We start from the raw sequence: 44,802 nt of genomic DNA on the forward strand, positions 1-44,802 counted from the left end.
TTTCCCGGCCGCAAGCCGCCGCTCCTCAAGCTGCTGCACTGTCCAGTGCTTTGGCTGCCACGCCATGGACGCCCCCCTCCATGGCATAACCCTCAGCCCCTAACCCGACTTCCCTGAAGGGGTTTAGCGCCCGAGCGCCGCCCGCGTGGCGGCCTCCCGCCGTCGGGCCGCGAGCACCGTGGGCACCGCGAGCACCGACATGGCCACCATGACGAGCGCGGCGCCGAGCAATTCGCGCGTCCCCACGCCGGGCAGTCCCAGGAACAGCGACAGCCCCACCGTGGCCACCACACCAGAGAGCACGCTGGACGCGCGATTCACCGGCACGGAAAAGGCATTCTCCCTCGCGTCCAGGAGGATGAGCCCGCCGAAGATGCCGGTCCCCTGGGACAGCAGGCCCACCAGCACCTCCTCCAGCAGCCGCCCCCGGGCGAACATGCCGGTGAAGCCCTCGCGGATGTCCTGCGCCGCGGCGGAGCCACCCCAGAGCGCCACCCCGGCGAGCACGAGCACGAGGAAGGGCGTGGCCACCATCTGCTCCTCCACGAAGTAGCGCGTGGACAGCGACTTGTCCTCGGACTTGGCCAGCCGGCTCATGGCGCGCAGCCGGATGAAGTAGCTGAGCAGGTACACGCCCACATCCACCATGGCCACCACCGTCATGGTGGCCCGCGCATCCGTTCCCGACGCGACGACCACCGCCGAAAAGCTCAAGCCCAGCGCCACCCACGAGGGCCAGCGCACACGCCTGCGGCTCAGGACGTCCACCACGGGCGCCAGCACCAGCACGCCGCCGCGCATCAGCAGCATCATGAAGACGATGGAGGTGCCCTCCAGCGTGTACGCCAGCGTCGTGGTGCCGATGATGGCCGCCGAGCACATCCCGGACAGGAAGGTCCACGGCCCCGGCGAGGGCACCCGCAGGCCCAGCACCTTCCGGTGCCCCGCGAAGCGCCACCAGCGCTTGAGCGTGAGGAAGACGAACATGCCCACCATCGACGTCGCCGCGCTCACCGGCAGCAACGTGAAGCCGACGATGCCCTCCTCCATGCCCGGCAGGGAGCCGCTCGACAACGCCTTCGTCAGCGCGCTGTAGGGGGCATAGGCCGCGAAGTACCCGAAGGCATAGACCCAGATGGTGAGGTCGGTGGAGTCGTCGTGCTGCGTCGAAGGAGCGGCCAGTGCGGACCTCGGGACAGGGCCAGATGGACACCGTACAGCAAGGCGCGTGCCCTGGCCCGCACCGGCTGGAACAACCGCCCCATGCAATCAGTGCGAGCCCTCGTCCGTAGGCCTCTCAACTCGGATGTCTCAGGAGCCCGCCCATGCGCTCATCGCTGCTGCCGACCCTGGCCCTCGCCGCCACCCTCACCTTCCCGGCCTTCGCGGCGGATGACGCGGCGAAGAAGCCCAACGACATCAAGGTCGTCTGCGCCACCACGTCCAAGGATGGCAGCCGCGCCGTGCAGGGCACGGACCTGGTCATCGAGGCCGGGGACAAGGTGACGGACGCGGTCGCCGTGGACGGCAACGTCATCATCCGCAAGGGCGCCAGGGTCGACGACGCCGTCGCCATCCGGGGCCGCGTCATCGTCGAGGCCGGCGCCCGCGTGACGGGCGACGCCGTCTCCATGGGTGGGGAGGTCCGCATCCAGAACGGCGCGCGCGTGGACGGCAGCGCCATCGCCCTGGGCGGCAAGCTCACCGTGGACAAGGACGGCGTCATCGGCGGCGACAGGATCAGCCTGTCCTTCGAGATTGGCGGCAAGGACCTGCTGCGCGGCTTCATCGAGGAAGCGCTCGAGGAAGAGACGGGCTGTCACATCATCGACGAGGACGACGAGGACAAGGGCGAAGACAAGGACGTCTGAACGACGTCCCCTCCCAGCCCGCGTGGAGTGCTACGCGGCGCTGACGGTATCCGGGGCGGAGTCCGCGTCCCGGGTCAACGGCTGGAGCGAGGCGCGCAGCGAGAGGATCTGCTCGCGCGCCAGCGTCTTGAGCTTCTCCAGGTCATCCATCGTCATGCCCTTGGTGGAGATGGGCGTGCCCACCGTCACCATGCCGCGCGAGGTGGAGAAGCGCCACGAGTGCTTCGGCAGCGCCTTGCGCGTCCCGCTCACCGCCAGCGGCAGCACGTCCGCCTGACGCTCGATGGCCAGCCGGAACGCGCCGTCCTTGAAGGGCAACAGCTCGTCCGTCTTCGAGCGCGTGCCCTCCGGGAAGATCATCACCGGCATCCCCTTCTCCATCCACTCCTTGCAGCGCGCCATCGCGCCCGTGGCGGACTCGCGGTCTCCCCGGTGCACGGGGATGTCGCCAGCGAGGCTCATCATCCACCCCACCACGGGAATCTTGAAGAGGTTGGCCTTGCCCAGCCACTTCATCTCCCAGGGCAGATGGGAGATGAGGAACGGGTCCGCGTTGGACTCGTGGTTGCTCACCACCACCGTGTTGGGGGCCACCCGCTCCGGCACCGCGCCGTGCACCCGGAAGCGCCAGTACGGCGTCAGCTTCGCCGCGGTGACGCCCACCATCCGGAAGCACCGGCCCGTGGCGTAGCGCGTCTTGTCGAACGGCAACGTGAAGATGGCGATGACGAGCTGAACGAAGAAACCGACCAGCGCGACGATTCCAATCTCGACCCAGGTCCAGATGGAGAGCAGTGCGTTCATGAGAGAGCCTCGAGCAATCGTCAGCGGACAGCGGAGTCCAGGTCCACGCTCACCGGGCAGTGGTCCGAACCCGACACGTCGGGGTGGATGGCGGCGCGCTTGACGTAGGCCATGGCTCCGGGAGACGCCAGGACGTAGTCGATACGCCAGCCGATGTTCTTCTCCCGCACCCCGAAGCGCTGGCTCCACCACGAGTAGTGGCCGCCGCCCTTGTGGAAGTGTCGGAAGCTGTCGACCCAGCCCGCCCGGAGCCACCGGTCCAGCTCCTCGCGCTCCTCCGGACGGAAGCCGCTCGTCTCGCGGTTCTCCCGGGGACGCGCCAGGTCGATGTCTTGATGCGCCGTGTTGAAGTCGCCCACCACCAGCACCCGCCCGCCATCGCGCAGCGGCTTCTCCAGCTCCGCGAAGAGGCGTCGGTAGAAGGCCAGCTTGAAGGGGATGCGGCTCAGGTCCCGGTCCTTCCCGTTGCCGTTGGGGAAGTACACGTTGGCCACCGTGAGCTTGCCGAAGCGGGCGAGCTGGAGCCGGCCCTCCACGTCCATCTCCGGGATGCCCAGACGGGTCTCCACCACGTCGGGTTCATCTCGGGAGAACAGGCCCACGCCGCTGTAACCAGGGCGCTCCGCGGACGAGAAGTGCGTCTTCCATCGGGGCGGGGTGCGGACCTCGTTGGGCAGCTGGTCGGCGCGCGCACGCACCTCCTGCAGCGCCACCACCTGCGCCCTCGCGCCCGACAACCACGGCAAGAAGCCCTTGCCGTGGGCCGAACGCAGTCCATTCACGTTCCATGAGACGACTCGCACGGAACGCTTATGGCCCGGCCGGGCCGGGTTTTCCAGCCCCTACCGGTTCAGAGACCGGTAGGGGCCGGGGATGCCCGTCAACTACTCCGTGGCGCTGGAGGAGTTCTGGGGCTGACGCGTCGTCCGGAGAATGAAGTCGGACGCATTGTCCTGCGAGTCATACCCGTTGCCAGCCGTCGCATCCGAGCCGTTCTCCATGGTCGCCGCCGTGGAGGAGATGGACGCCTTGCGCTCGAAGCTCCCCGCCGCCGCTGGGATGGTCGGGAAGGCCGTGCCTTCCGGGGCATTGCCAGCGCGGTAGGCGAACGCATCCACGGTGGCCGGGTCATTCACCTCGAGGCCCAGCGCCGACGTACCGATGCGCAGGCTGCCGCCGCCATTGGCGCTGGCCGACATGGAGAAGGCCGTGCCCCAGCTCGCGTCGCCGCTAACTGCGCCCGAGTACTGCGGATGCACCACGAGGTAGAAGCCTCGGGGCTGGATGGTGGCACCGGCCGGCAGCGTGGCCGACAGGTACCTGTCACCCGCCACGCTCTTGTACTGGACCTTCCAGCCGGACAGGTCCACCGCGGTGGCGGTGGGGTTGAACAGCTCGATGAACTCGTCGTTCGCGTTGCCCGCGCCCGCCGGAGCCGCCTCGCTGATGACGACGTGGTCCGCGCCCGTGGGCGCGTCCGTCACGCGAAGCTGCGCCGACACCGACTGGGTGTCCAGCGTGGCCACGACCAGGCCCTCACCGCTGGCGTTGGCCGCGACCAGGTCGAACTTGGCGGACAACGTGTCGGCCCGCACAATCACCTCGGCCGGCACGGCGCCCAGGCTGGCCGGCTGCACCTCCAGGTACACCGTCGTGTCCACCGCCGGAGGCACATCCAGCGTCACCGTGAAGGCGAACGCGGAGCCTCCGGTCACCACGGCGACCTCGGGCGAGAGCTGCGCCAGCGCCGCCGGCTGAGCCGCGGCCAGCACCTGCACCAGGGCATCGCGAGTCACGCCGCCCAGGCTGGCCGTCAGCGTGGCCTTCTGCACGTCCGGATCCTGCGACGCGTCAGCGCTCAGGATGACGACCGCGGAACGCTGGCCCGCGGGGATCATCACCTGCCCACCCTCCACGGTGACAGCGGGGCTGGACGACGCCACCGTCACCACCGTGTCCTGGAGCGCCGGGCCGCTGAGCGTCACCGTCAGCGGCTCCGGGAACGTCGGGCCGCTGGAGCCCGAGCGCACGAACACGCCCGTGGGGGCCAGCGAGGCCAGCGTCGCCTCACCTGTCCCCGCGGGTACCAGGTCCGCGGCGGAGCGCGGCTCGATCTTCGAGTGGTCATTGCGCAGCTCCAGCACGCCGGTGATGGAGAAGAACCGGTCTCCCAGCGCGGGCAGCGAGAACGCGTACAGGTAGTCGTTGATGCGCAGCGAGCCGTTCACCTCGAACTCACCGGTGGGCGCGCTTTCGCCGCCAGCCGGCGCGGGCGCGATGTTCGTCACGTCCACCTGCGACACCCGCACCAGCACGCCTTCCAGCGGAGCGGCGCGCAGGCCGCCCGTGGCGATCTCCGCGGGCGTCACCACCTGCGGAGCCGGCAGCGTGCTGCCCTGGCTAACGATGGTCGCCGTGGGCGTGGCGATCTGCAGCTGACCGAAGTAGTTGGCCACCGTGCCGTTGACGTTCACTCGCACGCCCGCCACCACGTTGCTCGGGGGCGCGGTGCGGGTGAAGACGAAGACGCCGGAGTAGTCCGCGCCCTGGTAGCCCTGATCCAACGGGTTGACCTGGACGAAGTAGCCCGTGCTGCCCACGCCGGTGACGGTGACGTTGGACAGGCCCACGCGCTGGCCCACCCACGCCGAGCCTCCACCCGGAGCCGGCTCCTTCACCTGGTAGATGGACAGCGGGCACGCCGTGTCGCCCGGGTTGGGAGACGCGCAGATGTCACACACGTCGCCGCGTCCGTCGCCATCCGCGTCGGCCTGGTCGGCGTTGGGCACGCCGGGGCAGTTGTCCACGGCGTTGATGACGCCGTCGGCATCCGAGTCGTTCGGGTTGGGCCGCGCGCACAGCGTGGTGTTCGCGTTCAGCGGGCACACGTCGCACGCGTCACCGACGCTGTCGCCGTCCTCGTCCCGCTGGAGCCCCTGGTCCATCGGGCGCACCGGGTTGAAGACCGCCGGGCAGTTGTCCTGCGCATCGGGGATGCCATCGCCGTCCACGTCCGTGCCGGTGGGGTCACCGGAGTAGACGGTGGAGCCCGTCACGGAGGCCGGGTAGCGGGAGTCCGTGGAGGCGCGGCGCGGCTCGCACACCGGCTCGCTCGCCGGCACGGTGCAGGAGAACAGCGGGTAGGCGCCGTTGTTGCTCGAGGTCAGAGAGGCCAGCGACGTGCTGATCTCCGACTGGAGGCACACCGAGCGCTGCGCGCCGCACACGACCAGCGTGTCGCAGCTCGCGCCACCCAGGGCGGTGACCACCGCCGCCTCACCGTAGAGCGGCGTACCGCCGCGCATCGTCAGCACCACGTCCGCGGGCTCCGCCATGATGACGGCGCGGTACGGCGAGTCCACATGGCCGTTGAGCCGGAAGATGGCCACGTCCGCCAGCTTGCCCGGCGCCAGCGCGCCCGTGTTCGTGGCCTGGAACGCGTGGGCCGCGTTGCCAGTCACCATCGCCCACGTCTCCGCGTCGGTCAGCGAGTTGTTGAAGTAATCACTGTCCAACGAGTCCGCGCAGCGCAGCTCACGCAGGATGTTCATGGAGCCGGAGCGCAGCCAGTCGGTGCCCAGCGCGATGTTCACACCCAGGGACTTGTAGAGCGGAACCGCGGCCGTATCGCCATACAGGCCGATGTTGGAGCGCGGCGACCAGACCAGGCTGCTGCCCTTGCCGGAAATCATGGAGATGTCGGCGGCGCGCAACCCGATGCCATGGACGATGGCCGTGCGCTGGCTGAGGATGTCCTGGCCACCAGACTGCTGACCGGAGAGGCAGAGGAACTCGTTGCGCGCGGTGCCTTCGATGCCCTCGGCGATGTGCGGCAGATAGGCCGAGGCGGCCGGAATGTCCGACGGCGTGTCGATGCCCGCGTAGCCACAGCCGCTCGCCACTTCGCGACCGTCGCTGTCGCTCAACGGGAACGTCTGGTAGTTCGCGCCCGAGCCCGCCCCCAGGCCTTCCTGGTTGCTGCCCGTCTCGGAGAGGTTCGGCGCGTCCAGGTTGCGCAGCAACCCCTTGGCGCCACCCGAGCCGGCGATGGACGTGGTGCCCGCGATGACCTGGCGCAGCTCGCCCCAGCGAATCCCATCCGCGTTCGTCGTGCCGCCCGCGGAGATGCGCGTGTGGCCGTTGTTGCCTTCACGCCAGTCGTGGCGGTGCTCGTAGCGCTCTTCCACCGTCGAGCCGGTCGCCACGTAGGGCGCCGCCTGGAACGTGATGTGGTCATGCGAGTTGATGAGACCCGGCGACACCACCGCCTGCGGGCACGTCACGCGAGTGGCCGTGGACGCGCCTGGGGTCTGCGAGCAATCACAGCTCACACACTGGATGATGCCCGCGGAGTCCACGAGCATCTGCCCACCCTGGTAGACCTTGTCCGGCGCCAGGATGATGCCCGTGAACAGTCGCGCGGCGCCGCCCGACTCCACCGAGCAGGACCCCGTCGGAGGAGGCGGCAGGTTCGCCGCCGGGCACATCACCACCGTCTCACCCGAGCCAGCGTCCGTGCCGGCATCGCTCCCCGAACCCGCATCCGGCTCGCCAGTACCGGCGTCCGTCCCCGCATCCGTCTCCACCGGGCCGGCATCCGTGCCCGCGTCCGTCTCCACCGGGCCGGCATCCGTGCCCGCGTCCGTCTCCACTGGGCCGGCATCCGTGCCCGCGTCCGTCTCGACAGGACCGGCGTCCGTGCCCGCGTCCGTCTCCACCGGACCCGCATCCGTCTCCCCGGGGCCTGCGTCGATGCCGGCGTCCGTCTCGACAGGACCGGCGTCCGTCTCCACCTGGCCCGCATCCGTGCCCGCGTCCGTCTCCACCGGGCCAGCGTCCGTACCCGAATCCGTCTCCACCGGGCCAGCGTCCGTACCCGAATCCGTGCCCGAATCCGTCTCTACGGGACCCGCATCCGGCTCACCGGCATCCGGCTCACCCGCGTCAGGTACCGTGGGACCGGCATCCGTGCCCGCGTCAGGCGTCGGCTGACAGCTGCTTTCACAGCCATCCCCATTGGTGGTGTTGCCGTCGTCACAGCGCTCGCCACTTTCGACGACACCATTTCCACAGACAGGGTTGGAAGGAGGGTCGTCACCATCACAAGCTGAGACGACCAGGAGCAGCGCCGTGAGAGGCGCCAGCAGTTGGCGGAAAGACCAGGACATGTAGGGGACGCTCCGGAGTGGCAGACCTGCGGGGGGCTGAATCCTACAACCGTCATGCATCTTTCAATCAGCAAAATTTCAACAACACCGTAGCAAAATGCAACTCCCGGGGTGCTTTCCACCCCAGCAAAACCCGGCCAATTCCCGTGTTTTCGAGACTCTAAGGGTTGACCACCACAACCCTGTTCCTTTGAAACCTCTCAGACAACCTCCCAGTGCGGGCACGAAGTGTCGCGAGTCCGGACGCTTACGCGGAGTGTTTACTTCCCGTCAGCGACGCCCATAGTGAGACATCGGAAACACGGACTGGATGTCTGTGTTTCTTGAGAAGTCTCTCAGAAACACAAAGGTCGCGTTTCACGGCTTAATCATGAAATCGCTCTCGTCGAGGGCGGTTCAGGGGGATGTGTGTCTTCAACCAAGAATCGACAACACCCGGGGGGGAGACCCCTACCCGGAGGCCGGGTCGCGCCCACGCTCGGGCGATCCTTCCTGGCGGCCGCGCTGGTCTCCAGCCTCGCCTGCCAACCGGACGGAACCGACGCGTCCCCGCGGGCCGCTCCAGGCCACCAGCCCATGGCGCCCACGCAGGAGAAGTTGGTGGGCTCCTCGCCACAGGCGGTCGCGGAGCCCACGTGCGCGCGGACGATCTTCGCGGACGTGGTCGCGCTGGACCAGGTCTACACCTACAACCGGCTGGGCTCCTTCAACCCCACGGGCATGATCTACGCCCTCCGTGAGGACGTGGAGGCCATCAGCCCGAGCAAGCCCGCGGGGCCCGGCAACGCGCGGCTGAAGACGAACAAGCGCCCCCGCCCGCTCACCCTGCGCGCCAACGTGGGGGACTGCCTCCACGTGAAGTTCACCAACTGGCTGGCCCCCACCCGCTCGGCGATTCCCAGCGCGGAGGAGTCCCAGCCCGGCCCGAGCAAGGCGGGCGGTTCCACCACGCAGAGCTTCCTGCGCAAGCTCTTGCCGCTCTGGGTGTGGACGCCCTCGTATGACGCCGTCCTCTCGCTCATCAAGGGCGAGGCGGTGGGCGGCCGGTGGTTCTGGCTCGGCGAGGACAAGGAGGCGGACAGCGACCACCGCGACAACTCCCCCGCCACGCGCCACGCCTCCATCCACGTGCAGGGCCTGCAGTACCGGAACATCCTCTCCGACGGCGCCAACGTCGGCTACAACCCCAGCAGCCTCGTGCCCTCCGGAGGCTCGCTCGACTACGAGTGGTACGCCGACCACGAGGGCGTCTTCTTCTTCCACAGCATGGGAGCCTCGTTCGGCGGCGAGGGCGACGGAGGCTCCACCGCGCAGGGCCTCTTCGGCGCCGTCAACGTGGAGCCCGCGGGCAGCAGCTGGTACCGCTCCAAGGTGAGCGCGACCGTGCTCAAGTCCGTCACCACGGGCACCAACCCGGACGGCACGCCGCTCATCCAGTACGAGAAGCTGGATGACTCCAACCGTCCGTACCTGGCCATCCTGGATGCCAATCGGCAGATCCGTCACGGCGACCTGGAGGCCATCATCACCGGCTACAAGGACACGTCGGTGGGCACCCGGACGTCCATCGACCAGGGCCACTTCCGCGAACTCACGGCCATCTACCACGATGAAATCAAGGCGGTTCAGGCCTTCGACGAGCTGGAGTGGAACCCGACGTTCCACAGCGTCCGCGACGGCTTCGGGGTGAACTACGGCGTGGCGGGCCTGGGCGCGGAGCTCATCGCCAACCGCGCGAAGATTGGCCCCACCAAGGACTGCGTCACCTGCGAGTACGAGGAGTTCTTCCTCGAGTCCTGGGCCAATGGCGACCCGGCGATGAACGTGGAGAAGGACGCCTCCGGCAAGGCCGTGGCGGCGCTCTATCCGGACGACCCGACCAACGTGCACCACAGCTACCTGGGCGACCCGGTGCGCATCCGCAACATCCACGCGGGCCCCGCGGAGACCCACGTCTTCCACCTCCACGCCCACCAGTGGAAGTACTCCCCCGGCGCCCAGGACTCCAACTACCTGGACTCGCAGACGGTCAGCCCCGGCTCGGCCTTCACCTACGACATCAACTTCGGAGGCTCCGGCAACCGCAACCTCACCGTGGGCGACTCCATCCACCACTGCCACCTGTATCCGCACTTCGCCCAGGGCATGTGGGCGCTGTGGCGCGTGCATGACGTGTTCGAGGCCGGCACCAAGGACCGCGTGCTGCCCGACGCGGAGATCAAGAACGGCACGCCCAACCCGGCCGTCATCCCCATCCCCAGCCGGGCCATGCCGCCCATGCCCACGTATGTCGCCACCACGGTGAGCACACCGTCGGGCCCGATGACGCGGCCCGCGTTCCCCGGCTACCCCTTCTACATCCCGGGCATGCCCGGCCGCCGGACGCCCCAGGCGCCCCTGGACCTGGAGTTCGACGGCGGCCTGCCGCGCCACATCGTCACCAACGCGGTGGGCCCGGTGGCCTATGGCAACTCGGGGCGCTTCGACGTGGACCCGACGGCGCTCAACATCAAGCTGCTGCCCCAGGCCGGCACTCCGACGGAGAAGGCCGCCATGGCCTTCCACTCCGGCGACTTCCCCAGCTCCGTCGGCGCCACCGCACCGTCCATCGTGCCGCTGCACAACGACCCCGTCTTCGCGGAGACGGTGAAGTACTACCCCGGCTACACCGCGCTGGGCGGCACCGGGAAGTTCCTCGTCAACGGCCGGCCCCCCGTCGCCGGTGCACCCTTCGCGGACCCGTGTCCGGCGCGCACGACGAAGCGCAACTACCGCGCGACCTATCTCCAAATCGCCATGCAGCGGGTGAACCGGGCCGGCTGGCATGACCCGCAGGCGCGACTGATGGTGCTCAACGAGGACGTGCCGGCGACCCAGGACGGCAAGCGGCCTCCAGAGCCCTTCTTCTTCCGCGCCGAGTCGGGCGAGTGCATCAACTTCTACGCCACCAACCTCATCCCCGCGCACCTGGCACCGGATGACTTCCAGATCTACACGCCCACGGACATCATCGGTCAGCACATCCACCTGGTGAAGTTCGACGTGACGGCGGCGGACGGCGCTGGCAACGGCTGGAACTACGAGGACGGCACACTGTCCTCGGACACGGTGGCGCACCGCATCCACCTGGCCAACGCGGCGGGCGGCGCCTTCGTGGCGGATGGCAACGTGGGCGAGACGGGCGCGCGCGTGTACCTCACCGCACCCGCGTCGCACCCGCGCATCCCCCGCGCGCCGGGCACCGCGCAGACCAGCGTGCAGCGCTGGTGGGCGGACCCGCTGCTCAGCGACTCGGGCAAGGAGCACCCGCTGGAGACCGTGTTCACCCACGACCACTTCGGCCCGTCGTCCCATCAGCAGCACGGCTTCTACGGCGCGTTGATCGTCGAACCGAAGGGCTCCAAGTGGAGGGACCCTCGCACGGGCATCTTCTACGGCTCGCGCGTGGCGGACGGTGGCCCGACGAGCTGGAGCGCGGACATCATCACCGCGAACCCGGCCAACAGCTTCCGCGAGTTCGCCATCGCCTTCGCGGACTACGTGCCCCTCTACGACGAGTGCGGCAAGCCGGTGAACCCGCCCAACTACAAGGAGGAGAAGCTGCCGTGGGCGGTCGGCTTCGAGTCCACACCCATGCCGGAGGCCATCAGCGCCGCCGACCCGGGCGGGATGACCATCAACTACCACAACGAGCCCATCCCCCACCGCATCTCCACGCGCCTCAGTTGCAGCGATCGGGTGCAGCGCAGCGGGACGCGCGGAGACATGGCCAACGTCTTCCGCTCGGACATCCACGGCGACCCGTACACGCCGGTGATGTACGGCAACCCGGGCGACAACATCCGCATCCGCCTCATCCAGGGCTCACAGGAGGAGCAGCACTCCTTCACCCTCCACGGCAACAAGTGGCTCAAGGAGCTGTACGACCCGGACAGCGGCTTCTACAACGCGCAGCCCATCGGCATCTCGGAGAAGTTCGAGTTCAACCTGACCGGCGGCCTGCCGCAGATCATCGGCCCGTACGAGACGGCGGACTACATGTACATGAGCGCTTCCACGGGCGACCTGTGGAACGGCATGTGGGGCATCCTCCGCACGACGAAGAACCGGCTGCGCAACACCCGCACCCTGGCGGACGTGGCCCTGCTGGCCGCGGACGAGAACCCGAAGCTCCAGTCTGTCGCCACCCGGGGCGCGGCGAACGGAGAGGTGCAGCCCTACCCGCCGTTCACCCTGCTGGACCTGCCCGACGAGGCGGGCCTGGAGGTGTTGGATCCGGAGAAGGAGCGCGACTCCGTGGAGGACTCCTACGAGGTGGACGAGACGGGCAAGCCGGTGAAGCAGCGCACCGTCGAGCACCTCATGGCGGACCGCGAGGGGATGATGCGAATCGACAAGGACCTGGTGCTCCAGTACGAGGCGCTCCAGTGGTTCGGCATCAAGCCCATCAAGACGGACTCGTGTCCGAAGGGCTCGCCGGTGCGGCTGTACCGGGTCTCCGCCATCGACGCGAAGAACCACATCGCCGGCAAGCGGCTCGTCTACAACGACGCGCACAAGATCTACGACCCGGACGCCATCATCTTCGCGCAGGACGCGCACCTGGCCGGGCTGAAGGCCGGCACGCGCAAGCCGGAGCCGCTCATCCTCAGGGCCCGCGCGGGTGAGTGCATCCAGGTCATCCTGACCAACCGGCTGCCATCCACCACCCTGCCGAAGTCGTACGTCTGGGCGCACCACTCGGCCATCACTCCGCGCTTCAACGTCAACCAGGTGCGGATGTCGAACCACGTGTCGCTGCATCCGCAGCTCGTCAACTACGACGTCAACGTGGACGACGGCGCCAACGTGGGCCTCAACGCGGTGCAGACGGTTCCGCCCGGCGGCACGCGCGCGTACCGGTGGTTCGCCGGTGAGTTCAAGAGCTCGCCGTTCGGCACCCCGTTCCCCTGGGGCCGCAGGACGCCCATGGAGTTCGGCATCGTCAACCTGCGCAACATGGCGGACGTGGTGAACCACGGCATGCACGGCGCCATCGGCGCGCTCGTCATCGAGCCCGCTGACGCCTCATGGACGGCCGACCCCGGCACCGAGGCCCAGGCCTACGTCTCGTACACCCGGGCCGACGGCAAGCCGGAGACGTTCCGCGAGTTCGTCGCCCTCTTCCAGGACGACCTGGGCCTGCACAGTGATGACTCCACCTTCTGGGACACGGATGGCCTGGAGAGCGGCACGGCGCTGCGCAACACGGCGGGAATCGACGACTCGCAGGACACCGGACAGAAGGGCTTCAACTATCGCACCGAGCCCCTGTGGGCCCGCCTGGGCGTGCCGCCCCAGACGGACATGGAGACGCTCAACGATTACGACCTGCGCGACATCTTGAGCTCCACCGCGCATGGCGACCCGGCCACGCCCGTGTTCGAGGTCAAGGTGAACGACCCGGTGCGCTGGCGCTTCGGCCATCCCTCCGGTCACTCACGGCAGCACGCCATCTCCATGCATGGCGCGGAGTGGCGCCGCAACCCGTGGCTCGCGGGCAGCCAGTCGCGCGTCATGGGCCCCAACGCCACGTCACCCATCATCTCCACCCAGGGCGGAGCGTCGGTGATGCAGTCGTACACGATGATCCCCGAGTACGGCGCGGGCGGTGCCTCCAGCGTCAAGGGCGACTACCTCTACCGGGACCACGCCAGCTTCCTGTGGAGCGCTGGCGGCCTGTGGGGCGTGTACCGGGTGAAGTAGCGGCTGCTCGCTGTCGGTTCCGGGCGACGCGGTCCACAGCTGACCGCGTCGCCCCCTTCTCTCTCTTCGGTGTCCCTGGAAGTCCCCGCACCATGCGCAAGAGCCTTGTCTTCACCACCCTCGGCCTGCTGTCCGTGGGCGCACTCAGCGCCGCCGGATGGAATCTCCGCGTTCGAGCACACCCGGACGTCCCCGCGGCCGCGCCGCCCCTCCCCGCCCCGGAACCAGTCTTGGCCGAGCGCGAGGGTGTCTCGGTGCGGTTCGATTTATCGCTGACCCCTCGTCCCCGGGAGGCCGCGGCCGGCGCGCCGCTCCAGGGCACCGCGCGCTTCGTCCTCCAGGACGCGAAGTCCCACGCACCGCTCCAGGGCCGGCGTGTGCTCGGCTGGATGTCGCTGCGGGAGAAGGGCGCCGCGCCCCTGGACGACGCGGCCTGCACGGCGCGCGTGAAGACCTATCTGGGCGGGCTGCTCTCCGCGCGCGCGGACGTGGACCTGAACGCCTACTGGTTCCTCACCCTCAACCATGACCACACGGTGTCGGTCATCAACCCGCAGATCGCCTTCGAGCGCACCAAACTGCACAGCCTCGTGTCCGTGGGCGGCGAGGCTGCCGACTGGGCGATGCTCAACGACCGCTCCGCGCTCTACGTGACGGTGGCCTCCGGCAACAGCGTGTCCGTGGTGGACATGGAGCGCTTCCTCGCGACGCGGACGGTGCGCGTGGGACAGCAGCCGGGCCGCATCGCGGTGGCGCCGGATGGCCGCACCGCGTGGGTGAGCAACGATGGGGACGGCACCGTGAGCGTCCTCGACACCGCGGCCCACGCGGAGGTGGAGACCCTGCGCGTGGGCGCGGGCCGCCACGAGTTCGCCTTCTCCGACGAGGGCCGCATCGCCTGGGTCACCAGCACCGAGGCGGACGTGCTGACCGCCGTGGACGTGGCCTCTCGCGAGGTGCTGGGCACCGTGAAGGTGGGCGTGGGCGTGGGTGACGTGGCCTGGAGCCCCGTGGCTCGAGCCCTCTTCGTGGTCCAGCCCCGCTCCAGCGAGGTGCTGGTGGTGGACCCCGAGAAGCGCGAGGTGTCGCGGCGCATCGCCGTGAAGTCCGGGCCGGGCGCGCTGCGGTTCGACCGCTCCGCCCGCTGGGCCTTCCTGCTGTACCCGGAAGCGGGCGCGGTGGACGTCCTCGACGCCGCGCGCAGCCAGGTGGCCCACGCGCTCACCGGCTTCTCCGCGCCGGACTCCGTCGTGTTCACCGAGTCCTTCGGGTACGTGCGCAACACCACCAGCGGGCGCGTGTCCCTGGTGGACCTGAACACGTTGGAGGGCACCGGCACGCCCTCCGTGGTGAACGTCACCATGGGACAGCGCGCGCCCGAGGAGTCTCGTGGGTTGGGCCGCTCGGACCCCATCGCCGCGCTGCCCGAAGGCAACGGCGTCATCGTCGCCGGCACCGCGGACCGGGCCCTCTTCCTCTACCAGGAGGGAATGATGGCGCCGCGAGGCACCCACCTGAACTACGGCCGAGAGCCCCGCGCCGTGCGAGTCCTGGACCGCTCACTGCGCGAGGTGGAGGCAGGCGTCTACTCCGCCACGGCCACGGTGCGGGAGAACGGCACCTACGACGTGCAGTTGCTCCTGGACAACCCCCGCGCCATCGTCTGCATGCAGTGGCAGGTGGGCGGCATTCCCGAGGACGCGGCGCTCGCGAAGAAGCTCCCGCTGACCCTCACTCCCGCGTTCGACCCGAAGACGCTGCTCACCGCCGGCACCACCACGCCGCTGCGCTTCAAGCTGGAGCCCACCCCGGGCATGACGGGCATGCCCCCCGTGCAGCCCGAGGAGATTCGCGTCCTCCTGTTCAAGACGCCCGGCACCTGGCAGTGGCGCACGGAGCCCCGGCGCACCGCCGACGGCGGCTTCGAGGTGGACTTCACCCCGCCGACACCGGGCCAGTACAAGCTCGTGGTGGGCGTCGAGAGTCGGAGCATCGACCTGGGCCGGCTGCCTCACTTCACCTTTGGCGTTGTCGAGGCTCCCGCCGCGACGACCGCGTCCGCTTCCGAGGTCCACCGATGATACCGCGCCTGGTGTCTCCCCTGAAAATCAGCAGCCTCGCGCTGGCCCTGGTGTGGGCCCCTCTCGTGCTCGCGCAGGAGGTCGCGGTGCCGACGCCCAAGGCCGCTTCCTCGGCCTCGTCGCTGGACGTGGAGGTACCCGACGTGGCGCTGGTGGACCAGACGGGCCGCGAGGTGAAGCTGTGGACGGACCTGGTCCGCGGCCACACGGTGGCCATCAACTTCATCTTCACGCGATGCAAGACCATCTGCTCGCCGATGACGGCGACGGTGGCACGGGTGCAGAAGGAGCTGGGCCCGCGGAGCAACGTGCGCTTCATCTCCATCACGCTGGACGTGGCCAACGACACGCCCGAGCGCATGGCCAGGTTCGCCGAGCCCTTCAAGCCAGGTCCCGGCTGGTCCTTCCTCACGGGCGAACCGGCGAAGGTGAAGGAGGCACTGGTGGCGCTCGGCGGCTATGTGCCGGACAAGGAGGCGCACCGTCCCACCGTCCTGGTGGGCAACGCGGTGTCGAACACGTGGACGCGTGTGGACGGGCTGGGCAGTCCGAGCGCCATCCTCTCCGCCATCCGTGAAGTCCAGGCCGCTTCCGCCGGCCCCGCGGAGTTGGGGCCCCAGGCCCGTGACGCCGCAGCCCAGGACGCCGCAGCCGCGAAGTACTTCACCAACACGGAGCTGGTGGACCAGCACGGCAAGACGCACCGCTTCTACGAGGACCTGGTGCGTGGCCGGAAGGTGCTCATCAACTTCGCCTTCACCGCGTGCAAGGGCGCGTGCTCGCCCATCACGAAGCACCTGACGCAGGTGCAGGAGAAGCTCGGCGGGCGCGTGGGCAAGGACATCACGATGATCACCCTCTCGGTGGATCCCGCCAACGACACGCCGAAGAGCCTGGGCACCTTCACGAAGAAGCTCGGCGTCCAACCCGGCTGGTACTTCCTCACGGGCGCGAGGGAGAACATCACCCTCGTGCTCAAGAAGCTGGGGGGCTACGTCGATGACCCGGATGCGCACAACACCACGCTGCTCATCGGCGATTCGGCCACGGGGATGTGGGTGAAGTCTCCGGCGATGGCCCGCGTGGAGAACATCGTCTACGCCGTCGAGCACTTGAACGACCCGAGGTAACGGCATGCCGACGATGCATGACGGAGCCCGCGCACTCGGAGTCTCGCGAGGGGCGCGTGACGCGAGGTGGGTCCTCGCGGTCCTGGCATCGGTATGGCTGGGATGCAAACAGGCGGTCCCGGCTCCCGTGGACCCGCAGGCAGCGAAGCGAGGGCGAAGCCTCTTCCAGCGCGGCCAGAGCGTCCGCGGAGCGCCTCTCATGGGCTTCCTCGCGCCCGAGCGCGTGGAGCTGAGTGGTGAGGTGGCCGCATGCGCCCGTTGTCATGGACCTTCGGGTCGTGGCAGTCGCGAAGGCGGCGTGGAGGTGCCCGACATCACACCCGGCGCCCTCGGACATTCGCGCACGCGGGCGGTGGGCGAGGTCGAGGACCGTGCCCGCCCCGCGTACTCGCGTGCCACGTTGCTGCGTGCCATCACCGAGGGCCGCTCCGCGAGTGGACGCGAGCTGGGGATGACCATGCCTCGCTACGTGCTGGATGATGCGGAGCGAGAAGAGCTGCTCGCGTACCTGGTTCAGCTTGGTGAGCATCCAGACCCGGGAGTCTCCCCCACTACGCTCACGGTGGGCGCGGCGCTGCCCCTCACGGGAAGGCTGGGGCCGCTGGGACAGGAGGCGGCAGCCGTGGTGCGCGCGGTGTTCGCGGACGTGAACGCCAGTGGTGGCATCTTCCGAAGGAAGCTGGAGCTGATTGTCGAAGACGACGCCGCGCTCCATGAACCACGCAACGTGACTCGTTCGAACGCTGAGACCACCACGGGGTTGCTGGCACGTGAGAACCCGACCCGGGTGGAGACAGAAGGTCCCCAGCGTGTCACCCCGGACGCAACCACGCGGCTACTGGACCGAGGCGTACTCGCGCTCGTGGCCAGCATGCGCCGGGGTCCACTTCCTTCCGACACGAGGCTCGCCGCGGAAGGTGCGCCCCTCGTGCTGCCACTGGCCTTGACCGGAGGCACCTCCGAGGAGGACAGCCCCGTGTTCTTCCTGTACCCGGATGAGCCCTCACTCGCGCGGCTGGCGGTGCAGTCCCTCGCAAACACACGAGAGTCCGAGCTGCGACGAAAGCCACTCGTCGTCGTCCACACCGGAGGAGAAGCGGGACAGGCCTGGGCACAGGCCGTGCGCGCCGAGACGACACGTCGGGAGTTCCTCTCCCCCGTGGAGCTGACACTCCCGGATGGGACTCTCCCAGTGGAGCGCTGGGCCTCCGCGCCTCCGCCCGCCGTGTTGTACGCGGGAACCCCCGAGGGGCTGGCCACCTTGCTGCGCGCCCTGGAGGCCAGTGCCCCCACGGTGCGCGTCCTCGCGCCCGCGAGTCTCGCCATCCCCGAGGTGGTAGGCGCATCGACAGCGCGCATCCACTTCCTCTACCCCGCAGGGCTTGGAGAGCGCGCCCCCGAGCTGAAGGACTTCGTCGCGTTCATGAAGCGCCACGGCCTGGCTCCAGGGCACTCCTCGTTTCAATTCGGCGCCTACGCCGCCGCACGTGTGCTGGTGGAAGCCCTCACCCGTACGGGCGCGGAGGTCACTCGCGCCAGCCTGACGCAACAGTTGGAGGCCCTGCGCGACTTCGACACCGGCGTCTCCCCTCCCGTCACCTTCGGCGTCAATCGCCGCGTGGGCATCCAGGGAGGACAGCTCGCTGCGTTGGACCCCACCACGAACCAGCTCGTCGCCGCGTCCGACTGGATGCCGCTGACACCCTAGCGAAGGGTGTGCGGGCATCCGGCCCATGTCCCCGCCTGATGCACGTCAAGGAGCACCAGCAGCCCCTCACGCCACCGCATGCAGCGCCACCGGCACCTCGATGACCATCTCCGTCCCGGAGTCCCTCGGCTCCGGAGCGACGTAGGCGCGGCCACCGTGTTGCTCCGCCACTTCGCGGACGATGGCCAGCCCCAGGCCGGTGCCTGACGTGTGCACGTCATCCAGCACGCGATGGAACGGCTCGAACACGGCCTCGCGCTCGGCCTGAGGGATGCCCGGTCCCAGGTCCGCCACGCGCACCTGATAGCGCCCTCCCTCCCGCATCAGCCGCACGTGAATCTCTCCTCCCTCCGGCGAGAACTTCAGGGCATTGGAGAGCAGGTTGTCCACGGCCTGCCGCAAGCCCCCCGCATCGAAGCTCGCTTCGGCGGGACCGGGCGCATCCAATCGAATCAGCATCCCCCGCCGCTCCGCTTCCGCACGGGCGCCCTCCACCGCCTGCATGACGAGCTGAGACAGGTCTCCCCGCTTCCGGTCCCACGCCCCTCGCCCCGCCACCGCGAGGTCCAGGAGGTTGCCCGCGAGCACCGCCAACCGGTCCACCTCTCGCCGCGAGTCGAGCATGCTGGCGCGCAGCTCCTCCGGCGTCCTCTCTCTCCGCAACGCCAGGTCCATGCTGGTGCGCATCAGCGTGAGCGGAGTGCGCAGCTCATGCGCCGCGCCCGCGATGAGTCGCTCCTGCGTCTCGCGCGCGCCGCGCAGTCGCTCAGTCGCTTCCGCCAGCACCGCTCGCAACTGGCCTATCTCGTCCCGCTCCTGGTCCTCCACGGGAGCACGAGAGAAGTCGCCTTCACGCAGCTGGCCCAGGTGCCGGGTGATGGCCGCAAGCCTTCGCGCCAGCGTCCTCGCCTGTGTCGTCTGCAGCACCAGCAAGGCCAGCCCCAGCATCGCCGACAGCGAGAAGGCCATCCGGTAGTACGTCACCACCGAGCCATCCACCTGCCCCAGCGACGCCGACAACCGCAGCGCATAGCGCTCACCGTGCGGAGAGCGCACATTCACGCGCACCTCACGCCACCGCTCTCCATCCGGGGCGACTTGCGTCACCAGCTGGGGCTCGCCCCCGGGCGCCCCTGGAACGAGTCTCTCCTCCAGCCCCGTCACACCCGCTGGACCTTGCGGGTACCTCACCACGAGCGTTCCATCCGGCCCGTAGAGATAGCCATGGGGCGCGAAGGGCCGCACCTGGTCGAGCAACGGAGACACCGCCATGTGCAGGTGGACCTTCTGCCCGGGACCATCGAAGAGGCTCACGCTCTCCACCGCCGCCTGCGCCAGCAGCGCACGGTCCAACGAGCGCTCCAGGTCATAGCGGAAGAGCTGTCCCGCCAGCCCCAGCGCGACGAGCATCGCCAGCGCGGGGACCAGGGCCCCCAGCAACCAGAGGCGCCGCGTGAGTGTCACGAGGCTTCATCCGTCGTGGACACCGTCAGTTTGTAGCCCACGCCGCGCACGGAGCGGATGGTGACGTCGGAGGCCTGCAAGCGCTCCAGCTTCGCGCGCAGATAGCCCACGTACACATCCAGCACATTGCCATGCCCCTCGAAGTCCGGGCCCCAGGCCTGGGTCATCAACCGGGCGCGCACCTGCGCTTCACCCGGGTGTTTCGCCAGCGCGGAGAAGAGCGCGAACTCCCGGGCCGTCAGCGGCTCCTCGCGTCCACCCCGGCACAGCACCCGGCGGCGAGGGTCCATCACCACGCCGCCCAGTCGCACGGGGCCATCTTCTGATTCACCCCGCCGAGCCAACGCCTCCAACCGCGCCAGCAGCTCCTCGAAGTCGAAGGGCTTCACCAGGTAATCGTCCGCGCCCGAGCGCAGCCCCATCACCTTCTCCGGCGTGGTGCCACGCGCGGTGAGCATCAGCACCGGCGTGCGAACCCCCACGCTCCTCCAGTGCTTGAGCAGGGTGACGCCATCGACCTCCGGGAGCGCCCAGTCCAGGACGATGACTTCGTATCCATCCCGGGTGCCGAGCTCCAACGCCTCGCGTCCTCGGGTGCAGACCTCGACGGTGTGGCCCTCCTCCGTCAATCCCCGCTGGAGCAGGGCCACCATCTTCTCTTCGTCCTCGACGAGCAAAAGTCTCAAGTACACGCCCCCCTGCGTGCCCAGCTTTTCACGCCCCGTGGGCGCGTTGCCAGTGCCATCCAAGTGACGGCCGCGCCCTGGGGCTCACGACGACGGAGAGGAGGGCCGTGACTCGCGAGACGACGGGGACGCGTCGGGCCGCATCCCATGTTCGATGAGGAAGGAGCGCACGGCGTCGGAGATCTCCGTCCCCGCTTCCAGCAGCCCCGCGTGGCCCGCGTCATCCACCTGCATCCAGTGGGCATGCGGCAGTGCATCGCGCATGCGGATCATCTCCCGCAGGGGCACCAGGGTATCGTCGCGCGCGGCGATGATGAGCGTGGGTATCTTCACGGAGGGCAGCACGTCCCACGCGTGGCCTTCCGCCAGCCCGCGCAGCGTGTACCAGTAGGCCCGCGGACTCATCGTTCGCAGCGCCCGCAGGAACTCACTGATGTCGTCCCGAGGCGCGCGAGGCCGCAAGGCCCCCACCGCGCGCGCCAGGGGATAGGCGAAGCGGCTGCCCAGCACCGCGCGCACCACCGGGGTGGCCAGCGGCACCGCGGGGGTCGCCAACCGGAAGACCTCGCGGACGGTGGACAGGGCGGCGCGCGCGGCCAGTCGTGGGTCTCCCGAGCCCGGAGCCCCAGGTGTGCCGGCGATGAGCGTCATCGCGGGCACCAGGTCCGGCCGTCGCCGATACAACTCCAGCAGGACGCGCACGCCCATGGAGAAGGCCACCTGGTGCGGAGGCCGGCCGTCTCCGCGAGCCATCACCTCCTCTGTGATTCGCTCCAGGTCTCCCACGTGCACGGAGACGTCGTAGTCGCCGCCGCGCGACTCCTCGCTGCCACCGTGCCCCCGGTAGTTCCAGTGCACCACCCGGTGGTCCTGCTCCAGACTGGTGACGATGTGCCGCCAGAAGTTCTCCGACGTGCCAATGCCGTTGCTCAGCAACACCGTGGCACGCGACCTCAGGACGCCTTCCGAGGCCTGCTCGTGCAGGTCACCGAAATGGGTGTGCCAGGCCACCCGGGTCCCATCCGGAGCGACGACGTAACGCGTGGTGCGACGATAGGGCATGCCCCTTCACCATGGTGCGGGGACGGCGGGCGCGCAAGCGGTCCGTCCCCGTGTCCGCGGTGCGGAACACCGTCCCGTGACACTCCCACCCATGGAGCGTCCGGGGTATGAGGGCGCCATGCTTCGTGAGGATGCGGAGGACGTCGATATCGAGAGGGCGCTCGCGCACTACGCCGAGCACGGCTATGCCCGGCTGGGTCGAGTCCTGGACGAGTCGGGACTGGAGGCCCTGCGCGAGCGTGCGGACGACCTCATGCTCGGCCGGGTGACCTACCCCGGCATGTTCTTCCAGCCGGATGCGTCCACCGGTCGATACGAGGATGCCCCCCTGGGCCTGGGCTGGCAGGGCCCCTCGCTGGACTACCGCAAGCTGGAGAAGTTGGAGAAGGACCCGCGCTTCCTCGCGTGGATGGAGAATCCGCTGTTCGAGCGCGTCGTCCGCGCGCGCATCCCCGGCGACATCGTCCTCTATCGCGCCATCCTCTTTCACAAGGGCCAGGCCGGCGGCAGCAACCTGCCCTGGCACCAGGACGGTGGCCGGCTGTGGGGCCTCACCCGAGAGCCGGAGCTCCAGCTCTGGACGGCCCTGGATGACGCCCCCGAGGACGGCGGCTGTCTGGAAGTGGTGCCCGGAAGCCACAAGGCCGGACTGGTGACGGAGCTCGGCGGCGTCATTCCTCCGGACGCCGTGGCCGCCCGGGACGCGGAGCGCCGCGCCCTGCCCCTCCCCGCGCTCGCGGGCGAGGTCATCCTCATCCACAACCACCTGTGGCACCGCTCCGGCAGAGGCCGCCCCGGCCTGCGCCGCCGCGCCTTCTCCGCCTGCTACATGAGCGCGGACACCCGTTGTTTGCGCAAGAAGAAGGCCCCGCGCGTCTTCCCGCCCATGTTCCGTCACCAGGCCCCGTGACGGCGCGGGCCGCGCGACGGCTCAGCCCACCAGGTGCAGGCGAGGCGTCGGCGACGTCAGCTCCCGCGCGCGCTGGCCCACGGGCAGCGACACCCGGAAGATGCTGCCCCGGCCCACCTCGCTCTCCACCGAGATATCCCCGCCGAAGCCGGTGACGATGCCGTGGCAGATGGACAGGCCCAGGCCGGTGCCCTCGCCCACGGGCTTGGTGGTGAAGAACGGGTCGAAGATGCGCGCGCACACCTCCGGCGTCATGCCCACGCCGGTGTCGTGCACCTCGACGATGACCCGGTCTGCCTGCGGACGCAGGATGACGCGCACCTCGTTGTGCTCCGGCTTGCCTTCGGGAATGGATTGCGCGGCGTTGATGAGCAGGTTGAGGAACACCTGTCCGAAGCGCCCCTCGTTGCCCTCCACCGAAGGCACGTCGCGGTAGTCGCGGATGATCTGCGCGCGCATCTTCAGCTCGCCGCGCGCCATCGTGATGGCGGACTCCAGCACCGCCTGGAGGTTGACGGCGGTGGCCACCTCGTCGTCCCCGCGCGAGAAGGTCCTCAAGTCGCGGACGATCTGCCGCACCCGGTGCGCGCCATCCACCGCCTCGCGCAGCACCTCCTCCATCTCGGACGTGCGCCCCAGCGGCAGCTCGCGCGCCACGGACTGGAGCTCCACGGACAGGAAGGACAGGTTGGAGAGCACGAAGGCGAGCGGGTTGTTGATTTCGTGCGCCACCCCCGCCGCCAGCGTGCCCACCGCCGCCAGCCGGTCCGACACCACGAGCTGCGCCTGCATCGCCTTGCGGTCCGTCACGTCCAGCGCCACGCCGCCCAGGAGCCTGCGCCCCGAGTGCTCCTTCACGATGAAGCGATACGTGAGCCAGAACCGCTCGGACCCGTCCGGCGAGGGCACCATGCCCTCCGTCGCGCTGGGCTGCCCCGACTCGAGCACCGCCTGGTCCTCGCGGCGCACATGCTCCGCCGACGCGGGCGGCATCAGGTTCATGTCATCCAGGCGATCCAGGCTCGCGGTCTCCGACAGGCCGAAGAAGCGGCGGTACGGCTCGTTCACCCAGATGCGGCGGCCCTGCTCGTCCTTCATGTAGGCCACCGCCGGACTGTGGTTCATGAAGGCCGCGAACAGCGCCTGGGACTCCTGCAGGGCCGCGAGCGCCGCGGCGCGCTCCTCCATCAAGGCATGACGCGCCTCGGCCTCGGCCGCGTTGCCCATGGCCGCGCCCAAAAGACCCGCCATCAACTCCAGCGTGCGCACGTCCCGGTCATCGAAGGCATTCGGATGACGGGAGATGAGGTTCAACGCGCCCACCGGCCGCGCCTCGCGCCACAGCGGGACACACACCATGGAGCGAGCGCCCACCTGTCGCGTGGCGCGCACGTTGACGCGCACGTCGTCCTCGGTGTCGTCGGTGCGCATCACCTCGCCACGCAGCAGGCTGGTGCCGGTGAGGCTCCCCTCCACCGGGAGGCGGAAGCCCATATGGGCCAACAGACTGCCCGTGGCCACGCGGTACTGCGCGTACCCATCCTCCAGCAGGGCCACCGCCGCGCCGTCCGCGCCGCAGAGCTCACGCGCGCGCTCGCACAAGAGGCGCATCACCCCAGACAGGTCCAGCCCCGCCAGCGCCACGTCCGCCTGCGTCTGGATGATGGAGGCCAGCCGCTCCATCTCACCGCGCGCCGCCGCCTCCGTGCTCTGGTGGTGTCGGCGCTTCGCCGCGCGACGCTCCAGCAGGTGCCTGCGCGCGCGCACCTCCACCGAAGAGACGGGCACGACGAGCAGCTCGTCCACCCCCGCCGCCAGCAGGGGCGCCAGGACCTCCTCCGTCGCGGAGCGGGACACGCCCAGCACCAGGGGCTCCTCGGGCCGCGCCCGCGCTCGCAGCGCGTCCAGCCAGCGCGCGTCCTCCGCGAGCGACTCGGCCTCGACGATGAGCACGTCCACCCGGCCATGCACCAGCTCCGCGCCGGCCTCCGAGGCGTCCGCGCGAACGAGCACCTCCTGCCCCTGGCGCTGAAGCTCCTCCGCCACGGGGTGCCTCGGGTCAGCGCTGATGCACAGGTACTTCATCCGTTCCTTCCCGCCGCGGCGAAGGTCCCTGGCCGTCTTTGGAATGTTACAGTCTAGCAGCAGGCTGAATCCACCGCGCCGGTCCAGAGTGAGGGGCCGACCCAACCCAGGACGTCTCAGCAGAAGAGAGGCCGTGAGTGTCGGGCAGTCCAGGAGTCGTCGTCGCCGAGCAACCCCACTACCTGCCCTGGGTGGACTTCTACGAGCAGGTGGCGCGCGCGGGCACGATGTTGGTGCTCGACAATGTGCAATGGCTGCGGCGCGGTTGGCAACGCAGGACGCGTGTGGCCTTGCCAGCGAATGTGCCCACACCTCCGCCCACCGAGCCGGGCTTCCAATGGCTGTCCATTCCCCTGGAGGACCCACACCGCGACACGCTCATCGGCGAGCTGGCCGTGGACACCCGACAGCCCTGGGCACGCAAGCACCTGAGCAGGCTGGTGACGCTGTATGGGCAAAGGCCCCATTTCGCCACCCAGGTACTTCCGTTGCTGGAGCCCTTCTACGACAGTGTGGCACGTGACGCCGGGCCGGGCTCGCTGCTGCGGGTGCTCCTGGGGAGCACCGCGCTGTTCCACGAATCGCTGGGGCTGAAGCCAGACATCCTCCTGGCGTCCACGCTGGAGCGCCAGGGCGACGAGAAGTCCGCGCGACTGGTGGAGTACTGCCGGCAACTGAAGGCCCACACGTACTACTCCGGGCTGGGCTCCTCGCTGTACCTCCAGGTGAGCCTGTTCCGGGACGCGGACGTGCGCGTGTTGTGGCAGCGCTTCCGGCACCCGCCCTACGCGCAGGGACGCGAGGGGAGATTCGTGCAGGGCCTGTCGATTGTCGACGTGCTGTCCAACGTCCCGGTGGACGAGGTGCGCCGGTGGTTGGAGCCCTCGCCGTGGGGCCCCTTCGCACCGGCGCCGACCGGAAGCTGACGGCTCAGGTCGCGGAGGCCGCGGTGGTCCCCGAGGGCTTGTCGAAGCGCACGAAGTAGCTGCGCACGGCGGCGTCCAGCAAGGCGGGGTCCAGCTTCGGCTCCTGTCCCAGGTAGTGGGACATGTCGATGACCTGGTCCAGGAGGTCTCGAGGCTGGCAGGCCGCGAAGGGGCGGTCCGTCGGCCGGTAGTGCGAGTCGATGAGGTAGTCGATGGCGTTGGCGTTGTAGGCCACGCCCCGCTTGCGACACATGATTTCGAAGATCTGGTGGAACTGCTCTTCGTCCGGCCGTTGCACCTCCAGCTTGTAGCGGACGCGGCGCAGGAAGGCGTCGTCCACGAGGGCGCTGGGGTCCAGGTTGGTGGAGAAGGCGGCGAACACGTCGAAGGGCACCTGCAGCTTCTTGCCCGTGTGCAGGGTGAGCATGTCGATGTCGCTCTCCAGCGGGACGATCCACCGGTTGAGCAGATCTTTCGGCGACACCTTCTGCCGGCCGAAGTCGTCGATGAGGAGCATCCCGTTGCTGGCCTTCATCTGGAACGGGGCCTCGTAGTACTTCACCTCCGGCGAGTAGACGAGGTCGAGCATGTCCAGCGTCAGCTCACCGCCCACGACGACGAGCGGCCGACGGCAGCGCACCCAGCGCCGGTCATACGAGGCGCCCCCTTCATCCTCCACGGGCTTGTGGATGTTGGCGTCGAAGACCTTCACGACGAAGTCGTCGATGAGGATGGCGTGGGGGATGAAGATGTCCCCCTCGAAGCAGTTCACCATGCCCTGGCAGATGGCTGTCTTGCCATTGCCGGGGGGGCCGTAGAAGAAGATGGCGCGGCCGGAGTTCATCGCCGGGCCGATGCCGTCGTAGATGTAGTCGCGGATGACCAGGTCGCCGAACTTGTCCTGCATCCGCGCGCGGGTGATGCGATTGCCGCGCACCGTCTGCTTCTTCACCGCCGCGACGTACTCCTGGAAGGAGACGGGCGCGGGGCCGTTGTAACGGTTGCGGTCGGTGATCTGCCGCAGCATGTCCGTCACGAACGTCGTCAGCTGGTAGATCATCGTGGACTTGCCGACACCGGACGCACCGCCGCCTCGGATGTCCACGTACTTCTGCCGGCGCAGGCCCTCGATGATGTCGTCGATGACGGACGAGGGGAGCTGGATACGGCTGGCCAGGTCCATGCCGCGCATCTCACCGGCGAAGAAGAGCGCCTTGAGGATGAGCTCCTCCACGAAGGTCGCCGTGAGGCCGGTCTCCTCCAGGGTGCGAGGCTGGCTGGGCCAGAAGCGCTCCTGGGACCCCGCGTTCGGGTCCAACGCTCGCCGGGAGCTGGTGCCAGGGGTGCGCCGCTCGGGGCCCGCATAGGACGCTGGAGGCGGAATGGTCCGCCGTTCCTGTCCGCTGGGGGGCGGCGCCGCGGGGGCTGCGGCCTGGGGGCGACGCTCGGCGCCGGGCGCGGCGGGGGGGCGGCGCTCCTGGTTGGAGACGATGACGGACGGCAGCGGGCCGGACTGCAGGGGCGAGCGGGGCGCCGCGGGAGGCCCGGGGCGGCGTTCGGTGGGGTACTCCGGCTCCTCGGACTGCGGGGCGGAGGGACGTTGGGGGGCCGCGGGCCGGCGCTCGGGGAGCGAGGGGGCGGAGCCCGTCATCCCGGGGCGGGGACGCGGGGGGGAGCTGAGCACCGGGTTGGGTGTATCTGGGACGGAAGGCGTCTCGGTGGGAGTAGCGCTGCGGCTCGAATCGTCGCTCGGCCCGCCGGCCGGGGACGGCCTCCTGAACAGGGTCATTCGGTGCTCGCTCCAGGGTGTTCAGCGCGGAGCCTACTCTAAATACCCGGTATCAACGAGGCAGCTGGGCGTCGGTGGCGTCGGCCATGATGCGCCCGCCTCCGTCCAGGAGGCGGCCCGAACCCCCTTGCGGTCGACACCAGCGGGCCTGACTCTCACCCTGGAGCCACACCCTTGAACCGACTCATGTCCCTCCTCGTGGTCCCCCTGCTGCTGCTCGGCGGCGGCGCGGCGGCGCAGACCCCGCCCGTCATCACCTTCGGCGCCAACTGGTCGCTTGCCCAGTCGCAGACGCTGCTCGCCGGTGGACAGGTCCAGGTGGCGTATGACGCCAGCCGCCTGCCGCAGTGCCGCGCCACCCTGCCCGACGGCAGCCCGGGCTGGAGCCTCACCGGCCACTACCGCCTCGACGGCGGGGCGGAGAGCAGCTTCGACGTCGCGGGCCAGCCCACCGCGGGCGCGCCGCCGGTGCTCTCCCTGCCCGCCGCGGGCACGCTGGAGCTGTGGTTCCGCGTCTCCAGCGCGGGCTGCGAGCAGTACGACTCCAATTACGGCTCGAACTTCCGCTTCACCGTGCGCCCCGCCGGCACCGCCCACGTCCCGACCCTGGTCTTCCAGGAGGGCTGGGTGGAGTACCCCGTGGGAACCGTGAAGGCGGGGCAGACGTTCGTGGTGGAGTACGACATCGACCGGCTGCCCGAGTGCCGCCTGCTCTACAACGGCGCGCCCACCTGGGAGGTCTGGGTCCGCTACCGCTTCGACAACGGCGTCACCGGAGACCTGAGCGTCACGCAGGTCTCGGGCTCCTCGCGTTACGGTGTCCCCGTCACCCTCACCGCGCCCGCCGGGGCTCGCTCCGTCGCGCTCTGGTTCGAGAACTGGGACCGGGGCTACTGCCGCCGCTGGGACTCGCGCTACGGCCAGAACTACCGCTTCGTCGTGCAGCCCTAATCCGGCGCGCTCCCGCCTCGCCGGCAAGCACCACCTCCCCGGCGGGGCGGGCCTCCGCCCATGACAATCATTGGCATCCGTGGAGACAGGCCGTCCCGCGGATGTCTTGTTTTGTATCAACACTGTGAGTCACGAGGATTCGGCCCGTACGCGGGGGGCGGTATCCGCCGTGAGAGTCGTTGCTTTCCAGAGGGAGACCCCCTTTACTGCGCGCCCTTTCAATCAGCGAAAAACACCCAGACTCCCATGTCCAATCAGACCGAGAAGGCGCTGTCCGAGCATCTCAAGCCGCTGGTGAAGTCCGTGGCACGCAAGGTCGTCCACCGGCTGGCGCCCTGGATGGAGACCCCGGAGCCCTCCAGTGCCCCTCCTCCTCCCGCGCCCCAGGCCGCGCCGGACCTCACCAGTGCCGTGTGGACCCTGCCGGATCGCCCCTTGCGAAACGCGCTCCCTCCCGTGGCCGAGCTCTTGCGCACGCACCACGCCGGGCAGCCCCTCCATGACGTCATCCGGGGCCTCTTCGGCGCGGACGACGGGACGCTCCAGACCCGGCTGCTCCAAGCGCTCTCGGAGGAGCAGCTCCGCGCCTACGTCGCGTCGGACACCGCTCCGGTGCCGCGCACCGAGGACCGCGCCGAGTATTTCGGCGAGCAGCACGTCAGCTACTGGCTCAACGGCCTGAGCGACTACCTCTTCCTGAAGGGGCTGCTGAAGTCCTCGGGCATCGACCCGGAGTCGCACTTCCGCTTCCTCGACTTCGCCTGCTCGTCGGGCCGGGTGCTGCGTCACTTCATCGCCCACTCGCCCAAGGCGGAGGTCTTCGGCACGGACATCTATTCCAACGCCGTCCGGTGGATGAACAAGTTCCTGCCCCCGCGCGGCTTCTACTTCCAGAACAGCGTCGTCCCGACGCTGCCCATCCCCGACGCATCCATCGACCTGGTCTTCTGTGGCTCGGTCTTCACCCACATGGATGAGTTCGAGGAGTCCTGGCTGCTGGAGTTCCGCCGCGTCCTCAAGCCGGGAGGCATCGCGTTCATCTCCCTGCACACGGAGCGGACCTGGGAAGGCATGCGCAACCCCGAGCATCCCATCCGCAAGCACCTCACGAACCATCCGTACCGGTGCTTGGAGTCAGAGACGAACCCCGTGCCCTCCGCGTGGTTCGATCAGCCGATGCCCGCCGAGCGCCTGGTGCTGCGCTACATGCCCTCGCCCTTCCACAACATGCACACGTTCTATACGACCGAGTACATCCGGGAGAAATGGGGGCGGTTCTTCGAGGTTCGCGAGTTCCTCCAGCACGCCCACGGCACCTATCAGGACGGCGTCGTGCTGGTCCGGCGCGCCTAGGACTGTCGAGTCTGGCGCCCGCCTGTAGCGGCGGGCGCCGAGTCGCACGGCTCAGCTCAGCTGCAGGCCCTTCTCGATCTCCGCCAGGCGGAAGCGCGCCATGGCCAGGTTCGAGGTGGCGCGGCTCAGGGCCACGTAGAAGAACAGTCCCTCGCGCGCCGCCAGCGGGCGGATGACGTGGTACTGCTCGCCCAGGGTGATGAGGATGTCTTCGATTCGGTCCTTGATACCCAGCACGGACATCGCCTTGAGCTTGGCGCGGACGACCTCGGTGTTGGCCGCGGCGGCCGTCTCGATGTTGAACGTCGCGGTGCCACCCTGGCTGCCCAGACACATTCCGCTCTTCGCATCCACCAGACAGGCCGCGAAGGCCCCTTCGATCTTCAGCGTCTCTTCCAGGGACTGCTTCACGTTCGGCATGACTTCTCTTTCGGCTGGGGGGTGGGTGGAGAGTTGTTCGACGGGAAGGGTCAGCTCCTCCAGGCTGAACGTCAGCTGACTGGAGTAGGTGCGCGGCTGGGGGACGAAGAGCGCCTGGGCGTCCTGGAGTGACAGCAAGACCTGCAGGTGGTTCGCCATGTGGCCACGAAGCACGTCCCGGAGCATGTCGCGGGGAACCAGCCCCCACGCCACCAGCACCTCACAGAAGTTGCCCCCGTTCTTGCGACACTCCGTCATGACCTGCTCGACGTCGTCTCGGCTGACGAGCTGCCGCTGGATCAGCACCGACGAGAAGTTCTGGACCCCGGGCCCGTTCAGGACCGCCCAGGCCACCTTCTGCTCCACGATGAAGATGCGGCCGGAGACGGTGGACGACTTCACCACCACCTCACCGCCCGTCTCGCTCTCCAACGCTTCGTGAAGCACGGAGCGAAGGACGGGGCGTACAACCTGGGTCACCGTTCGGGATGCTCGTTCCATGGAGTGGGTCCGGGACGCACCAGGTGTGCTGATTTTCATATCCAATTCCAGGCAACTATATCCAGCGCCCCCGAAATATCGCAACCCGGCTGCAATATTCGCGGATACCACGTGAGCTGGGTTCAAGCGGCCCCAGCCCGAACAGCTCTGACCCATCGCAGAGATCCACGCGGATGGGAAGGAGAAATCCCACGATGTCTCATACTTCCAGTGGGGGTGTGAGAGCCGGCGAGGGATGGGCGCGAGGTGCTCGGCTGGTGGATCATGCTCCGGCTCACGGGGGCGGTCAGATGACCTGCTTGCCCTAAGCCCAAGGACTGGGAGGGATCATGAAAAAGTTACTGCTCGGTGCGCTGTCGCTGGCAATCCCGGGGCTGTTTTTCTTCGGCAACATGGCTTACGCGCCCCGGGCGGAAGCCCTGGAGCCCCAGGCTTGCACCTTTCACTACTACGACGACGAGACGTACACGAACCACGTGTTGACACTGCGGTGCGCGTGCGGTGAGTCGTCGTGTTCCGAGACCGAGGACGTCACACCGTTCTTCATCATGGAGTGCACGTCCTGTTGAGCGCGGTGGGAAAGACAGCCAACCTTGCACGTGTGTCTGGATGCGTGCACCACCACCAACACTCGCTTCCGCGGCTGCTGAGGCCCCATCCGCCAGGAAGTGGGCATCCCGGCCCTCATGTCCGGGATGCCCACCCACTCTCACGGGGTGCGGCGAGGCCTGACTTCACTCAGCCACGGGGGTCTGCCGTTCCTCCAGGGACTCGAGCAACGAGTTGGGCGTGGAGTCGAAGGGCACGACCACGGTGGTGCCATTCACATCACAGATGGACCCGGGGCCCGCATCATCCGCGGGGTCCGGACCGGGCCCGGTCGCCGCGCCCCAGTAGTTGCGTGCCGCGTCGATGGGGCCGCCCATGTCATTCACGAGGCCACAATTGGGCGCCGCCGGGAAGGAGCCCCCCACGCTCTCACCCAGGTTTCCAAAGAAATTGCTGCTACGCACCTTGAGCTGCGCGCCAAACCGCACCCACATTCCGGCGCCCCGGTTTCCAATGGCCTCGTTGTCCTCGAACTCGAAGTCCGAGGTCCCCGAGAAGAGGACGAGGTAGAAGCCGATACCCCTGTTGCCAATGGCCTTGTTCCCCTCGTACGTGCCCTTCTGCCCGCCCACCGCGAAGCCGTGGCCGAACACCTCGTCATTGCCGTTGTTCGTGGCGAGGTTCTCCTTCACGGTGTGCCCCTCCGTGTCCGAGCCAAGAGAGAACCCCATCCCATTGCCCGTGGAGACATTGTCCCTGACCGTGTGGTTGTCCCCCCGGATGGCGAATCCCGCGTCCCGGTTGCCCTGCGCGATGTTCCCAATCACCCGAACGTCGCGCCCGCCCAGGACATCCAGCCCAATCCCATCATCATCCGTGACCTTCCCGGCCCCCGTGAGGGTAAACCCCTTCCCATAGTCGCCGAAGGAGACGTTGCTCGCGGTGATGTTGACGACATCCAGCACGGCCCCGGCGGCGGCGAGCACCGTGACTTGCGCGCCCCCCGTCGACTCGACCTTGAGCCGCTTGTTGATCAGGATCATGCAGCGACACCCCGTCTGCACTTCGGCCGCTTCGTCACCGGGGTCGCTGAAGTCTCCGTCGGCGTTCAAGTCCCCGTAGCGGCCGGGGTGGACGAGGATGCGATCTCCATCGCGAGCATGGGCGATGGCCCGACTGATGGAGCGACAGGGGTTCGCCTTCGCGCCACACGTCGCGCTGTCCAACGCGTTGTTGGCGACGTGGAGCGTCCTCGTCGGCTCCGCCATGGATGGCGAAGGCAACCACAGGGTCCCCACCACGGTGACCATTCCGAGCATCTGCCTGAACATGCCAACCTCCTGCCCACTTCCCGCCATGGGCCAACAAGCGCCATTGAATGGCGCGAAGGAGGATGGAGTCGCCTGGGACCTTTGTGCAGTGAGGCCCTGGGCTCGGAGTCGGATCCCCGACAGGTCCTCTCAGGTGCGGGACAGGGATTGGACGAACTTCGTCTTCACGTTCGTCACCTTTCCCGAGCGCTCCAACACGCCCTGCCCCACGATGAACAGGGCGCCGTGGATCTCCTTGCGGCACCGCTCATACACATCCGGAGGCACCACCAGGTTCGCAATCCCTGTCTCATCCTCCAGAGAGATGAAGCACATCCCCCTCGCCGTCGGAGGCCGCTGTCGGCAGATCATCATCCCGCCCACGGACACCGTCCGCCCGGAGGACACCTGCTTCAGCCCCTCCGCCGTCACCGCCCCCAGCTTCCTCAGCGTGGGCCGCAGCAGCTCCAGCGGGTGCTTCTCCAACGACAGCCCCACCGTGTCGTAGTCCGCGCAGACGCGGGCAAACACATCCATCGACGGCAGCTCCACCTCCGTGCCGTCCATCGACATCCCGAAGAACAGGTCATCCGAGTCCAGCGGCCCCAGCGCCTGGATGTCCCACAGCGCCTTGCGGCGTGAGCCACAGAGCGACCCCAGCGCCCCCGCCAGCGCCAGGCGCGTCAGCTCGTGCCGGGGAATCCGAGCCCGGCGCGCCAGGCTCCCCACGTCCGTGTAGCCCTCCCCTCGCCCCGCCTCCACCCGCCGCCCCGCGGACTCCCCCAGCCCCTTCACCATCCGCAACCCCAGCCGCAGCGCCTTCCCCCCGTCCTCCAGCGTGCAGTCCCACCGCGAGCACCGCACGTCCACCGGCCGCACCTCCACGCCGTGCCGCTGCACGTCCGCCACCAGCGTGTGCGGCGCGTAGAAGCCCATGGGCTGCGAGTTCAGCAACGCCGTCGTGAAGGCCGCCGGGTAATGACACTTCAGCCAACTGGACGCATACGCAATCAACGCGAAGCTCGCCGAGTGACTCTCCGGAAAGCCGTAGTGCGCGAAGCCCCGGAAGTTGTCGAACCACTCCTCCGCCTGCACCCGCGAGTACCCTCGCGACAGACACCCCTCCACGAAGCGTCCCCGGTACTGCAACAGCATCGACTCCGCGCGCTTGTGGCTCAGCACCCGCCGCAGCCCATCCGCCTCCTCCGCGGAGAAGCCCGCCGCCACCATCGCCAGCTTCATCGCCTGCTCCTGGAAGAGCGGCACCCCCAGCGTCTTGCCCAATATCTCCCGCACCGCCTCGCTCGGGTACACCACCGTCTCCTCACCGTTCCTCCTGCGCAGGAACGGGTGCACCATCTTCCCGACAATCGGCCCCGGGCGGATGAGGGCAATCTCCACCACCAGGTCGTAGAACGTCCTCGGCCTCAGCCTCGGCAGCATGTTCATCTGCGCCCGGCTCTCGATCTGGAACACCCCCACCGTGTCCGCTTCGCACAACATGTCGTAGACCTTCGGGTCCTCCGCCGGAATCGTCGCCAGCGACAGCTCCCGCCCGTGGTGCTCTCGAATCAGCGCGAAGCACTTCGACAGCGCCGTCAACATCCCCAGCGCCAGCAGGTCCACCTTCAACAGTCCAATCGAATTGATGTCATCCTTCTCCCACTGGATGACCGTCCGCCCCGCCATGGCCGCGTTCTCCACCGGCACCAGCTCCGTCAGCGGCTCTCGCGTCATCACGAACCCGCCCACGTGGATGGACAGATGTCTGGGAAAGCCCTCCAGCTCCGCCGCCAGGGACAACGTCCGCTGCACCCGCCGGTCGAACGCGGACAGCCCCGCCTCCAGCAGGACCTCCGGCGTCACCTCGAACCCGTGCGCCGCGGAGACCTTCGACAGCCGGTCCACCTGGTCCAATGACAACCCCATCGCCTTCCCCGCCTCCCGCAGCGCCAGCCGCCCGCGATAGCAGATGACCTCGCACACCATCCCCGCCCTGTGGCGCCCGTGCTTCTCATACACGTACTGGAGCACCTCCTCGCGCCGCTCGTGCTCGAAGTCCACGTCGATGTCCGGCGGCTCCTTGCGCGCCATGCTCAGGAAACGCTCGAACAACAAGCCCATCCGCACCGGGTCGATGGCGGTGATCTGCAGCGCGTAGCAGACCGCCGAGTTCGCCGCGCTCCCTCGCCCCTGACACAGAATCCCCTGCCGCCGCGCGAAGCCGACGATGTCCCACAGCGAGAGGAAGTACCCCGCGAAGTCCAGCGCGGCGATCAACCGCAGCTCGTGCTCTATCTGCTTCACCACCTCCGGCGGCACACCCGCCGGGTAGCGCACCCCGAGCCCCTCGTACGTCAACACCCTCAGGTGCTCGTCCGCCGTCCGCCCTCCTGGCAGGTCCTCCTCCGGGAAGCGGTAGCGCAGGTCATCCAGCGACGCCCGACACCGCGACGCCAGCTCCACCGTCCGCGCCAGCGCCTCCGGCCGGTCCGCGAACAGCCGCGCCATCTCCCCGGGCCCCTTCAGCGTCCGCTCCCCGTTGGGCCACAGCCGCGTCCCCGCCTGGTCCACCGTCGTCCCGTGCCGCACCGCGCTCAGCACGTCCTGGAGCGGCTGACGTCTCCGGTGGTGCGTGTGCACGTCGTTGTGCACCACCAGCGGCACCCCCAGCTCCCGCGCCAGCACCTCCGCTCGCGCCTCCCGGGCCGAGTCCCCCGCCGACAACGTCCGGCACAGCCCGACATGGAAGCGCTCCGGGAACGCCTCCGCCAACGGCGCCACCCGCTCCAGCGCCGCCGGCTCCGGCAACAACGCGAGCAGCCCGCTGGAGCGCTCCGCCAGCGCCCGCCACGGCAGCCCCGCCTCCCCCTTGGGGTGCGTCATCCGACTGCGCGACACCAGCGCGCACAGGTTCGAATAGCCCCCCGAGTCCGCCGCGTACACCACCACCGGAGGCCCGTCCTCCAGCGTCAGCTCGGCCCCGAGGATGAGCCGCAGGCCGTGCTCCTTCGCCGCGAGGTGGGCCTTCACCGCCCCGTACAACCCATCCGCGTCCGTCAGCGCCAGCGCGCTCAGCCCCAGCCGCGAGGCGGTGAGCACCAGCTCCTCCGGATGCGAGGCACCGCGCAGAAACGAGAAGTTGGAGCGACAGACGAGCTCGGCGTAGTCCACACCCGATCAAGACACTGACCAGCCGTTCAGGCGCTAGGTCGGATCTTCGTTCAGCGACCGAGAGACTCGCCGGGTTGAGGCACGCCGCACGCGCCCCGACGCACCACGTCCTCTTCGGGCCTCCAGGGCCTCGTTCCGCGACTCCGGCGCCTGCCGTCCGCCACCCGCCGCCGCGCCACGACGTTTCCAGACAGCCCCTGGGCCGAGCCCCTCGTCCAAACCCAGACATGCCATCTCCGAGCCTCGCCTCCCTGTCCGCGCAGCAACGCTCAACTCCTGAGAATCACTGTCACGCGAGTCCCCGGTGCCTACCGTCGCTGTCCGCCCGGCGCCGCCCTCTCCCGGAAAGGCGCCCGTTGCCACGGACGGCATCGGCCCATGTCGCCACGACACCTCTCGACGAGGAGGACTCATGTCCCTGCACGGCCTCAACCGCTTCGCCCTTCCCTTCACCCTGGTCCTCGCGTCCGCCCTGCTCTTCCCGGCACTCGGGCTCGTCGGCGAGACGCAGGCCGCTTCGCGCAAGAGCGCCCCCTGTGGGGTGAGTCGCGAGCTGTATCTGGGCACCTACAAGGGCCGCGTGTTCAAGGAATGGCAGACACCGCTCACCGATGAGCAGCTCAAGGACCCGTTGACCCGCATGGCCAATGACGCCCTGCTCAAGAACAACTACACGCTGACGGTCCGCTTCCAGCGCGACGCGCGGGGCACCTACCAGGCGGAGACGCTGGTGCAGTTCGACAGCCTCACCCCCGACACCGTCGGCCCCAGCCACAAGGACACCAGCAGCTACCTGCTCAACCTGGACCGGGAGCCCGCCAAGGTGGAGTTCGTCGTGACGCGGCGCCCCGCGAAGACCTACGCCACCCGCCCCCAGGAGCCACCCCGCACCGGAGGCATCGAGAAGACCACCTCGCGGCCCAAGCCCACCTCCCACACCCTCGTCTTCAAGGAGACCCTCGCCCTGGACGCCCTGGACTGCGACAGCGGCGGCGTCCCCCAGCGCCTGCTCTTCACCCGGACCATCGGCGGCCAGCAGCCCATCGTCGAGACGCGGGAGCTGTTCCGTACGAAGTAGGCGCGCCCAAGCCCCCTCACGGGGCCCCATGAAGGCGTTCAGTCCTTTCGTCCCCGCCCGCCCGCGTTTGACAGGACGGGGAACCGACTGACAAAGAGATCTTCATGGACCTGACCCCCGCCGCCTGGCAGCTCTGGATCGTCGCCGCCCTCGCCTGCGGTGGGCTGGAAATCAAGCTGTCCGGCTTCGGGCTCGTGTGGTTCGCGGTGGGGGCGCTCGTCTCCTCGCTCGCCGCGGGCCTCGGGCTGACCTTCTTCCTCCAACTGGCGCTCTTCGCCACCGTCTCCATCGGCCTGTTCGCCGCCTCGCGCACCCTGTTCAAAAACGTTTTCATGCGGAACGCTTCGCACTTGAAGACGGGCGTCGAGGCCATGGTGGGGCAGGAGGCGGTGGTGATGGAGTCCATTGAAGGCCCCCACGGGGGCACGGTGCGCATCAACGGCGAGCTGTGGACGGCCCGCTCGCTGTCCGGCGCCATCCCCCAGGGGGAGCTCGTCACCGTGGAGCAGGTCGAGGGACTCAAGCTTTGGGTGCGCCGCCCTTCGGCGACGTTGTCGGTTCCCGAGGCGGAACAGAAACAGGAGAAAGTCTGATGGACGCGCTGACCTTTGTAATCCTTGCCGCTCTCGTGGGGCTCGCGGGCTTCGTGCTGTACACCTGCGTCCGCATCGTTCCCCAGGCCAAGGTCATGGTGGTGGAGCGACTGGGCAAGTTCCATGGCGTCGCCACCAGCGGCCTCAACCTCCTCATCCCTTTCCTCGACAGCCCCCGCCCCATCGAGATGCGCACGGGCAACCGCTACATGCGCAGCACCATGGTGGACCTGCGCGAGCAGGTCATGGGCTTCGAGACGGTGCAGGTCATCACCCACGACAACGTCAACATGGAGGTCGGCTCGGTCATCTACTACCAGATCGTCGACGCCGCGAAGGCGCTGTACCAGGTGGAGAACCTGGCGCTGGCGATTGAACAGCTCACGATGACGAACCTGCGCAACGTCATGGGCAGCCTGACGCTGGACCAGACGCTCACCAGCCGCGAGACGGTGAACACCCGGCTGCGCATGGTGCTGGACGAGGCCACGGAGAAGTGGGGCGTGAAGGTGACGCGCGTGGAGCTGCGCGAAATCGAGCCGCCCCAGGCCATCAAGTCCGCCATGGCCAAGCAGATGACCGCCGAGCGTGAGCGCCGCGCCGAAGTGACGAAGGCCGAGGGCGACAAGGCCGCCGCCATCCTCCAGGCCGAAGGCCAGAAGATCTCCCGCATCCTCCAGGCCGAGGGCGAGCGTGACGCGGAGGTCGCCCGCGCCGAGGGCCACAAGCGCGCCACCATGCTGGAGGCCGAAGGCAAGGCCGAGGCCACGCGCCTCACCTTCGAGGCCATCCACAGCGGCCACGCCACCCCGGAGGTGCTCGCGCTGCGCTACATGGAGACCCTCCAGGAGATTGGCAAGGGTGACAACAAGATGTTCATCCCCTACGAGGCCACCGCCACCCTGGGCGCCATCTCCGTCATCAAGGACGTCTTCTTCGCCAAGGAGGACGCGGCCAGACGCCCCGCGCCCCAGGCCCCGGGGACGCGTCCCGCGCCCACCGCCGCCTCCCTGAGCGCCCAGAGCATCGCCCGGAGCAACGTCATCGCGGAGCCCGCCACCCTCACCGGCGCCAGCGCTCCGCAGGCGCGTCGTCCCCGTCCTCCCTCCGAGCAGGACGAGTAGACCGCTGTCCGGAATCCGTCTTGCTCGCCGTCCAGGCTGGCCGGCGAGCGAGACGGGGTTGCATTCCGCCCCGGCGCGCGTCATAGATTTCGACGCACGCATCCACCGGAGGGCCTGACACCCCCTCCCTACGCGAGGTCGACGTACCCTTGAAGCTGAGCCGCTGAGTCCCAGGTCTTTTGGCCTCACCGCGCAGGGCCGCCCCTTGGGCTGGCTCGCGCCTGGATTCAGGAGCTCGCTTCATGTCTTCCCTTCGCGCGCATCGCGTGTCGTTCGCCTATTCCGACGCTGTCGCCGTCCTCTCTGAAGTCGACTTCCACCTGGCGTCCGGCTGGACGGGGCTCGTGGGCGCCAATGGCGCCGGCAAGTCCACCCTGCTCCGGCTCCTCTCGGGGGAGCTTGCGCCCACCGAGGGGCACATCCAGTCCGAGCCCCCCTCGCCCACCCTGCGGCTGTGCCGCCAGGAAGTGGAGGCGCTGACGCCGGACATCACCGCCTTCGCCGAGTCATGGGACTCGCTCGCGCGCAGGCTGCACGGGCAACTGGGGCTGGACGTCTCCGCGCTGGAGCGCTGGTCCACGCTGTCCCCGGGCGAGCGCAAGCGGTGGCAGGTGGGCGCGGCGCTGGCCGCCGAGCCGCACGTGCTGCTGCTCGACGAGCCCACCAACCACCTGGACGCGGAGGCGCGGACGTGGCTCGTCTCGGCGCTGAAGCGCTTCAAGGGCGTGGGCGTCGTCGTGTCACATGACCGGCCGCTGTTGGAGACGCTCACCACCGCCACGCTGCGCGTCCATGGCGGCGATGCGCGGCTGTGGCCCGGGGCCTACTCCGCGGCGAAGCAGCACTGGGAGGCCGAGCGCGAGGCGGAGGTGGGCGTCTATCAACAGGCCCGCGCGGAGCAGCGGCGCGCGGCGCGACTGCTCGACCAGGCCCGACGCGAGCAACAGTCCGCCGACGCGGCCCGGAGCACACGCAAGCGACTGAAGGACAAGAACGACAACGACGCGCGCTCCATGGGCGCGTCCGTCGTGGCGGGCTGGGCGGAGAATCACGCGGGCCGCCGCGTGGGCATCCAGCGTCGCGAGCTGGAGCGCGCCACCGAGGCCGTGGGTGAGTTCACCGCGGACAAGACCGTGGGTCGCTCCGTCTTCGTCGACTACGTGCGCTCGCCCAACCCGTGGCTCTTCACCCTCGACGTGCCGGAGCTGCGCGCCGGGGACGTGCCGCTGCTGGGGCCCGTGAATCTGTCCGTCGGCCGCGAGGCGCGCGTGCGCATCGAGGGTCCCAACGGCGCGGGCAAGAGCACCCTGGTGCGCGCGCTGCTGGAGCGCGCTCGCGTGCCCATGGAGCGCGTGCTGTATCTGCCGCAGGACGTGGGCGCGGAGGAGGCGCGGACCACGCTCGACGAGGTGCGCGCCCTGCCTCCCGAGGAGAAGGGGCGCGTGCTGTCCCTGGTGGCCGCGCTCGGCGTGGACCCCGAGCGGCTGCTCGGCTCGGAGCAACCTTCACCGGGAGAGGTGCGCAAGCTGCTCATCGCCCGGGGACTGGGACAGCACGCCTGGGCGCTGGTGCTCGACGAGCCCACCAATCACCTGGACCTGCCCTCCATCGAGCGACTGGAGGCGGCCCTGCGTGAGTATCCCGGCGCGCTGCTGCTGGTGACGCACGACACCGCGTTCGCTCGCGCGTGCACCTCCGAGGCCTGGCGCGTGGAGCATGGCCGGGTGGAGGTGACGGCCGGGTGAGGCCGGGCGGGAGCGCGACTCCAGCGCGATGATGCGACCCGTCCCCCTGGACTGTCGCGGGACTGGCTCACGTCCTGAACTGGGGGTGCTCCCGCTCCCACGCCTCCAGTTGCGCGAGCCCCTCTTCCACGGAGACGCGAGGACGGAAGCCCGTCTCGCGCTCCAGCGCGGAGGGGTCCGCCCACGTGCCGTCCATCTCCCCTGGCTGGGCTGGCAGTGGGCGCAGCACGGCGCGGGTCCCCACGTGTCGCTCCAGGACGGCCACGAAGTCGCGGAGCGAGACGGGCTCGCCGCGGCCCACGTTGAGCAGTCGATACGGCGGTGTACCGGAGGGCGGGCGGTCCAGCACGCGCAGCACCGCCTCCGCCACGTCGTCCACGTGGGTGAAGTCGCGCCGCATGCGGCCCTCGCCGTAGAGGTCGATGGGACGCCCCTCGCGCAGGGCGCGAAGGAAGCGCAACGGCGCCATGTCCGGACGCCCCCAGGGACCGTACACGGTGAAGAAGCGCAGCCCGCTGGTGGGCAGCGCGTGCAGGTGGCCGTACGTGTGGGCCAGCAGCTCTCCGGCGCGTTTGGTCGCGGAGTAGACATTCAGCGGGTGGTCGGCCGAGGCGCTCTCCGCGAAAGGGGGCGGCGTGTCAGCGCCGTACACGGAGCTGGAGGAGGCGTAGACGAGGTGCTCCACCTGCGCGGCATGTGACTGCTCGAGGACGTGGAGAAACCCCGTCACGTTCGCGTCCAGATAGGACCGCGCGGAGGCGCTCGCCGTCCGGACGCCGACCCTCGCCGCCAGATGCACGACCCGCTCGGGGCGCTCTTGCTGAAAGATTCTCGCGAGCGCGGCGGAATCAGTGATGTCGACCGGATGACAGGTGAAGTGCTCGGCGCCGGGAGTGGTGCGAAGTCGGGCCAGGCGGGCCTGCTTGAGTGGCACATCTCCGGAGGGGTCCAGGTTGTCCACGCCGAGGACGGTGTCCCCTCGCGCCAGCAGTCGCGCGCTGACGTGGTGACCGATGAAGCCCGCCGCTCCCGTGACGAGTACCCGCATGCAGGGCGCACGCTCCCATGCCCTCTTGGGGGATGCCACGTTCACGGTGTGACGGACTCCCTCGCCGAGCGTCCAGGAGGGCTCGACAGCCTGCTTCCCGTGGCCCCTGCTTGGACGTAGGGTGGGCGACATGGTGTCCGTGAACCAGCTCCGACCCTTCGCCGAAGCCTCGCTCGAAGCCTTCCGGGCCGCGTCAGGCCCGGTGGCGCTCATCCAGCAGCCCGTGGACCCGGTGTTCCGAAGCGTCGCCCAGCAACTGACGGGGGCGCGCACGGTGGGCATGGCGCATCGCTCGCGCATGACGGAGCGGCTGCTCGCCATGCTTCGCGACTTCGACAACCTGGAGGTGCACTTCCTCAACCCCAAGGTGGATGGCGAGGAGCTCACCGTCGGCCGCTCGGAGTGTGACCTGGTGGTGCCGGACCCGTCTGTCTCCCAGCACCACGCCACGCTGCGGTGGAATGCGGCGACGGGCGGCTTCCTCGTGCGCGATGCGCAGTCGATGAATGGCACGTGGATCAACGGCGCGCCCCTGGGGTTTCGGGCGCAGGTGACGCTCAACGACGGCGACACGCTGGCGTTCGGCGACGCGCAGTTCCTCTACCTGCGCGCGGAGACGGTGCACGAGCACCTGCGACTGGCGAGCCCTCGGCCGAAGCCCTGAGGGCGTGGAGGCTCAGGGCACTTCCTTGACGGCCTGGATGACGGCCTTGCGCAGATAGGAGCTGTAGTCCGTCTGCGACTGGTACAGGCCGATCATGGCGACGGTGCGGCTCTCCTTGCGCCAGATCAACTGGCCGTCGGGAGAGACGACGCCGGCCTCCAGCACCACGTCGGCGCGGCCCATGGTCTGGACGGCGGAGACGTCGACCCAGGACAGCACGACGACGACGGCGGCCTCCGCGTCGTTCTCACGGATGACGGACACGACTTCGTCCGTGGAGGGCGAAGGCGCCGCGGAGATGCGCGTCCCGGCGACCTCGAAGCCCCGCTCTCGGAGGACGGCTTCCGTCGAACCGGAGAGGACGGTGCGAGGGTTGCCCTCACCCATCAGGTCCTCGCGGTAGGACGCCGAGGGCAGTGAGTCCACCCGCGAGCCGACGACCACGACGACCTTGCGGATGGCCCCCGCGGGACGGACCTGCGGCGCGGCGCATGCGGTGACAAGCAGGGACAGCAGGAGGAGAGCGGAGACGCGCATGGGGGCCCTGGGGGAAAAGGTGGTCGCTCTGCATAACCACCCGAGGCGGCGGTGGGCAAACCGGTGAAGCTGGGGGCGGCGGCGTGCTATCCACAGACTATGCGCGCATTGCATGTTTTCTGCGTCGTCCTGCTCGCCACCGGATGGCAGGGCTGCGCGACATCGGCTGCGTCAGCGGTCCCCTTCTGGGAAGACGCGCAGGGAGAGTGCTCCGAGCCGCATGAGGATGTCTGCCTCGCTCCCCTCTGCGAAGAGGACACGTGCGCCTTCTTCCGCTGCGAGCACATGCTCGACGAACTGACGTTGGCGCGCTTTCCACCCGCGCGTCCTCCCGCGGCATCCGCTGCGCCCGGAGGAGGTCCTCGCAGAAACTGGGGAAGCGGGCTGAAAACACCTGAAGGCCATGAGCCCGTCTTCGTCATCCCCTGGCATGGGAGTCCTCGTCCCACACCGCCGAGATTTCAGCTCCCTCCGGGCCGCTTCGAGAAGCACCACATCTTCCCGCAGGCCGAAGACCTGGCGTTATGGTTCCGCAGCAGAGGACTCAACATCCACGACTACACGCTCCCTCTTCCACGAGGACGTCCACCAACGGATTCACCGAGGCGGAGACCGTGGAGGCGCCTGGAACAAGGCATGGCGTGAGTATCAGAGACAGAATCCCTTCCCCTCCAAGGAAGAAATTTTCAAACATGCAGGGGAACTCATCTACCGCTTCCAACTCCTGGGCGGTCCCGTCAAGCCCTACTACACCCATCTGGAATAACCACGTCCTGGACAGATGACTCGATTCTTCGAACTGGGTGAGGACAGTGCAGAGACCTCTCGATACCGAGGCGACTTCAACGCCGCGCACAAGTGGTCGCTGCCTGGAGTCGAGTGCTCCGACTGTGGCGCGACCTGGGGTGGCTCGGGACATAACTACCCTTGCGTGGACCTCTCATCGCTGCCGGAACAGGCCCGTTTCGTGAGGCCATGGCCTACGTCCGTGCCCGAGTACCAACGCCTGCGTACGCTCGCGAGCCCCCTGGCCCCCCCAGGAGCGGAGCTTCCACCAGGAACGGCGTTCGGCCCCATGGTGGGGACGGCCCGTGGCGATTTGGGTCCACTCACCTGGCAAGGGGACTACTTGTTGATGTTGCGCCGGGACACGCTGGAGCAACTCCGGTCACTGCATGTCCAGGGTCTCGTCGGCTGTGAGACGGAGCTGCGCTGGAGGCAAAAGAGCCCACCAGAGATGCTGGAGCTTCAAATCGAACTGAAGGGGCGTTTGCATCCAGACTGCCTCCCTTCAGATCTGGCGCCAGCCTGTAAGACATGTGGCCGGCTCGCGTTCCAAAGGCCTGACCACCCGATCCTCGACGCGCGTTCTCTCCCCGTCGACCTGGACCTGTTTCGGGTGGGTAACTTCGCCACGATGATCATTGGAACAGAGCGGTTCATAGAGGCAGTGCGACGCCTGGGGCTCACAGGCATCAGTTCCCGCGAGCTTCCGACCCGCTGATTCTGCAATTGATTGCACGAAAGCACACGCCGCGCGTGGCACGTCAGTCAAACAAGCCCTGCAGATAGAAGCGGCCATCTCGCATGTCCCGGAACACCCACGCCGGGCCCAGTCCCTCGAAGTGCACCCGGTAGTAGTCACGCTGGAAGGGAGACTCGGACCACCACTCCCCTCCCAGCCGCTCCGGCCCTGTCACCGCCGTCACCCGGTGCCGCCGCCCGCCCACCCTCGCGGCCAGCAACCTGCCCGTCTCCGCCACCTCCGCGTCCAGCCACGCGGGCTCCACCAACAACCGCGAGGGCCGCTCCCGGAGCCCTCCTCCCTCCGCGCGCTCCACGCGAGCCCCGCCCAGCTCCCCCGCCCACCCCTTCCGCGCCTCCGGAGGATGGAAGCCCTTCGCCCCATGCGCTCCCTCCGGTCGGTGCACCTCCGCCAGTCCCGCCGCGCAGAGCGACTCCTCCCCCAGCGTCGTCACCAGTCGCGACAACACCACCTCCAGCGCCGCATCCCCCTCCGGTTCATCCCCCAGCGAGAGCTGCTGCTCCCGGTCCTCCGAGCACTCGTCCACCCGCGCGGACACCTCCGCCACCGGGTTCTCCAGTCGCAACTCCTCCAGCCGGTGCCGCGCCAGATCCAGCAGCAGCTTCGCCTCCGCCGTGGGCCTCGCCAGCGCCAGCGTCACCTGCTGCAGCCCCGACGGATCCAACTTCAGCGTGAAGGTGATGCGCACCGCCGCCCGCCGCCGCCCCGCCAGCCGCGCCCCCAGCCTGTCCAACAACGTCTTCAGCGCGAAGCGCAGCGGCTCGAACGACTCCGCGGGCC

Annotated in this window: 30 protein-coding genes and 2 pseudogenes; 17 read left to right on the forward strand and 15 right to left on the reverse strand. The window is 68.8% G+C overall.

Annotation, left to right across the window (positions count from 1 at the left end; genetic code table 11):
• Positions 1 to 123 precede the first annotated feature (123 nt).
• Positions 124 to 987 carry a hypothetical protein gene (locus HUA74_RS43505; RefSeq protein ID WP_254614759.1) on the reverse strand — a complete coding sequence of 288 codons (864 nt, stop codon included), beginning with the start codon at positions 985 to 987 and terminating at the stop codon, positions 124 to 126.
• A gap of 338 nt (positions 988 to 1,325) precedes the next feature.
• Between HUA74_RS43505 and HUA74_RS43510 the strand changes: the two genes are divergently transcribed.
• Positions 1,326 to 1,871 (forward strand): hypothetical protein, encoded by a 546-nt coding sequence (locus HUA74_RS43510; RefSeq protein WP_174459299.1) that lies wholly within the window; start codon positions 1,326 to 1,328, stop codon positions 1,869 to 1,871.
• Between the two features lie 30 nt (positions 1,872 to 1,901).
• Here the strand turns inward: HUA74_RS43510 and HUA74_RS43515 are convergent, their stop codons facing one another.
• The 3 genes from HUA74_RS43515 to HUA74_RS46255 all read right to left on the reverse strand — a co-directional run bounded on the left by HUA74_RS43515 (position 1,902) and on the right by HUA74_RS46255 (position 7,843).
• On the reverse strand, positions 1,902 to 2,675 hold the full coding sequence (locus HUA74_RS43515; RefSeq protein WP_141645157.1) for a 1-acyl-sn-glycerol-3-phosphate acyltransferase: 774 nt from the start codon (positions 2,673 to 2,675) through the stop codon (positions 1,902 to 1,904).
• Positions 2,676 to 2,695: 20 nt separating this feature from the next.
• The gene (locus tag HUA74_RS43520; protein ID WP_174459300.1) at positions 2,696 to 3,478 is read right to left on the reverse strand and encodes an exodeoxyribonuclease III; all 783 of its coding nucleotides are present in this window, start codon (positions 3,476 to 3,478) and stop codon (positions 2,696 to 2,698) included.
• A gap of 81 nt (positions 3,479 to 3,559) precedes the next feature.
• A complete protein-coding gene (locus tag HUA74_RS46255) occupies positions 3,560 to 7,843 on the reverse strand; it encodes a lamin tail domain-containing protein (RefSeq protein WP_254625526.1) in 4,284 nt (1,427 codons plus the stop codon).
• Between the two features lie 576 nt (positions 7,844 to 8,419).
• Between HUA74_RS46255 and HUA74_RS43545 the strand changes: the two genes are divergently transcribed.
• The 4 genes from HUA74_RS43545 (at position 8,420) to HUA74_RS43560 (ending at position 18,507) form a co-directional block, all read left to right on the forward strand.
• A complete protein-coding gene (locus HUA74_RS43545) occupies positions 8,420 to 13,588 on the forward strand; it encodes a multicopper oxidase domain-containing protein (protein ID WP_174459301.1) in 5,169 nt (1,722 codons plus the stop codon).
• Between the two features lie 92 nt (positions 13,589 to 13,680).
• A complete protein-coding gene (locus HUA74_RS43550) occupies positions 13,681 to 15,669 on the forward strand; it encodes a YncE family protein (RefSeq protein ID WP_174459302.1) in 1,989 nt (662 codons plus the stop codon).
• Positions 15,670 to 15,680: 11 nt separating this feature from the next.
• Complete coding sequence (locus HUA74_RS43555; protein ID WP_371817404.1) at positions 15,681 to 16,799, forward strand: SCO family protein; 1,119 nt, start codon at positions 15,681 to 15,683, stop codon at positions 16,797 to 16,799.
• A gap of 199 nt (positions 16,800 to 16,998) precedes the next feature.
• Entirely contained in the window at positions 16,999 to 18,507 is a 1,509-nt protein-coding gene (locus HUA74_RS43560) for an ABC transporter substrate-binding protein (protein WP_254625527.1), read from the forward strand.
• A gap of 66 nt (positions 18,508 to 18,573) precedes the next feature.
• Here the strand turns inward: HUA74_RS43560 and HUA74_RS43565 are convergent, their stop codons facing one another.
• The 3 genes from HUA74_RS43565 to HUA74_RS43575 form a co-directional block, all read right to left on the reverse strand.
• Positions 18,574 to 19,971 (reverse strand): HAMP domain-containing sensor histidine kinase, encoded by a 1,398-nt coding sequence (locus tag HUA74_RS43565; protein WP_174459304.1) that lies wholly within the window; start codon positions 19,969 to 19,971, stop codon positions 18,574 to 18,576.
• Positions 19,968 to 20,657 carry a response regulator transcription factor gene (locus tag HUA74_RS43570; protein WP_141645150.1) on the reverse strand — a complete coding sequence of 230 codons (690 nt, stop codon included), beginning with the start codon at positions 20,655 to 20,657 and terminating at the stop codon, positions 19,968 to 19,970. The genes HUA74_RS43565 and HUA74_RS43570 overlap by 4 nt, the downstream gene beginning before the upstream one ends.
• A gap of 84 nt (positions 20,658 to 20,741) precedes the next feature.
• The gene (locus HUA74_RS43575; protein WP_174459305.1) at positions 20,742 to 21,719 is read right to left on the reverse strand and encodes an alpha/beta fold hydrolase; all 978 of its coding nucleotides are present in this window, start codon (positions 21,717 to 21,719) and stop codon (positions 20,742 to 20,744) included.
• Positions 21,720 to 21,837: 118 nt separating this feature from the next.
• Here HUA74_RS43575 and HUA74_RS43580 point away from each other — a divergent pair, with 118 nt between their 5' ends.
• Positions 21,838 to 22,629: a phytanoyl-CoA dioxygenase family protein gene (locus HUA74_RS43580; RefSeq protein ID WP_174459306.1), complete on the forward strand. Its 792-nt coding sequence runs from the start codon at positions 21,838 to 21,840 to the stop codon at positions 22,627 to 22,629.
• Between the two features lie 21 nt (positions 22,630 to 22,650).
• Here the strand turns inward: HUA74_RS43580 and HUA74_RS43585 are convergent, their stop codons facing one another.
• Positions 22,651 to 24,714 carry an ATP-binding protein gene (locus tag HUA74_RS43585; protein WP_174459307.1) on the reverse strand — a complete coding sequence of 688 codons (2,064 nt, stop codon included), beginning with the start codon at positions 24,712 to 24,714 and terminating at the stop codon, positions 22,651 to 22,653.
• Positions 24,715 to 24,851: 137 nt separating this feature from the next.
• Between HUA74_RS43585 and HUA74_RS43590 the strand changes: the two genes are divergently transcribed.
• Entirely contained in the window at positions 24,852 to 25,640 is a 789-nt protein-coding gene (locus HUA74_RS43590) for a WbqC family protein (protein ID WP_174459308.1), read from the forward strand.
• 4 nt (positions 25,641 to 25,644) lie between these two features.
• Here the strand turns inward: HUA74_RS43590 and HUA74_RS43595 are convergent, their stop codons facing one another.
• Complete coding sequence (locus HUA74_RS43595) at positions 25,645 to 27,429, reverse strand: ATPase (protein ID WP_174459309.1); 1,785 nt, start codon at positions 27,427 to 27,429, stop codon at positions 25,645 to 25,647.
• Positions 27,430 to 27,615: 186 nt separating this feature from the next.
• On the opposite strand from HUA74_RS43595, the gene HUA74_RS43600 reads away from it, so the two are divergent.
• Positions 27,616 to 28,380 carry a DUF6209 family protein gene (locus HUA74_RS43600; protein ID WP_174459310.1) on the forward strand — a complete coding sequence of 255 codons (765 nt, stop codon included), beginning with the start codon at positions 27,616 to 27,618 and terminating at the stop codon, positions 28,378 to 28,380.
• Positions 28,381 to 28,626: 246 nt separating this feature from the next.
• Positions 28,627 to 29,733: a class I SAM-dependent methyltransferase gene (locus tag HUA74_RS43605; protein WP_174459311.1), complete on the forward strand. Its 1,107-nt coding sequence runs from the start codon at positions 28,627 to 28,629 to the stop codon at positions 29,731 to 29,733.
• Between the two features lie 51 nt (positions 29,734 to 29,784).
• On the opposite strand, the gene HUA74_RS45270 is transcribed toward HUA74_RS43605, so the two are convergent.
• Complete coding sequence (locus tag HUA74_RS45270; protein ID WP_217443722.1) at positions 29,785 to 30,654, reverse strand: hypothetical protein; 870 nt, start codon at positions 30,652 to 30,654, stop codon at positions 29,785 to 29,787.
• A 329-nt stretch (positions 30,655 to 30,983) separates the two neighbouring features.
• Between HUA74_RS45270 and HUA74_RS43615 the strand changes: the two genes are divergently transcribed.
• Positions 30,984 to 31,223, forward strand: a complete 240-nt coding sequence (locus HUA74_RS43615) for a hypothetical protein (RefSeq protein WP_174459312.1) — start codon at positions 30,984 to 30,986, stop codon at positions 31,221 to 31,223.
• Positions 31,224 to 31,388: 165 nt separating this feature from the next.
• Here HUA74_RS43615 and HUA74_RS43620 read toward each other — a convergent pair whose 3' ends face one another.
• Together HUA74_RS43620 and HUA74_RS43625 are read right to left on the reverse strand one after the other, a co-directional pair.
• Complete coding sequence (locus tag HUA74_RS43620) at positions 31,389 to 32,534, reverse strand: right-handed parallel beta-helix repeat-containing protein (protein WP_174459313.1); 1,146 nt, start codon at positions 32,532 to 32,534, stop codon at positions 31,389 to 31,391.
• 129 nt (positions 32,535 to 32,663) lie between these two features.
• Positions 32,664 to 35,687, reverse strand: coding sequence for an error-prone DNA polymerase (locus HUA74_RS43625; RefSeq protein WP_174459314.1), 3,024 nt, complete (start codon positions 35,685 to 35,687; stop codon positions 32,664 to 32,666).
• 412 nt (positions 35,688 to 36,099) lie between these two features.
• On the opposite strand from HUA74_RS43625, the gene HUA74_RS43630 reads away from it, so the two are divergent.
• The 4 genes from HUA74_RS43630 (at position 36,100) to HUA74_RS43645 (ending at position 40,227) form a co-directional block, all read left to right on the forward strand.
• Positions 36,100 to 36,765, forward strand: a complete 666-nt coding sequence (locus HUA74_RS43630; protein ID WP_174459315.1) for a hypothetical protein — start codon at positions 36,100 to 36,102, stop codon at positions 36,763 to 36,765.
• A gap of 104 nt (positions 36,766 to 36,869) precedes the next feature.
• The gene (locus HUA74_RS43635) at positions 36,870 to 37,358 is read left to right on the forward strand and encodes an NfeD family protein (RefSeq protein ID WP_141648771.1); all 489 of its coding nucleotides are present in this window, start codon (positions 36,870 to 36,872) and stop codon (positions 37,356 to 37,358) included.
• Positions 37,358 to 38,482, forward strand: coding sequence for an SPFH domain-containing protein (locus HUA74_RS43640; protein ID WP_141648772.1), 1,125 nt, complete (start codon positions 37,358 to 37,360; stop codon positions 38,480 to 38,482). Before HUA74_RS43635 ends, HUA74_RS43640 begins: the two co-directional genes overlap by 1 nt.
• A gap of 242 nt (positions 38,483 to 38,724) precedes the next feature.
• Positions 38,725 to 40,227 carry an ATP-binding cassette domain-containing protein gene (locus HUA74_RS43645; protein ID WP_174459316.1) on the forward strand — a complete coding sequence of 501 codons (1,503 nt, stop codon included), beginning with the start codon at positions 38,725 to 38,727 and terminating at the stop codon, positions 40,225 to 40,227.
• 67 nt (positions 40,228 to 40,294) lie between these two features.
• Here the strand turns inward: HUA74_RS43645 and HUA74_RS43650 are convergent, their stop codons facing one another.
• Entirely contained in the window at positions 40,295 to 41,275 is a 981-nt protein-coding gene (locus HUA74_RS43650) for an NAD-dependent epimerase/dehydratase family protein (RefSeq protein ID WP_174459317.1), read from the reverse strand.
• A 130-nt stretch (positions 41,276 to 41,405) separates the two neighbouring features.
• Here HUA74_RS43650 and HUA74_RS43655 point away from each other — a divergent pair, with 130 nt between their 5' ends.
• The gene (locus HUA74_RS43655) at positions 41,406 to 41,939 is read left to right on the forward strand and encodes an FHA domain-containing protein (protein ID WP_141648775.1); all 534 of its coding nucleotides are present in this window, start codon (positions 41,406 to 41,408) and stop codon (positions 41,937 to 41,939) included.
• A gap of 12 nt (positions 41,940 to 41,951) precedes the next feature.
• On the opposite strand, the gene HUA74_RS43660 is transcribed toward HUA74_RS43655, so the two are convergent.
• A complete protein-coding gene (locus HUA74_RS43660) occupies positions 41,952 to 42,476 on the reverse strand; it encodes a hypothetical protein (RefSeq protein ID WP_141648776.1) in 525 nt (174 codons plus the stop codon).
• A 99-nt stretch (positions 42,477 to 42,575) separates the two neighbouring features.
• Here HUA74_RS43660 and HUA74_RS43665 point away from each other — a divergent pair.
• A pseudogene (locus HUA74_RS43665) lies at positions 42,576 to 43,242 on the forward strand (TIGR02269 family lipoprotein).
• Positions 43,243 to 43,257: 15 nt separating this feature from the next.
• Positions 43,258 to 43,980 carry a double-CXXCG motif protein gene (locus HUA74_RS43670; RefSeq protein WP_174459318.1) on the forward strand — a complete coding sequence of 241 codons (723 nt, stop codon included), beginning with the start codon at positions 43,258 to 43,260 and terminating at the stop codon, positions 43,978 to 43,980.
• A 43-nt stretch (positions 43,981 to 44,023) separates the two neighbouring features.
• Here HUA74_RS43670 and HUA74_RS43675 read toward each other — a convergent pair.
• Positions 44,024 to 44,802 (reverse strand): annotated as a pseudogene (locus HUA74_RS43675) (DNA polymerase Y family protein); the annotation flags it as partial.

Source organism: Myxococcus sp. CA051A (assembly GCF_013336705.1).
Lineage (GTDB): Bacteria > Myxococcota > Myxococcia > Myxococcales > Myxococcaceae > Myxococcus > Myxococcus llanfairpwllgwyngyllgogerychwyrndrobwllllantysiliogogogochensis.

Excerpts from the sequence above, each read along its gene's own strand:
- HUA74_RS43635 (WP_141648771.1), top strand. The coding sequence starts at position 36,870 with ATGGACCTGACCCCCGCCGCCTGGCAGCTCTGGATCGTCGCCGCCCTC.
- HUA74_RS43660 (WP_141648776.1), bottom strand. The coding sequence starts at position 42,476 with ATGCGCGTCTCCGCTCTCCTCCTGCTGTCCCTGCTTGTCACCGCATGC.
- HUA74_RS43560 (WP_254625527.1), top strand. The coding sequence starts at position 16,999 with ATGGGCTTCCTCGCGCCCGAGCGCGTGGAGCTGAGTGGTGAGGTGGCC.
- HUA74_RS43585 (WP_174459307.1), bottom strand. The coding sequence starts at position 24,714 with ATGAAGTACCTGTGCATCAGCGCTGACCCGAGGCACCCCGTGGCGGAG.
- HUA74_RS43545 (WP_174459301.1), top strand. The coding sequence starts at position 8,420 with ATGGCGCCCACGCAGGAGAAGTTGGTGGGCTCCTCGCCACAGGCGGTC.
- HUA74_RS43550 (WP_174459302.1), top strand. The coding sequence starts at position 13,681 with ATGCGCAAGAGCCTTGTCTTCACCACCCTCGGCCTGCTGTCCGTGGGC.
- HUA74_RS43510 (WP_174459299.1), top strand. The coding sequence starts at position 1,326 with ATGCGCTCATCGCTGCTGCCGACCCTGGCCCTCGCCGCCACCCTCACC.
- HUA74_RS43650 (WP_174459317.1), bottom strand. The coding sequence starts at position 41,275 with ATGCGGGTACTCGTCACGGGAGCGGCGGGCTTCATCGGTCACCACGTC.
- HUA74_RS43595 (WP_174459309.1), bottom strand. The coding sequence starts at position 27,429 with ATGACCCTGTTCAGGAGGCCGTCCCCGGCCGGCGGGCCGAGCGACGAT.
- HUA74_RS43670 (WP_174459318.1), top strand. The coding sequence starts at position 43,258 with ATGACTCGATTCTTCGAACTGGGTGAGGACAGTGCAGAGACCTCTCGA.
- HUA74_RS43645 (WP_174459316.1), top strand. The coding sequence starts at position 38,725 with ATGTCTTCCCTTCGCGCGCATCGCGTGTCGTTCGCCTATTCCGACGCT.
- HUA74_RS43640 (WP_141648772.1), top strand. The coding sequence starts at position 37,358 with ATGGACGCGCTGACCTTTGTAATCCTTGCCGCTCTCGTGGGGCTCGCG.
- HUA74_RS43600 (WP_174459310.1), top strand. The coding sequence starts at position 27,616 with ATGTCCCTCCTCGTGGTCCCCCTGCTGCTGCTCGGCGGCGGCGCGGCG.
- HUA74_RS45270 (WP_217443722.1), bottom strand. The coding sequence starts at position 30,654 with ATGGAACGAGCATCCCGAACGGTGACCCAGGTTGTACGCCCCGTCCTT.
- HUA74_RS43605 (WP_174459311.1), top strand. The coding sequence starts at position 28,627 with ATGTCCAATCAGACCGAGAAGGCGCTGTCCGAGCATCTCAAGCCGCTG.
- HUA74_RS43505 (WP_254614759.1), bottom strand. The coding sequence starts at position 987 with ATGTTCGTCTTCCTCACGCTCAAGCGCTGGTGGCGCTTCGCGGGGCAC.
- HUA74_RS43580 (WP_174459306.1), top strand. The coding sequence starts at position 21,838 with ATGCTTCGTGAGGATGCGGAGGACGTCGATATCGAGAGGGCGCTCGCG.
- HUA74_RS43575 (WP_174459305.1), bottom strand. The coding sequence starts at position 21,719 with ATGCCCTATCGTCGCACCACGCGTTACGTCGTCGCTCCGGATGGGACC.
- HUA74_RS43615 (WP_174459312.1), top strand. The coding sequence starts at position 30,984 with ATGAAAAAGTTACTGCTCGGTGCGCTGTCGCTGGCAATCCCGGGGCTG.
- HUA74_RS43630 (WP_174459315.1), top strand. The coding sequence starts at position 36,100 with ATGTCCCTGCACGGCCTCAACCGCTTCGCCCTTCCCTTCACCCTGGTC.
- HUA74_RS43620 (WP_174459313.1), bottom strand. The coding sequence starts at position 32,534 with ATGTTCAGGCAGATGCTCGGAATGGTCACCGTGGTGGGGACCCTGTGG.
- HUA74_RS43515 (WP_141645157.1), bottom strand. The coding sequence starts at position 2,675 with ATGAACGCACTGCTCTCCATCTGGACCTGGGTCGAGATTGGAATCGTC.
- HUA74_RS43655 (WP_141648775.1), top strand. The coding sequence starts at position 41,406 with ATGGTGTCCGTGAACCAGCTCCGACCCTTCGCCGAAGCCTCGCTCGAA.
- HUA74_RS46255 (WP_254625526.1), bottom strand. The coding sequence starts at position 7,843 with ATGTCCTGGTCTTTCCGCCAACTGCTGGCGCCTCTCACGGCGCTGCTC.